Annotated in this window: 58 protein-coding genes (1 of these 58 only partly in view); 38 read left to right on the forward strand and 20 right to left on the reverse strand. The window is 54.8% G+C overall.

Going from position 1 to position 56,247, the window contains the following annotated elements:
* The first annotated feature begins 82 nt into the window (after positions 1 to 82).
* Together M8370_RS09630 and ymdB are read left to right on the forward strand one after the other, a co-directional pair.
* Complete coding sequence (locus tag M8370_RS09630) at positions 83 to 403, forward strand: YmdA family protein (RefSeq protein ID WP_038985522.1); 321 nt, start codon at positions 83 to 85, stop codon at positions 401 to 403.
* A 105-nt stretch (positions 404 to 508) separates the two neighbouring features.
* Positions 509 to 1,051 (forward strand): O-acetyl-ADP-ribose deacetylase, encoded by a 543-nt coding sequence (gene ymdB / locus M8370_RS09635; protein ID WP_045295774.1) that lies wholly within the window; start codon positions 509 to 511, stop codon positions 1,049 to 1,051.
* Positions 1,052 to 1,085: 34 nt separating this feature from the next.
* Here ymdB and mdoC read toward each other — a convergent pair whose 3' ends face one another.
* On the reverse strand, positions 1,086 to 2,225 hold the full coding sequence (mdoC, locus tag M8370_RS09640) for a glucans biosynthesis protein MdoC (RefSeq protein WP_013097165.1): 1,140 nt from the start codon (positions 2,223 to 2,225) through the stop codon (positions 1,086 to 1,088).
* A gap of 255 nt (positions 2,226 to 2,480) precedes the next feature.
* Here mdoC and mdoG point away from each other — a divergent pair, with 255 nt between their 5' ends.
* The 3 genes from mdoG to M8370_RS09655 all read left to right on the forward strand — a co-directional run bounded on the left by mdoG (position 2,481) and on the right by M8370_RS09655 (position 6,867).
* The gene (mdoG, locus tag M8370_RS09645; protein ID WP_020689627.1) at positions 2,481 to 4,034 is read left to right on the forward strand and encodes a glucans biosynthesis protein MdoG; all 1,554 of its coding nucleotides are present in this window, start codon (positions 2,481 to 2,483) and stop codon (positions 4,032 to 4,034) included.
* Positions 4,027 to 6,555 (forward strand): glucans biosynthesis glucosyltransferase MdoH, encoded by a 2,529-nt coding sequence (gene mdoH, locus M8370_RS09650; RefSeq protein WP_250020834.1) that lies wholly within the window; start codon positions 4,027 to 4,029, stop codon positions 6,553 to 6,555. Before mdoG ends, mdoH begins: the two co-directional genes overlap by 8 nt.
* A gap of 84 nt (positions 6,556 to 6,639) precedes the next feature.
* Positions 6,640 to 6,867 (forward strand): YceK/YidQ family lipoprotein, encoded by a 228-nt coding sequence (locus M8370_RS09655; RefSeq protein ID WP_013097162.1) that lies wholly within the window; start codon positions 6,640 to 6,642, stop codon positions 6,865 to 6,867.
* A gap of 6 nt (positions 6,868 to 6,873) precedes the next feature.
* Here M8370_RS09655 and M8370_RS09660 read toward each other — a convergent pair whose 3' ends face one another.
* From M8370_RS09660 to M8370_RS09670, 3 genes are all read right to left on the reverse strand, one after another.
* Entirely contained in the window at positions 6,874 to 7,248 is a 375-nt protein-coding gene (locus M8370_RS09660) for a MysB family protein (protein ID WP_014831418.1), read from the reverse strand.
* Positions 7,249 to 7,345: 97 nt separating this feature from the next.
* The gene (gene mdtG, locus M8370_RS09665; RefSeq protein ID WP_028027946.1) at positions 7,346 to 8,563 is read right to left on the reverse strand and encodes a multidrug efflux MFS transporter MdtG; all 1,218 of its coding nucleotides are present in this window, start codon (positions 8,561 to 8,563) and stop codon (positions 7,346 to 7,348) included.
* Between the two features lie 142 nt (positions 8,564 to 8,705).
* Positions 8,706 to 9,632, reverse strand: coding sequence for a Kdo(2)-lipid IV(A) acyltransferase (locus M8370_RS09670; protein WP_097536488.1), 927 nt, complete (start codon positions 9,630 to 9,632; stop codon positions 8,706 to 8,708).
* Positions 9,633 to 9,855: 223 nt separating this feature from the next.
* Here M8370_RS09670 and trhO point away from each other — a divergent pair, with 223 nt between their 5' ends.
* On the forward strand, positions 9,856 to 10,905 hold the full coding sequence (trhO, locus tag M8370_RS09675) for an oxygen-dependent tRNA uridine(34) hydroxylase TrhO (protein WP_013097157.1): 1,050 nt from the start codon (positions 9,856 to 9,858) through the stop codon (positions 10,903 to 10,905).
* Positions 10,906 to 10,946: 41 nt separating this feature from the next.
* On the opposite strand, the gene M8370_RS09680 is transcribed toward trhO, so the two are convergent.
* From M8370_RS09680 to mdtH, 9 genes are all read right to left on the reverse strand, one after another.
* On the reverse strand, positions 10,947 to 11,525 hold the full coding sequence (locus M8370_RS09680) for a YceI family protein (RefSeq protein ID WP_013097156.1): 579 nt from the start codon (positions 11,523 to 11,525) through the stop codon (positions 10,947 to 10,949).
* Between the two features lies 1 nt (position 11,526).
* Positions 11,527 to 12,093, reverse strand: coding sequence for a cytochrome b (locus M8370_RS09685; RefSeq protein WP_028027945.1), 567 nt, complete (start codon positions 12,091 to 12,093; stop codon positions 11,527 to 11,529).
* A gap of 218 nt (positions 12,094 to 12,311) precedes the next feature.
* Entirely contained in the window at positions 12,312 to 12,425 is a 114-nt protein-coding gene (locus M8370_RS09690) for a YceO family protein (RefSeq protein ID WP_020689623.1), read from the reverse strand.
* Positions 12,426 to 12,481: 56 nt separating this feature from the next.
* Positions 12,482 to 13,600 (reverse strand): N-methyl-L-tryptophan oxidase, encoded by a 1,119-nt coding sequence (gene solA / locus M8370_RS09695; protein WP_044158660.1) that lies wholly within the window; start codon positions 13,598 to 13,600, stop codon positions 12,482 to 12,484.
* A gap of 116 nt (positions 13,601 to 13,716) precedes the next feature.
* Positions 13,717 to 13,971 (reverse strand): biofilm formation regulator BssS, encoded by a 255-nt coding sequence (gene bssS / locus M8370_RS09700; protein WP_008500827.1) that lies wholly within the window; start codon positions 13,969 to 13,971, stop codon positions 13,717 to 13,719.
* Positions 13,972 to 14,243: 272 nt separating this feature from the next.
* Positions 14,244 to 14,489, reverse strand: a complete 246-nt coding sequence (dinI, locus tag M8370_RS09705) for a DNA damage-inducible protein I (protein WP_013097151.1) — start codon at positions 14,487 to 14,489, stop codon at positions 14,244 to 14,246.
* Between the two features lie 74 nt (positions 14,490 to 14,563).
* Positions 14,564 to 15,610 carry a dihydroorotase gene (gene pyrC / locus M8370_RS09710; RefSeq protein ID WP_020689622.1) on the reverse strand — a complete coding sequence of 349 codons (1,047 nt, stop codon included), beginning with the start codon at positions 15,608 to 15,610 and terminating at the stop codon, positions 14,564 to 14,566.
* Between the two features lie 127 nt (positions 15,611 to 15,737).
* A complete protein-coding gene (locus tag M8370_RS09715) occupies positions 15,738 to 16,298 on the reverse strand; it encodes a lipoprotein (protein WP_013097149.1) in 561 nt (186 codons plus the stop codon).
* A 121-nt stretch (positions 16,299 to 16,419) separates the two neighbouring features.
* On the reverse strand, positions 16,420 to 17,628 hold the full coding sequence (gene mdtH / locus M8370_RS09720; protein WP_023620180.1) for a multidrug efflux MFS transporter MdtH: 1,209 nt from the start codon (positions 17,626 to 17,628) through the stop codon (positions 16,420 to 16,422).
* Between the two features lie 236 nt (positions 17,629 to 17,864).
* Here mdtH and rimJ point away from each other — a divergent pair, with 236 nt between their 5' ends.
* From rimJ to murJ, 4 genes are all read left to right on the forward strand, one after another.
* Entirely contained in the window at positions 17,865 to 18,449 is a 585-nt protein-coding gene (gene rimJ / locus M8370_RS09725) for a ribosomal protein S5-alanine N-acetyltransferase (protein ID WP_013097146.1), read from the forward strand.
* A 9-nt stretch (positions 18,450 to 18,458) separates the two neighbouring features.
* Complete coding sequence (locus M8370_RS09730; protein ID WP_250020835.1) at positions 18,459 to 19,109, forward strand: YceH family protein; 651 nt, start codon at positions 18,459 to 18,461, stop codon at positions 19,107 to 19,109.
* A 2-nt stretch (positions 19,110 to 19,111) separates the two neighbouring features.
* Positions 19,112 to 20,035, forward strand: coding sequence for a Gfo/Idh/MocA family protein (locus tag M8370_RS09735; RefSeq protein WP_250020837.1), 924 nt, complete (start codon positions 19,112 to 19,114; stop codon positions 20,033 to 20,035).
* A 129-nt stretch (positions 20,036 to 20,164) separates the two neighbouring features.
* Positions 20,165 to 21,700, forward strand: coding sequence for a murein biosynthesis integral membrane protein MurJ (gene murJ, locus M8370_RS09740; RefSeq protein WP_250020838.1), 1,536 nt, complete (start codon positions 20,165 to 20,167; stop codon positions 21,698 to 21,700).
* Between the two features lie 59 nt (positions 21,701 to 21,759).
* On the opposite strand, the gene flgN is transcribed toward murJ, so the two are convergent.
* The 3 genes from flgN to flgA all read right to left on the reverse strand — a co-directional run bounded on the left by flgN (position 21,760) and on the right by flgA (position 23,233).
* Positions 21,760 to 22,185 (reverse strand): flagella biosynthesis chaperone FlgN, encoded by a 426-nt coding sequence (flgN, locus tag M8370_RS09745; RefSeq protein WP_028027944.1) that lies wholly within the window; start codon positions 22,183 to 22,185, stop codon positions 21,760 to 21,762.
* 4 nt (positions 22,186 to 22,189) lie between these two features.
* Positions 22,190 to 22,483 carry a flagellar biosynthesis anti-sigma factor FlgM gene (gene flgM / locus M8370_RS09750; RefSeq protein WP_250020840.1) on the reverse strand — a complete coding sequence of 98 codons (294 nt, stop codon included), beginning with the start codon at positions 22,481 to 22,483 and terminating at the stop codon, positions 22,190 to 22,192.
* 93 nt (positions 22,484 to 22,576) lie between these two features.
* Positions 22,577 to 23,233, reverse strand: coding sequence for a flagellar basal body P-ring formation chaperone FlgA (gene flgA / locus M8370_RS09755; RefSeq protein ID WP_013097140.1), 657 nt, complete (start codon positions 23,231 to 23,233; stop codon positions 22,577 to 22,579).
* Positions 23,234 to 23,390: 157 nt separating this feature from the next.
* Here flgA and flgB point away from each other — a divergent pair, with 157 nt between their 5' ends.
* From flgB to flgL, 11 genes are all read left to right on the forward strand, one after another.
* Positions 23,391 to 23,810, forward strand: a complete 420-nt coding sequence (gene flgB / locus M8370_RS09760; RefSeq protein WP_250020842.1) for a flagellar basal body rod protein FlgB — start codon at positions 23,391 to 23,393, stop codon at positions 23,808 to 23,810.
* On the forward strand, positions 23,811 to 24,215 hold the full coding sequence (gene flgC, locus M8370_RS09765) for a flagellar basal body rod protein FlgC (RefSeq protein ID WP_013097138.1): 405 nt from the start codon (positions 23,811 to 23,813) through the stop codon (positions 24,213 to 24,215).
* A gap of 11 nt (positions 24,216 to 24,226) precedes the next feature.
* Entirely contained in the window at positions 24,227 to 24,937 is a 711-nt protein-coding gene (gene flgD, locus M8370_RS09770) for a flagellar hook assembly protein FlgD (RefSeq protein WP_013097137.1), read from the forward strand.
* Positions 24,938 to 24,963: 26 nt separating this feature from the next.
* Positions 24,964 to 26,172, forward strand: coding sequence for a flagellar hook protein FlgE (gene flgE, locus M8370_RS09775; RefSeq protein ID WP_250020843.1), 1,209 nt, complete (start codon positions 24,964 to 24,966; stop codon positions 26,170 to 26,172).
* A gap of 20 nt (positions 26,173 to 26,192) precedes the next feature.
* Positions 26,193 to 26,948: a flagellar basal body rod protein FlgF gene (locus tag M8370_RS09780; RefSeq protein ID WP_013097135.1), complete on the forward strand. Its 756-nt coding sequence runs from the start codon at positions 26,193 to 26,195 to the stop codon at positions 26,946 to 26,948.
* A gap of 11 nt (positions 26,949 to 26,959) precedes the next feature.
* Positions 26,960 to 27,742, forward strand: coding sequence for a flagellar basal-body rod protein FlgG (gene flgG, locus M8370_RS09785; protein WP_008500810.1), 783 nt, complete (start codon positions 26,960 to 26,962; stop codon positions 27,740 to 27,742).
* Between the two features lie 57 nt (positions 27,743 to 27,799).
* Positions 27,800 to 28,498 carry a flagellar basal body L-ring protein FlgH gene (flgH, locus tag M8370_RS09790; protein WP_003857987.1) on the forward strand — a complete coding sequence of 233 codons (699 nt, stop codon included), beginning with the start codon at positions 27,800 to 27,802 and terminating at the stop codon, positions 28,496 to 28,498.
* A 12-nt stretch (positions 28,499 to 28,510) separates the two neighbouring features.
* Positions 28,511 to 29,608 carry a flagellar basal body P-ring protein FlgI gene (locus M8370_RS09795; protein WP_013097134.1) on the forward strand — a complete coding sequence of 366 codons (1,098 nt, stop codon included), beginning with the start codon at positions 28,511 to 28,513 and terminating at the stop codon, positions 29,606 to 29,608.
* Positions 29,608 to 30,561: a flagellar assembly peptidoglycan hydrolase FlgJ gene (flgJ, locus tag M8370_RS09800; RefSeq protein WP_020689612.1), complete on the forward strand. Its 954-nt coding sequence runs from the start codon at positions 29,608 to 29,610 to the stop codon at positions 30,559 to 30,561. Before M8370_RS09795 ends, flgJ begins: the two co-directional genes overlap by 1 nt.
* Before the next feature lie 75 nt (positions 30,562 to 30,636).
* A complete protein-coding gene (gene flgK / locus M8370_RS09805) occupies positions 30,637 to 32,274 on the forward strand; it encodes a flagellar hook-associated protein FlgK (protein ID WP_062934265.1) in 1,638 nt (545 codons plus the stop codon).
* 14 nt (positions 32,275 to 32,288) lie between these two features.
* Positions 32,289 to 33,242: a flagellar hook-associated protein FlgL gene (gene flgL / locus M8370_RS09810; protein WP_013097131.1), complete on the forward strand. Its 954-nt coding sequence runs from the start codon at positions 32,289 to 32,291 to the stop codon at positions 33,240 to 33,242.
* Positions 33,243 to 33,319: 77 nt separating this feature from the next.
* Here the strand turns inward: flgL and M8370_RS09815 are convergent, their stop codons facing one another.
* Complete coding sequence (locus M8370_RS09815) at positions 33,320 to 34,534, reverse strand: MFS transporter (RefSeq protein WP_250020845.1); 1,215 nt, start codon at positions 34,532 to 34,534, stop codon at positions 33,320 to 33,322.
* 109 nt (positions 34,535 to 34,643) lie between these two features.
* Between M8370_RS09815 and M8370_RS09820 the strand changes: the two genes are divergently transcribed.
* On the forward strand, positions 34,644 to 35,582 hold the full coding sequence (locus M8370_RS09820) for a LysR family transcriptional regulator (RefSeq protein ID WP_250020883.1): 939 nt from the start codon (positions 34,644 to 34,646) through the stop codon (positions 35,580 to 35,582).
* A 40-nt stretch (positions 35,583 to 35,622) separates the two neighbouring features.
* Here M8370_RS09820 and rne read toward each other — a convergent pair whose 3' ends face one another.
* Entirely contained in the window at positions 35,623 to 38,733 is a 3,111-nt protein-coding gene (gene rne / locus M8370_RS09825; protein WP_250020846.1) for a ribonuclease E, read from the reverse strand.
* 571 nt (positions 38,734 to 39,304) lie between these two features.
* On the opposite strand from rne, the gene rluC reads away from it, so the two are divergent.
* Positions 39,305 to 40,252 (forward strand): 23S rRNA pseudouridine(955/2504/2580) synthase RluC, encoded by a 948-nt coding sequence (gene rluC / locus M8370_RS09830; RefSeq protein WP_028028073.1) that lies wholly within the window; start codon positions 39,305 to 39,307, stop codon positions 40,250 to 40,252.
* A 94-nt stretch (positions 40,253 to 40,346) separates the two neighbouring features.
* Here rluC and M8370_RS09835 read toward each other — a convergent pair whose 3' ends face one another.
* Complete coding sequence (locus tag M8370_RS09835; protein WP_028028074.1) at positions 40,347 to 40,931, reverse strand: Maf family protein; 585 nt, start codon at positions 40,929 to 40,931, stop codon at positions 40,347 to 40,349.
* Between the two features lie 140 nt (positions 40,932 to 41,071).
* Between M8370_RS09835 and yceD the strand changes: the two genes are divergently transcribed.
* The 14 genes from yceD to ptsG all read left to right on the forward strand — a co-directional run bounded on the left by yceD (position 41,072) and on the right by ptsG (position 53,398).
* Positions 41,072 to 41,593, forward strand: coding sequence for a 23S rRNA accumulation protein YceD (gene yceD, locus M8370_RS09840; protein ID WP_013097124.1), 522 nt, complete (start codon positions 41,072 to 41,074; stop codon positions 41,591 to 41,593).
* A 16-nt stretch (positions 41,594 to 41,609) separates the two neighbouring features.
* Positions 41,610 to 41,783, forward strand: coding sequence for a 50S ribosomal protein L32 (gene rpmF, locus M8370_RS09845; protein WP_003857964.1), 174 nt, complete (start codon positions 41,610 to 41,612; stop codon positions 41,781 to 41,783).
* A gap of 80 nt (positions 41,784 to 41,863) precedes the next feature.
* The gene (gene plsX / locus M8370_RS09850; RefSeq protein ID WP_060578773.1) at positions 41,864 to 42,898 is read left to right on the forward strand and encodes a phosphate acyltransferase PlsX; all 1,035 of its coding nucleotides are present in this window, start codon (positions 41,864 to 41,866) and stop codon (positions 42,896 to 42,898) included.
* 6 nt (positions 42,899 to 42,904) lie between these two features.
* A complete protein-coding gene (locus tag M8370_RS09855; RefSeq protein ID WP_013097122.1) occupies positions 42,905 to 43,858 on the forward strand; it encodes a beta-ketoacyl-ACP synthase III in 954 nt (317 codons plus the stop codon).
* A 15-nt stretch (positions 43,859 to 43,873) separates the two neighbouring features.
* Positions 43,874 to 44,803: an ACP S-malonyltransferase gene (fabD, locus tag M8370_RS09860; RefSeq protein ID WP_014831447.1), complete on the forward strand. Its 930-nt coding sequence runs from the start codon at positions 43,874 to 43,876 to the stop codon at positions 44,801 to 44,803.
* 12 nt (positions 44,804 to 44,815) lie between these two features.
* Positions 44,816 to 45,550 carry a 3-oxoacyl-ACP reductase FabG gene (fabG, locus tag M8370_RS09865; RefSeq protein ID WP_013097120.1) on the forward strand — a complete coding sequence of 245 codons (735 nt, stop codon included), beginning with the start codon at positions 44,816 to 44,818 and terminating at the stop codon, positions 45,548 to 45,550.
* 154 nt (positions 45,551 to 45,704) lie between these two features.
* Positions 45,705 to 45,941, forward strand: a complete 237-nt coding sequence (gene acpP / locus M8370_RS09870; protein ID WP_003857954.1) for an acyl carrier protein — start codon at positions 45,705 to 45,707, stop codon at positions 45,939 to 45,941.
* A 91-nt stretch (positions 45,942 to 46,032) separates the two neighbouring features.
* Positions 46,033 to 47,274, forward strand: a complete 1,242-nt coding sequence (gene fabF, locus M8370_RS09875) for a beta-ketoacyl-ACP synthase II (RefSeq protein ID WP_028028098.1) — start codon at positions 46,033 to 46,035, stop codon at positions 47,272 to 47,274.
* 121 nt (positions 47,275 to 47,395) lie between these two features.
* Positions 47,396 to 48,205: an aminodeoxychorismate lyase gene (pabC, locus tag M8370_RS09880; RefSeq protein ID WP_250020853.1), complete on the forward strand. Its 810-nt coding sequence runs from the start codon at positions 47,396 to 47,398 to the stop codon at positions 48,203 to 48,205.
* 2 nt (positions 48,206 to 48,207) lie between these two features.
* Positions 48,208 to 49,230 carry a cell division protein YceG gene (gene yceG / locus M8370_RS09885; RefSeq protein ID WP_023621898.1) on the forward strand — a complete coding sequence of 341 codons (1,023 nt, stop codon included), beginning with the start codon at positions 48,208 to 48,210 and terminating at the stop codon, positions 49,228 to 49,230.
* The gene (gene tmk / locus M8370_RS09890) at positions 49,220 to 49,861 is read left to right on the forward strand and encodes a dTMP kinase (protein ID WP_062934271.1); all 642 of its coding nucleotides are present in this window, start codon (positions 49,220 to 49,222) and stop codon (positions 49,859 to 49,861) included. The genes yceG and tmk overlap by 11 nt, the downstream gene beginning before the upstream one ends.
* Positions 49,858 to 50,862, forward strand: a complete 1,005-nt coding sequence (gene holB, locus M8370_RS09895) for a DNA polymerase III subunit delta' (protein ID WP_250020855.1) — start codon at positions 49,858 to 49,860, stop codon at positions 50,860 to 50,862. Before tmk ends, holB begins: the two co-directional genes overlap by 4 nt.
* A gap of 10 nt (positions 50,863 to 50,872) precedes the next feature.
* Entirely contained in the window at positions 50,873 to 51,667 is a 795-nt protein-coding gene (locus M8370_RS09900; protein ID WP_248067576.1) for a metal-dependent hydrolase, read from the forward strand.
* 297 nt (positions 51,668 to 51,964) lie between these two features.
* Entirely contained in the window at positions 51,965 to 53,398 is a 1,434-nt protein-coding gene (ptsG, locus tag M8370_RS09905) for a PTS glucose transporter subunit IIBC (protein WP_013097113.1), read from the forward strand.
* An 84-nt stretch (positions 53,399 to 53,482) separates the two neighbouring features.
* On the opposite strand, the gene fhuE is transcribed toward ptsG, so the two are convergent.
* Positions 53,483 to 55,672 (reverse strand): ferric-rhodotorulic acid/ferric-coprogen receptor FhuE, encoded by a 2,190-nt coding sequence (fhuE, locus tag M8370_RS09910; protein ID WP_095427224.1) that lies wholly within the window; start codon positions 55,670 to 55,672, stop codon positions 53,483 to 53,485.
* A gap of 351 nt (positions 55,673 to 56,023) precedes the next feature.
* Here fhuE and hinT point away from each other — a divergent pair, with 351 nt between their 5' ends.
* Positions 56,024 to 56,247, forward strand: partial view of a purine nucleoside phosphoramidase gene (gene hinT / locus M8370_RS09915; RefSeq protein ID WP_013097111.1) — the 5' portion only. It continues 136 nt past the right edge of the window; only the first 224 of its 360 coding nucleotides appear in the window; its start codon is at positions 56,024 to 56,026; its stop codon lies beyond the right edge, outside the window.

Genomic DNA, 56,247 nt, shown 5'->3' on the forward strand with positions numbered 1-56,247 from the left:
AGTTCCGGAACGTGAAACTACGTTTGCTTTAATGGAGCGCTTTTACCCCTCAAGGACGATTTTCATTGAGGAGTACATACACGTGACCAAATATATCGCTCAACTCGCTTCTGGTTTTAGTCTGCTCGTTTCTCTTTTTGTAACCCCGGTTTTTGCGGCGACGGTTGTTGAGGGTGGGGTTATTCATTTTCGCGGCGCGATTGTCGCCGACCCCTGTGAAGTGACTGCACAAACGCGGCAGTTTGCGTTGTCATGCCCGGAAAATAACCGGATTCATACGCGCATGGTCAGTTATGAAGATGCACTTAATGGCCATGTGACCGATACCAGCCTCGCCACCCTAAGCATGAAGTACCTCAATCCTGAAAAAACGCTCGCGGTGGTACAAATTCAGTACCGCTGATGTGTGCTCTTCCGCTTTACGGCGGAAGAGGTTTTTCCCGATAGTTTTTTCTCTCGGGTACCTCTGCGATACACTTAAGAAAATGGCGGGAAGCAGAGGGTATTTATGAAACCGCAAATTGACGTTATTCATGGCGATATCACGACGATGCACGTTGATGTGATCGTCAATGCAGCCAATCCGTCACTGATGGGCGGCGGTGGCGTGGATGGCGCTATCCACCGGGCTGCCGGACCGCAACTGCTGGAAGCCTGCAAGACTGTGCGTCAGCAACAGGGGGAGTGCCCACCGGGTCATGCCGTTATTACGCTTGCGGGCGATCTTCCCGCGAAAGCGGTGATTCATGCCGTGGGGCCAATATGGCATGGCGGCGATCGGCATGAGGCGAGTATCCTCGAAGAGGCCTACCGAAACTGCCTGCGTCTGGCCGCTGATAATGGCTATAAAACCATGGCGTTTCCGGCCATCAGCACCGGAGTGTATGGCTATCCGAAAGCTGCCGCAGCGACGATTGCGGTAGACACCGTGTATCGTTACCTGTCGCTTAAACCGATGCCCGAAAAAGTGACATTTGTCTGTTTCGATGAGGAGACACTGCATCTTTATCAGCGGCTGTTGACCCAGCGCGGACAGGAATTAGAGACCTGAAACACACGCGGCGCACTGAGTGCGCCGCGTTTTTTTATGATGCTCTTACCTGCGGTTTCCCGGAGAAAAGGAAACGCAGAAGCGGTATCCGCAGATGGATTTCGTAAAGCACGATGGCGATTCCAATCACAAAGACCAGCCCGGTAAAGAAGCCCAGCGTGTTGGAGGCGATATGCGGTGTGATATAGGCCCCGAAGAACAACGTCAGGGGGTGGTGCACCAGATAGATAAACAGCGAAGCATTGACGAAATAGGTGACGCGGCTGGACTTAAAATTAAGCAGCCGGTGGCCCAGCGCAAAGACCACATTCACCATCCACAGGCCCAGCAGCATGGTAATGACGCTCTCGGTTTCATACATCCACGCATCGCCGCTGCCGTAGCGCTGATTTAAAAGATAGGCCGCAAACGCGATGGCGGCACCAAAAGCACACCACGGTGAGGGCGTCGTAAACAGCGATTTAAGCTTCGGATAAATAAAGGCCAGCGCCCCGATTAAAAAGAAGGGAATGTAGAACAGCGACTGCATCACCACAAAATTGAATAATCCGTCGCTCAGAATCGGCGGATAGACAATAAACAGCGTCCGTCGCACTGCCGCATAGGCGATGCCCAGCAGCAAAAAGAGCAGCGACAGTTTTCCCAGGGTGATACTGGCGAAAAAGGCGTTAGCTTTGTCGCTTAAATGGCGGCGAAAGCGGCTAAAAATCAACACGCTGACCGTGGTAAGGACCACCAGCACCAGCAGGAACCAGAGGTGGGACACCAGCTCCCAAACCAGGGTGTTGTATTTTTCGTATAGCGACAGATTAGGCCAGTTCTCCGCCTTACCCTTTACGTACTGCAACATGATGAACTGCGGCAGCGTCAGCAGAGGAATGGCGGTGAGCATCGGAATGCCGACGCGCTCCACGCGCACTTTCCACCAGCGCTTGATGGGGTAGCGCAGAAACAGCATATAAGAGAAATAACCTGAAATGACAAAAAACACCTGCATGCGGAAGGCGTGAATAAAGTCATTAAACAGCGTCAGCCACCAGGAGGGCATTTGACTATTAACATGCCAGGTGTGGCTGGAGTAAATCAGTGAAATGTGGAAGGGGATCCCCAATAGCATCAGCCATGCCCGGATCGAGTCGAGGAAGTATTCACGTTCTACAGGTGTTGTGCTCATATAACTTTGTGCATTCTCAGACTTTTCGCCTTATCCCTAAGACTCATAATGGTTACATTCGAAGCCAACCCTACACCAAGACCGACACCCTGTCTCCAGGATAAGCACGCAAAGTGAAAAGCGGGTTCTTTCATTTGCTTAATCCCTGAGCCAGCGAGCTGAACAAAGCGGTGATAATGTTGTCGGATTGCCTGAGTTTCCATTAAAATGGATCGGATCGATATAAGCACACAAAGGGGGAAGTGCTTACTTATTATGAAACATAAACCACAGATGATGAAAATGCGTTGGTTGGGTGCTGCAGTGGTGTTATCCCTGTATACCTCATCGGCACTGGCCTTTAACATCGACGATGTCGCAAAACAGGCAAAATCGATGGCAGGCAAGAGCTACGAAGCGCCGAAAAGTAACTTGCCCTCCGTTTTCCGCGACATGAAATATGCGGACTATCAGCAGATCCAGTTCAATCACGATAAAGCGTACTGGAACAATATTAAGACCCCGTTCAAGCTTGAGTTTTATCATCAGGGTATGTACTTCGACACCCCTGTTGCCATCAATGAAGTGACGGCAACGGCGGTACGTAAAATCAAATACAGCCCGGATTACTTCAATTTTGGCGATGTGCAGCACGACAAAGATACGGTTAAAGATCTGGGCTTTGCAGGCTTCAAGGTGCTTTACCCGATCAACAGCAAAGATAAAAACGACGAAATCGTCAGCATGCTCGGCGCCAGCTACTTCCGCGTTATTGGCGCGGGACAGGTGTACGGGCTTTCTGCGCGCGGCCTGGCTATTGATACCGCGCTGCCATCAGGTGAAGAATTCCCACGTTTCCGCGAGTTCTGGATCGAACGTCCAAAACCAACGGATAAACGTCTGACTATCTACGCACTGCTGGATTCCCCGCGTGCAACGGGCGCGTACCGCTTTGTGATCATGCCAGGGCGTGACACGGTGGTTGACGTGCAGTCTAAAGTCTACCTGCGCGACAAAGTGGGTAAACTGGGCGTTGCGCCGCTGACCAGTATGTTCCTGTTTGGGCCGAACCAGCCGTCACCGGCGACCAACTTCCGTCCTGAACTGCACGATTCCAACGGCCTGTCTATTCATGCCGGTAACGGTGAGTGGATCTGGCGTCCGCTGAACAACCCGAAACATCTGGCTGTCAGCAGCTTTGCGATGGAAAACCCGCAAGGTTTCGGCCTTCTGCAGCGTGGCCGTCAGTTCTCTCGCTTTGAAGATCTGGATGACCGCTACGACCTGCGTCCAAGCGCGTGGGTGACCCCGAAAGGTGACTGGGGCAAAGGGAAGGTTGAACTGGTTGAAATCCCAACCAATGATGAAACCAACGATAACATCGTCGCTTACTGGACGCCGGATCAGCTGCCGGAAGCCGGGAAAGAGATGAACTTCAAATACACGATCACCTTTAGCCGCGACGAAGACAAACTGCATGCGCCGGATAACGCGTATGTCATGCAGACTCGCCGTTCAACGGGTGACGTGAAACAGTCTAACCTTATCCGTCAGCCTGACGGTACCGTCGCTTTCGTGGTGGACTTCACCGGCCAGGACATGAAGAAACTGGCGCCAGATACTGCCGTGACCGCCCAGGCCAGCATCGGTGATAACGGTGAGATCGTTGAGAACACCGTACGTTACAACCCGGTAACGAAAGGGTGGCGTCTGACCCTGCGCGTGAAAGTGAAAGATCCGAAACAGACCACTGAAATGCGCGCTGCGCTGGTCAGTAACGATCAGCCGCTGAGTGAAACCTGGAGCTATCAGCTACCTGCCAATGAATAATACATCTGAATATATTGATGCCATGCCGCTGACGGATATCGAAAAAGCGGCACTGCCTGAGAGCAACATCCGCGCGGTACATGCCGCGCTGGATGGGGAACATCGTCAGTTTTCACGTGATGATGATTCTCCGCTGGGGTCAGTGAAGGCACGTCTGGAGCAGGCATGGCCGGACTCGCTGGCAGAAGGGCAGTTGATTAAAGACGACGAAGGACGCGATCAGCTTCAGGCGATGCCGAAAGCAACGCGTTCTTCCATGTTCCCCGACCCCTGGCGTACCAACCCGATTGGCCGCTTCTGGGATCGCCTGCGCGGGCGTGACGTGACGCCACGCTATCTGTCGCGTCTGACAAAAGAAGAGCAGGCCTCCGAACAGAAATGGCGTACCGTGGGGACGATCCGTCGCTACATTCTTCTGCTGCTGACGCTGGCGCAGACGGTTGTCGCAACCTGGTACATGAAGACGATTCTGCCTTACCAGGGCTGGGCGCTGATCAACCCGGCAGACATGATGGGCCAGGATATCTGGGTCTCCTTCATGCAACTGCTGCCGTATATCCTGCAAAGTGGCATTCTTCTGCTGTTCGCCGTTCTCTTCTGCTGGGTTTCGGCCGGTTTCTGGACCGCGCTGATGGGCTTCCTGCAGCTGCTGATGGGACGAGACAAATACAGCATTTCGGCGTCTACGGTCGGGGATGAACCCCTTAATCCTGAGCACCGTACGGCACTAATTATGCCTATCTGTAACGAAGACGTTGACCGCGTATTCGCGGGGCTGCGCGCAACCTGGGAGTCCGTTAAGGCGACCGGTAACGCCGCCCATTTCGACGTCTATATCCTGAGCGACAGCTACAATCCGGACATTTGCGTTGCCGAGCAAAAGGCCTGGATGGAGCTGATTGCCGAAGTGCAGGGTGATGGGCAGATTTTCTACCGTCGCCGCCGCCGCCGCGTGAAGCGTAAGAGCGGGAACATCGATGACTTCTGCCGTCGCTGGGGTAACCAGTACAGCTACATGGTGGTGCTGGACGCCGACTCGGTGATGAGCGGTGACTGTCTGAGCGGTCTGGTGCGTCTGATGGAAGCTAACCCGAACGCGGGTATCATCCAGTCTTCGCCAAAAGCGTCCGGCATGGACACGCTTTACGCGCGTTGCCAGCAGTTTGCCACCCGTGTTTACGGGCCGCTGTTTACTGCCGGTCTGCACTTCTGGCAGTTGGGTGAGTCCCACTACTGGGGTCACAACGCCATTATCCGCGTGAAGCCGTTTATTGAGCACTGTGCGCTAGCACCGCTGCCGGGCGAAGGTTCGTTTGCCGGCTCGATTCTGTCGCACGACTTCGTGGAAGCGGCGCTGATGCGTCGTGCAGGGTGGGGCGTCTGGATTGCCTACGATCTGCCTGGATCCTATGAAGAACTGCCGCCGAACCTGCTGGACGAACTTAAGCGTGACCGCCGCTGGTGTCACGGGAACCTGATGAACTTCCGTCTGTTCCTCGTGAAAGGGATGCACCCGGTTCACCGTGCGGTGTTCCTGACCGGCGTGATGTCTTATCTCTCCGCGCCGCTGTGGTTTATGTTCCTGGCGCTGTCCACGGCTCTGCAGGTGGTGCATGCGCTAACGGAGCCGCAGTACTTCCTGCAACCGCGTCAGCTGTTCCCGGTGTGGCCACAGTGGCGTCCGGAGCTGGCGATAGCGCTGTTTGCCTCCACCATGGTGCTGCTGTTCCTGCCGAAGCTGCTCAGTATCATTCTGATCTGGTGCAAAGGCTCGAAGGAGTATGGCGGTTTCTGGCGGGTAACGGTTTCACTGCTGCTGGAAGTGCTGTTCTCCGTGCTGCTGGCACCGGTACGTATGCTGTTCCATACCGTGTTTGTGGTCAGCGCGTTCCTGGGCTGGGAAGTGGTCTGGAACTCACCGCAGCGTGATGATGACTCCACGCCGTGGGGTGAAGCCTTTATGCGTCACGGCTCGCAGCTGCTGCTGGGGCTGGTGTGGGCTGCTGGGATGGCATGGCTTGATCTGCGCTTCCTGTTCTGGCTGGCGCCGATTGTCTTCTCGCTGATCCTGTCGCCGTTTGTGTCGGTTATTTCAAGCCGCTCAACGGTTGGCCTGCGTACCAAACGCTGGAAGCTGTTCCTGATCCCGGAAGAGTATTCGCCGCCGCAGGTGCTGGTGGATACTGACACCTATCTGGAGCAGAACCGCCGTCGTACGCTGGATGATGGCTTTATGCACGCTGTGTTTAACCCGTCGTTTAACGCCCTGGCAACGGCAATGGCTACCGCGCGTCACCGTGCCAGTAAGGTGCTGGAGATTGCCCGCGATCGTCACGTTGAACAGGCGCTGAACGAGACGCCAGAGAAACTTAACCGCGACCGCCGTCTGGTGCTGTTAAGCGATCCGGTGACTATGTCGCGTCTGCACTACCGTGTGTGGTCTTCCCCGGAGCGCTACTCCTCGTGGGTGAACTACTACAACGATCTGAAGCTTAACCCGCTGGCGCTGAAGGCGAAGTAAGTGGCAACGTAGGGCGGGTAAGCAATGTGCCACCCGCCAGATAAAATACCGGCTTAAACGCCGGTATTTTTTTAGAGGTAACGGATGAAAATAATCATCGTCGTCATGATGGCATGTCTGCTGAGCGGCTGCGGCAGCATCATCAGTCGCACCATTCCGGGGCAGGGCCACGGGAATCAGTACTATCCGGGCGTGAAATGGGATGTCCGGGATTCCGCATGGCGCTACCTGACAGTGCTCGATCTGCCGTTCTCGCTGATTTTCGATACGCTGTTGTTGCCCATCGATGCCAGCCATGGCCCCTATGAGTAGCGGTAATTAACGCTCGTCCCATTCGTCAGCTGCGGTTTGACCTTCTTCCGTATCCAGCGGTGGCTCGAGCTGAAATTCACCCTCATCCCACTCGTGCAGGGTGTTCTCTTCCAGCCACTCCTGACGCAACTCAATTTCGTCATAGTCACCATCAAAGACGGCCTGAGCTCCTTCACCGCTCAGGATCGGCAAACATTCGCCTTCTTCACCTTCGTCAGCAAAGAATTCGGCCTGCCACATAATATCTCCGTCCTGAAGGACATACTTTTGGATATTGAGTTGTTGCACGTCCGCATCTTCTTCATCAACGCCGGGGTTATCGGCGAGGAACTCTTCACGAGCGGCATCAATAGCTTCTTCCAGCGTGGCGTACATGGTCATTGGTGTCTCCCTGTTTTCCAGAAGGTTTCAGGGAAAGAATAGCTGAATATCTGATTCTGCAAGTATGAATGCGAAAATAAGCCGTCACGTATTTGTCTTATTCCGCCACCGGCCGTAATGTCCGGGATAAACTGAACCACGAGTAAACCGCATTAAACAGTACTACGCCCGCCGTGACGATAAACACGGCGCGAAAACCGAAGCTGGCGGAGATCCCGGCCCCCACCAGCGGGCCGGTAACGTTGCCGATGTCGCGAAATGACTGGTTGTAGCTGAAGATACGCCCGGCGATCTGGTTCGTAGAGTTGTAAACCAGCAGGGTCTGGACGGCGGGCAGTAACGCCCCGTCGGCGGCACCCAGCAAAAAGCGCAGAACGCCCAGCTGCCAGGGTGATTGCACCATCGACATGGGAATGAGCAGCAGCACGGAGATCACCAGCGCACAAATCAGGATCTTTTCCGGGCCGACGCGGTCTCCCAGTTTCCCTAACCTCGGGGCGCTAAGCAGCGCCGCCACGCCGGGTACGGATGCAATCAGCCCGCTGATAAACGCAATGTTGCTCACGTTACCTGCCAGATCGCGAACGTACAGCGTCAGAATAGGGGCAATCGAACCGGTCGCGACCTGAATAATCAGGGTCGTCACGAACAGGCTCAGTACCAGTCTGGGGTTTTTGAGTGAAGCCAGCACATCCCGTGCGTGGAGCATCTCTTTTTTGGCGACGGGGGTGAAGTTTTCACGAATGCAGATCAGCGTAACGATAAAGCAGAGGAACAACACGCTGGCAGTAATGAAAAATACCGGGCGCAGGCCATAGCTGTCCGCCAGCAAGCCGCCCGCCAGAGGCCCCAGCAAGGCGCCGCTGACGCCTCCGGTTGAGAGCGTCCCGAGCGCCCAGCCGCTTTTATGACGCGGGATCTGAGTGGCGATCAGCGCATTCGCGTTGGGAATAAATCCTCCCAGCAGGCCAAGTAGCGCGCGCAAAATCAGAAACTGCCAGACGTTCTGCGCCACACCCATTAACGCCATGATGATGGCCATTCCCAGCGCCGAGCGCAGCAGCATGATTTTACGCCCTTTACGGTCGGCAAGGCCGCCCCAGAACGGCGAAGCAATGGCGGAGAAGAGGAAAGTGATGCTGAACACCAGACCAGACCACATATTGAGCGCACTGTGGCCCGTCACGCCCAGTTGTTCAACGTACAGGGGCAGAAAGGGCATCACGAGGCTAAACGCCGCGCCGGTAAGAAAACAGCCAAGCCAGGCAACCGTAAGGTTACGTTTCCAGTTTATGGGGGCATCTGAGGGTGACATAACAATCCGCATAATGAGGTGCAGCGCACCGTAAGGCATGAAGTAATAAGCCTGCTAATTATGCGCCTGGGTTATGATTGCCGCAATGAGGGAGAGCTTTTAAAGCTAAAACAGGGAGCGGCCCAAAGGGCCGCAGGGGGAATTAATAGCGGGACGGCGTGCCTTCTGGCCGTGTTTTAAAGCGGCGGTGCAGCCACATGTACTGCTCCGGTGCGAGCATAATGCATTTCTCGACAATGCCGTTCATCCAGCGTGCGGTGGTCTCAGCATCATCCAGTGGAGGCGCCAGTTCGGGCTCCAGCATAATCAATTCGTAACCCGAACCATCCGGTTTGCGGCGCGGAACAAAAGGGACGATGGCGGCTTTGGACATGCGTGCCAGCATCCAGGTGCCCGTGGTGGTGGCCGCCTCTTCAACGGCAAAGAACGGAACAAATACGCTGGATTGCGGGCCGTAGTCGTGATCGGGGGCATACCAGACTACTTCACCTGATTTGAGGGCGCGGATCATACCCTTCAGATCCTTACGGTCGATCATGCTTTTGTTGGACCGCATACGGCCATTGGTCTGGATCAGATCAATAACCGGGTTGTCGTTTGGACGATAAACCCCAATGCCGGGCGCCTGCATACCGAACATACGGGCGCCGATTTCCAGGGTCAGAAAGTGTACGCCAATCAGCAGCACGCCCGTCTGATTCGCCTGCAGCGAATGCACCGGCTCCATCCCCGTACCGGCAACGACGCTCCAGCGCGCCATGCGTTTGTCCGGCCAGAACCACGCCATTCCTGTTTCCATCAGCCCCATGCCGACAGACTCGAAATTCCTGGTCACCATGTCATGACGTTCAGCCTCGCTCATGTCCGGGAAGCACAGTTCAAGGTTGCGGTAGGCAATTCTGGCGCGACGCTTCATAAACGTTTGCGCAAGACGACCCAGGCTTTTGCCCAGACGGAAAATAACCGGGTAGGGGAGTTGGACCAGAAGCCATAAAAAGCCAATGCCAAGCCAGGTCAACCAATAGCGAGGATGCAAAAGGGTGACGGTAAATTTCGGTAATTGGGTCATGTCGGTCCTGTTTTCTAACGTCCTGAAGGTCTTAGTGTCTCATTTTTTACTACATAGCCAAAATGTCTGATGTCGAAACGCGCGCTAATGCAGCAAATGTTATGACGCATAGTTCAGGCTGACAGAAATGTAGCGTAAATTGTGTGGATGTAAATTGTTATTGTTTGCTATATGATGCCGACCGATTTTCCTTTCTCAATAACGATTGCAGGACTTGTACACCATGCCAGTGTTACACAACCGCGTATCGAATGAGATGTTGAAAGCGCGTATGTTGGCTGAAACCGAACCGCGCACGACCATCTCATTCTATAAATACTTCACGATCAACGATCCGCAAGCGACCCGCGATGAACTTTATAAAGCCTTCACCGCGCTGAACGTCTTTGGGCGCGTCTATCTGGCGCGTGAAGGTATCAACGCCCAGATCAGCATCCCGGAAAGCAACGTGAGCGCCTTCCGCGATTTTCTTTACGGCTTCGATCCGGCGCTGAACGGCTTACGCCTGAACATCGCCCTGGACGATGACGGTAAATCATTCTGGGTGCTGCGTATGAAAGTGCGTGAGCGCATCGTGGCAGACGGCATTGACGACCCGGCCTTCAACCCGGCCGATGTGGGGGAATACCTGAAGGCGGCGGAAGTCAATGCGATGCTTGATGACCCGGACGCGGTATTCATCGATATGCGTAACCACTACGAATATGAAGTGGGCCATTTCGAGAACGCAATGGAAATCCCGGCCGACACCTTCCGCGAGCAACTGCCGAAAGCGGTTGAGATGATGCAGGAACATAAAGATAAGAAAATCGTTATGTACTGCACCGGCGGTATTCGCTGCGAAAAAGCCAGCGCATGGATGAAACATAACGGATTTAATAAGGTCTGGCATATCGAAGGCGGTATCATCGAGTATGCCCGCCGTGCCCGTGAGCAGGGGTTACCGGTGCGTTTTATCGGTAAAAACTTTGTCTTTGACGAGCGAATGGGTGAGCGTATTTCAGAAGACGTGATTGCCCATTGCCACCAGTGCGGCGCACCGTGCGATACCCACACCAACTGCAAAAATGACGGTTGTCATCTGCTGTTTATTCAGTGCCCGGCGTGCGCAGAGAAATTCAACGGCTGCTGTAGCGAACTGTGCAGTGAAGAGAGCATGCTGCCGGAAGAGGAGCAGCGCCGCCGTCGTGCGGGACGTGAAAACGGCAATAAGATTTTTAATAAATCCCGTGGCCGCCTGAATACCAAACTGGGTATTCCTGACCCGGAATGATAATGACGCCCGGCAACGTCAAACCCTGCCGGGCGTGTTTATTATGCCTTCTGCTGAACACCTTCAACGGAAATAATCAGTTCTACGTCCTGAGACGCCGGACCCAAATCCGTGGTGATATTAAAATCTTTCAGATGAATTTTCCCTGCGGCTTCAAAACCTGCGCGTTTGCCACCCCACGGATCGTCACCCTGGCCGAGTAATTTGGCTTCCAGGGTCACCGGTTTCGTGACGCCATTGAGCGTCAGATTACCGGTAATATTCAGCTTCTCACCTTCTTTCTTCACCTCGGTCGACGTAAAGGTCGCCTGTGGGAATTTTGATACATTCAGGAATTCCGCACTACGCAAATGTTTATCGCGCTCTGCATGGTTGGTGTCGACGCTATTCGTATTAATGGTCACATTGACCTTATCGGCGGCAGGATTTTTATCGTCAAAGGTGAATGTGCCGTCAAAATCTTTAAAGGTACCGTACAGCCAGCTATAACCGAGGTGCTGAATACGGAAATTGACGAAAGCATGCTGGCCTTCTTTATCAATTTTATAATCAGCCGCCACGGCAGAACCGGTGGTGAATAACAGAGAACCTAATGCGATACCCAGCAGGTGTTTTTTCATTTTATGCTCCAGAGTCAACTGACGAACGGCCAAGCATGCGCTTTAACGTATCGTCTTTATCGATGAAATGGTGTTTAAGGGCGGCAAGCCCGTGCAGGACAGACAGGATCACCACGCTCCACGCGAGCCAGAGATGCACCACGCCTGCGGTGTCGGCCTGAACCCCTGCGTCAGAGAGCGTGGCCGGAACCTCAAACAGGCCAAAGACGTTAATCGGCTTGCCGTCTGCAGTGGAAATGAGATAGCCGCTAATCAGAATGGCGAACAGCAGGATATAGAGCGTAACGTGCGCGGCAACCGCGCTGACACGCGTTAATTTACTGTGGGTTTTGGGCGCGGCGGGCGGCGGGGAAATGTGACGCCAGATCACGCGAATAACCAACGTCATCATCAGCAGGATGCCGATGCTTTTATGCAGTTCTGGTGCCTGGTGATACCAGCCGTCGTAATAACTGAGTGTCACCATCCACAGACCCAGTCCGAACATTGCATAAACGGTAAGAGCAACTATCCAGTGTAAACACATGGATATTATTCCGTAGCGCTGAGAGGAGTTACGCAATTGCATCAGAATGACCATTCGAAGAAAAACAGAATAGTAAAAATGAACGGGAATAAATGATATTGCAACTGAAATAATTGAATATAGATTTTTATTTTATTTATTTCAGCAGTTTTGAAAATGATCCGCAAATGTAATTCAATCGCTTCGTCCAAGGCGGAATAAGCAGCAAGCAAAAGATTAAGCTAACCTAAAGTAATGTCAGTAATTGTCAGCTTCACTTTTCAGTAAAATACAATGTAAATAATATCGATGAGTGCCAGCAGCACCCATAATAAAATATAGAGCATAAAATGCTCACGAATGTTATTGATAAGAAAGCCAACGATCCTGCGCATAATGTCCCGTTTTCTGTCTGGAAAACGGGTTCCGGACGTCCGAAACCCGCGGCGGATTATCTGCTAAAACGCGAAAGTGAGAAGGGGGTGAGATCAAACTGCGGTGCGATCCCCTGGGCAAACTGCGCAGCGATTTCGCCCAGCACGGAGGCGAACTTGAAGCCATGACCACTGAGGCCAGTGATAAGCAGCGTGTTGTCATGCCCCGGCAAGGTGTCAATGATGAAGTCTTCGTCCGGCGTGTTGTCGTAGGTGCAGGCAGCACCATACAGTAAACCGCCTACGCCCGGCAGGATATTGCGCAGGAAGGTAAACGCTTCGGAGCCATCCTGTGGGTATGCACCGAACGGTTTACGCTCTTCAGGGGAGGAGATCGCCTGCCCGCCATTGTGTTTTCCGATTTTGAGCGCGTCTTTCTCAGACGGGAAGCCGTAAAACTGATCGCCGTTCGGTAACTCCCCGGTAAATGCCGGGAATTTATTCTGTGCACTGTAACGGCCATCCGACTGGAACCAGGAGAAGACCTTGCGCACCGGCTGAACAGGCAGATCGGGCAGCAGACGGGTGACCCAGGTACCTGCGCTAATCAGCAGACGGGACGCTGAATATTCTCCGTCCGCAGTGGTGACCGTAACGCCGTCAGCGTGATGAGTGAGGGATTCCACCGGGCAGTTAAAGAGCTGAGCGCAGCCCGCTTTTTCCGCAAGATCGATCCAGGTTTTGATGGCCGTTTCACTGTGTAAGACCCCGGAGTTGGCTTCAAACAGGCCGATATAATCGTCCGGGACGGCAATCTCTGGCCAACGGGCCATGATGCCTGCCGCGTCCAGCTTCTCCACATCAAGATTAAACGCTTTCGCACTCTGTTCAACGTTGGCCAGAAAATCAGAGCGGGCAGGGCCCAGGTTGATGATGCCCGTGCGTTCGAAAATGCGTTCTTCCGTCAGCTTCGCCAGTTCATCCCATAGCGTCTGGGCGCGAAGCACCAGCGGAACATAGCGCTCGCCTTCACCGTAGGCGTGGCGAATAAGCCGGGTGTCGCCATGATGGCTGCCCTCTGCATGGGGAGGACGGTGGGCATCGATCATCAGGACCTTCAGACCCGCTTGCGTTGCGTAATAACCGGCGGCAGACCCCACGGATCCGCTACCAATAATGATTAAGTCGTATCTCATATCCATCTCTCGAACTCACGCTTTGTTAGCAGAGTAATTAACTATGCGGGCTGACACAAGGGAGAAATAAATAAGGCACCCGGAGGGTGCCTGTTGAGCGAAGAATAGGTATAAACCTAGTGCCGTTTATACTCATTTTCCTGATAGTCGCCAGATTCTATTTTGGCAATACCTGCCTCTAAAATAGAAATAAACTGACGGGCGACGTCTGTTGTAAGCCACAGCGTCTGTCCAACTTCCGCTTCTTCACGGTTGAGTTGATTCGGGGTCTGGTAGTGCAAACGCAGCATCAGCGCATCGTAGCTATCTACGGTACTGATATCCCAGCCAACAAGCGGATGGGTCTGGATGACTTCGCTATTCTTTTCCATTATAACCCCCTTAATGCGTGTTAGAAGACAACGGCTCCGAGGTTCAATGCATGTTTTTCTGAAAGCATCTTCAGTATACAAGTAATAAGGGTTCGCAAGGGAAAAATAAACAGCTGGCAACACATTTTTCTGCTTTTTAGGATTGTTCGAACAATAAAACACCACCTTGTTCACGATTTTTAAATTTGTTGCCGAATTAATTTGAACGAACCGGATTTCAGACGAAAAAAAGCCGGGGCGACCCGGCAAAAAAGAACAATGAGGGAGCAAGATTAATCTGTGATGAACCAGTCGTCGGCGCTTTCCCAGGTTTCCTGCAGGATTTCGCTGATACGGTCTTTATCTTCTTTCGCGCCGCCAATGACGGAGAGGTTGTTTGCCGCCGCATAACGAACCGTTACGGCACCAGCGTTGTCAGGGAAAGTACTGTTAATACGGCGGGATAATTCACCGGCCAGCGCATCAAGCGCGCCAGCAGGCAGAACGGTTGTTTTGGCTATGGTGACTTCAATACGCATAAATGCCCCCTGTGTAATATACTGTTTATTTATACAGGTATATTATAGGTTTGACAACAAGGGGCACTGTTTTTTTAGCGTTTTACCGTCCAGTTGACGGTTTCACCGGCAAGGAATGGGATGAGCGTGTCATCCGTCAGCGGAATGGCCTCGTCCACGCGGCTCTCTTTACGCTCCAGTTCAATGAACGTTTCGTTGACCGGCAGCCCGTAGAAGCGTGGTCCATTGAGCGAGCAGAACGCTTCGAAATGTTGCAGGGCATTCATCTCTTCAAACACGGTGGCGTAGCTGGCGAGTGCGGTAGGGGCATTAAAGCAGCCTGCGCAACCGCAGCTGGCCTCTTTGCGGTGGCGTGCATGAGGCGCGGAGTCCGTGCCGAGGAAGGCGCGGGAGAAACCGCTGGCAACGAGTTCACGCAGCGCCTGCTGATGAACGTTACGCTTCAGAATGGGCAGGCAATAGAGATGCGGACGAACGCCGCCAACCAGCATATGGTTGCGGTTAAACATCAGATGCTGCGGCGTGATGGTGGCGGCAATCAGTTCATTGCCATCGCGGACATACTCTGCGGCATCTTTGGTGGTGATGTGTTCAAACACCACTTTAAGCGCAGGAAGACGCTGGCGTAGCGGCTCCATTACGGTTTCGATAAAGCGGGCTTCACGGTCGAAGATATCAATGTCGGCGTGGGTCACTTCACCGTGTACCAGCAGCGGCATGCCCAGTTTTTGCATGCGCTCCAGAACCGGCATGATGGCGTCAATACTGGTGACACCGTGGCTGGAGTTGGTGGTAGCGTTAGCCGGGTAGAGTTTCGCCGCGGTGAACACGCCTTCGTTAAAGCCGCGTTCCACTTCATTCGGATCGAGGGTGTCGGTCAGATAGCAGGTCATCAGCGGAGTGAAATCATGTCCTGCCGGCACGGCATCAAGAATTCGCTGGCGATAAGCCATAGCGGCATCAACGGTGGTGACTGGTGGAACCAGGTTAGGCATGACAATCGCGCGGCCATAAATTTCGCTGGTATACGGCACGACCGTTTTCAACATATCGCCATCACGCAGATGGATATGCCAGTCGTCAGGGCGGCGGATTTTAAGAACCTGGGGTTGTGCAGTCATGGAAGCTCCGGCTTGTCAGGAATCAGTCATTAGGATGGCTGTTTTTGCCGGACACAAATCATAAGCGGAAACGATTTCGTTTGCACACTTTTCCGTAAAAAAAAGGGCGCTTTTGCGCCCCTTCAGGTTAATCGGTGAATGGAATAACGATCTCTCCCGGTTTCACCTCGATGCCTTTGGCATATTTTTTCGCCAGTGCCTCACCCTTGCTCTTGTCTTCACTTAAGACATAGGCCGGCTGCTGGTTAAAGTAGTTGCGCAGGGACTGGTTCAGGTAAGGCATCAGGGTCTGCATCACCGGTTTCATCTTGTCCGGCGTGACGTCCGCGTCTACCACTTCCATCTCCTGCAGGAAAATGGCCCCTTTCTCTTTGTTAAAGACCGGCAGCGCTTTGAGCTTCAGCTTAATGTTGGCTTTCTGGTTACCGAAGAGAGAGGTCATATCGAGATTGGCATCCCCGGCGAGAGTGACTTTATTCGGCTCTTCGCGCCCAATCTGGCTGGTGAGATTGCTGAGGACGATATGCGCATCGGCAAGCCCCGGCACACCAATGTCTTTTGAAAAGTTATTATGTTTTTCCAGCGCCTGATTAATTTCCTGCTCACTGACGGTGTATTGCGTAAGCTGGTTACAACCTACCAGCAGGCCGCTGACAATGAATGCGGCGGCAATGACAATTTTTTTCATAGTGTTCCTCAACGAAAAATCGGCGCTACTGTCCTGTTACGCCAGTATGTCAGGGTGAAATAGCGGAAACCAGCAGAAAAAACTGATAATGGCGGCGGGAGAGGCCCCGCCGCAGGGAATATTATGCCCCAGGTTCGAGCATGCCGCTCGCGCTGCGCTTCTGGCTGAATTGCCACCACAGCGCAAGGAGCGTCATAAAGCCGACCACGCCGAGCATGACCCAGGGCAGTTCCGGCTGGCTTAGGGCTTTTCCGGCATCGAACAGCCAGCCGCCGCCGGCGTAACCCAATGCACCGCCAAAGGCCAGCCCCAGGCGGCTGAACCCCATATAGCTGCCGCGAGCGCGCGCGTCGGCAAGCGAGGCGCTCAGCGTTTCACGAGCCGGTTCGGCAATAATGGAGCCGATATAGAAGGTGCAAATCAGCGTAAACAGTTGCTGGAGCGAGTTCACCAGCCCGATGGGCATCATGCTGAGCGTCATCAATAACAGCCCGGCCATCAGGCGATGCTCCAGGCGAAAACGCCGTTCGCTCCAGCGGGCGATCGGGTAGAGCAGGGTCAGAGAGAGGCAGGCTTCTATGGCGTACATCCATTTTACGGCGGCCGGGGTGCCCGCAATGTCGTTTACCATGATCGGCAGCATCAGCATGACCTGAACGGCCAGCATGTAATACCCCGTCAGGGTCAGCACGTACGTAACAAAGCGTTTGTCTCGCAGCACGCGGCCAAGACCTTCGCGTACCGGGGCTTTGACCGTTGACAGTTTCCATGCCGGCAGAAACAGGGCATTAAAGAGCGCACACAGAATAAAGAGCAGCGCACCCGCCGCGCAGACCAGACGAAAGTCGTACTGCAACAGCCAGCTTCCCAGCAGGGCGCCAATCACCGCCCCGGCGCTGTCCTGCATCATCAAAATTGAGAAGAAGCGTCCCCGGTGCTGCGGACGAATGAGTTTAACCACCAGCGCGGTGCGCGGCGGGTCAAACAAGGTGCCGCCGATACCGGAGAGGAAGCAGGAAAACCACAGCAGCCACGGCTCCTGGGCAATTGCCATGGTGGCGAAGCCTGCCGCGCGTAGCAGCATGCCCGTCACGATCATCGGTTTGGCACCAAAGCGGTCAGCGATGGCGCCACCAAACACGCCCAGACCCTGCTGGACAAACTGGCGTAACCCGAGCGCGATACCGACCATCAGTGCCGCCCAGCCCATTTGATCGACAAAGCGGATCGAGATGAGGGGAAACACAACAAAAAAGCCGAGCACGACCAGCATGTTATCGACTAGCAGGAAATATTTACCCAGGCTCCTGGCCTGTGATACGCGGGACATTTTCCCTCCAGGGAAAACAGGATGGTGAGCACGCTAACATTCTGCGGTGTCGCCACGTTTTTTCCCACCCCCGCGCGTGACAATATTTTTTTATCAAAAGAGCGCTTTGATAGAGAGTTCTCATCGAAAAATGTGAAAAGAGGTCAAAATGGTATGTCACTGTTTTCACAGACGGCACAGGCGCAGGTATAGTAAAGCTAATGGGTAAGCAGAAGTGACGGGAAGGAGTGGTATTGATGTTTGGCTATCGCAGTAATGTGCCAAAAGTGCGTCTGACAACGGACAGGCTGGTTGTTCGTCTGGTGCACGAGCGTGATGCCTGGCGTCTGGCGGATTATTACGCCGAGAATCGCCAGTTTTTAAAACCCTGGGAACCCGTTCGGGATGAGAGCCATTGCTACCCTTCCGGCTGGCAGGCGCGCCTCAGCATGATTGCAGAATTCCACAAGCAGGGAAGCGCGTTCTATTTCGCGCTGCTGGATCCGGAGGAAAAAGAGATCATCGGCATTGCCAACTTTTCCAACGTGGTGCGCGGATCGTTTCACGCCTGCTACCTCGGCTACTCCATCGGCCAGAAATGGCAAGGGCAGGGGCTGATGTATGAAGCGCTAACGGTGGCGATCCGTTATATGCAGCGCACGCAACATATCCATCGCATTATGGCGAACTACATGCCACACAATCAGCGCAGCGGTAATTTGCTCGCGCGGTTGGGGTTTGAGAAAGAGGGGTATGCTAAAGATTATCTGCTGATAGACGGAGAGTGGCGCGACCACGTACTGACAGCATTAACCACCCGGGACTGGACGGCAGGCCGCTAAGGAGAAGAGATGAAATATCAGTTAAGCGCAACAGAAGCGCGTGTGATTGGCTGCCTGCTGGAAAAACAGGTCACCACGCCGGAACAGTATCCGCTCTCCGTCAATGCCGTGACGATGGCGTGTAACCAGAAAACCAACCGTGAGCCGGTGATGAATCTCGGCGAACATGAGGTGCAGGATATTCTCGATGAACTGGTTAAACGCCATTACCTGCGCACGGTCAGCGGTTTCGGTAACCGCGTGACCAAGTACGAGCAGCGGTTTTGCAATTCTGAGTTCGGCGATCTGAAGCTGAGTGCCGCCGAGGTGGCGGTGATCACCACGCTGTTACTGCGCGGCGCGCAAACACCAGGTGAACTGCGCACCCGGGCCTCTCGCATGCATGAGTTCGCCGATATGCAGGAGGTTGAGCAGACCCTGGATGGGCTTGCCACCCGCGAGGATGGCCCTTACGTGGTACGTCTGGCGCGTGAGCCGGGGAAACGTGAAAGCCGCTATATGCACCTGTTTAGCGGTGAGGTTGATACGTCAACGGTGTTAGCAGATTCGGCTGCCCCCGCCGCGCATGACAGCCTCGCAGCACGCGTAGAGGCGCTGGAGGAAGAGGTGGCCGGGCTGAAACAACGCCTGGATGCATTGCTGGCATATTTAGGAGACTGACGGTGAAAAAATTACGCGTTGGCGTGGTAGGGCTGGGCGGTATTGCGCAAAAGGCCTGGCTGCCTGTTCTGGGGGCCGCGACGGACTGGACGCTGCAAGGGGCGTGGTCACCTACCCGCGAGAAGGCCGAGCGGATCTGCGAAACCTGGCGCATGCCGTATGCGGCATCGCTTCAGGATCTGGCGCGCGACTGCGATGTGGTCTTTGTGCACACCTCTACCGCCACCCATTATCAGGTGGTCAGCGAATTACTGAATGCCGGGGTCCACGTTTGTGTGGATAAACCCCTGGCGGAAAACATTCAGGATGCCGAACGGCTGATTGAACTCGCTGCACGCAAAAAACTGACGCTGATGGTGGGTTTCAACCGCCGTTTTGCGCCGCTTTACCAGCAGTTGAAGGCCCGGTCTGGTGGGCTCGCGTCCCTGCGAATGGACAAGCATCGTACCGACAGCGTCGGACCGAACGATCTGCGCTTTACCCTTCTGGATGATTACCTGCACGTGGTAGATACGGCGCTCTGGCTAACCAACGGGCAAGCCCAGCTTAAAAGCGGTACCCTGTTGACCAACGATCAGGGCCAGATGGTTTACGCTGAGCACCATTTTGCTCTTGAGCATCTGCAGGTCACCACCAGCATGCATCGCCGGGCCGGCAGTCAGCGGGAGTCTGTGCAGGCGGTTACGGATGGTGCCCTGTATGACATTACCGACATGCGCGAATGGCGCGAAGAGAAAGGCAGCGGCGTGGTCACGCTACCGGCGCCTGGCTGGCAAAGCACCCTTGAGCAGCGCGGCTTTGACGGATGCGCCCGCCACTTTATCACCTGTGTGCAAAATCAGACGGTTCCGGAAACGTCCGGTGAGCAGGCCATCATGGCACAACGCATTGTTGAGCGGCTCTGGCGAGAGGCCATGAGCGAATAATTCTCTGTAACATCTGCCGATAGTAATTCCCTTAAATCCGGGTAGACTAAGCGCCGTTTGTTGGTTTCAATGGGTGGCGCTTTCGCTTACCCGTCCTGGAAATCCGTAGGGTTGTGGGAATTCTCATTAATGAACTTATTAAAATCGCTGGCGGCAGTCAGCTCGATGACCATGTTTTCCCGCGTGCTGGGTTTTGCGCGCGATGCGATTGTGGCAAGAGTATTTGGTGCAGGGATGGCAACGGACGCCTTTTTCGTCGCGTTCAAATTGCCGAATTTATTGCGTCGCATTTTTGCCGAGGGGGCATTTTCCCAGGCATTCGTTCCTATCCTGGCGGAATATAAAAGCAAGCAGGGTGAAGACGCCACGCGCGTGTTTGTCGCTTACGTTTCAGGCCTCCTGACGCTGGCCCTGGCGATCGTAACGGTGCTCGGGATGCTGGCTGCGCCCTGGGTGATTATGGTGACGGCACCCGGCTTTGCGGACTCGACAGATAAATTTGCCCTGACCACTCAACTGCTGCGTATTACCTTTCCTTATATCCTGCTGATCTCTCTGGCCTCGCTGGTGGGGGCAATCCTCAATACCTGGAACCGTTTTTCCGTTCCGGCCTTTGCGCCAACCTTCCTTAACATCAGCATGATTGGCTTTGCGCTGTTCGCCGCACCCCATTTCAACCCGCCGGTGCTGGCGCTGGCCTGGGCGGTGACGGCGGGCGGCGTGTTGCAACTGGCGTATCAGCTGCCGCATCTGAAGAAAATCGGCATGCTGGTTCTGCCGCGAATTAATTTCCGTGACGCCGGTGCGATGCGCGTGATTAAGCAGATGGGGCCTGCCATTCTCGGGGTTTCGGTTAGCCAGATCTCGCTTATCATCAACACTATCTTCGCCTCTTTCCTCAAATCCGGTTCCGTTTCGTGGATGTACTACGCGGACCGTTTGATGGAGTTTCCCTCCGGGGTGTTGGGGGTGGCGCTGGGGACTATTCTCCTGCCGTCGCTGTCGAAAAGTTTTGCCAGCGGAAACCATGACGAATATTGCCGTCTGATGGACTGGGGGCTGCGTCTCTGCTTCCTGCTGGCGCTGCCGAGTGCGGTAGCGCTGGGGATCCTCGCGCAGCCGCTGACCGTTTCCCTGTTCCAGTACGGCAAATTCACCGCTTTTGACGCGTCGATGACGCAGCAGGCGCTGATTGCCTACTCGGTGGGGCTGATGGGGCTGATCGTCGTTAAAGTGCTGGCACCAGGGTTCTACTCGCGCCAGGACATCAAAACGCCGGTGAAAATTGCCATTGTGACGCTGATTATGACTCAGCTGATGAACCTGGCCTTTATTGGCCCGCTGAAGCACGCCGGTCTGGCCTTGTCTATTGGTCTTGCGGCCTGTCTCAACGCCGGGCTGTTGTACTGGCAGTTGCGTAAGCAGGATATCTTCACGCCGCAACCGGGCTGGAAAAGCTTCTTTGTGCGTCTGATCGTTGCGGTGCTGGTTATGGCAGCGGCGTTGCTTGGCATGCTGCATGTCATGCCGGAATGGTCGCAGGGCACCATGCTTTACCGTCTGATGCGGCTGATGGCCGTTGTGGGTGTTGGGGTTGTGGCCTACTTTGCGACGCTCGCGGTGCTGGGCTTCAAAGTGAAAGAGTTTGCCCGCCGTACCGCATAAACGCCAAAAGGGGAGTTCACCTTAGGGTGCTCCCCGCTGCCTGATTTGTCGCCTGGGCTTCAAATCGAAATCTTTTTCCCGCCCGTGACACGTGCCGTTGATGTTTGACCATCCGCACCGTACAGCCCGGGCTCTTTATGCGGCTTTAACACCTCAAGCGCTTGCTGATTACGCTCAATCTGGCCTTCCAGCAGCCAGCCGTTGTGCTGATTGAGATGGCGCAGATGCTGGGTTTTTTCTGTAATGGTCTGCCAGCGTTCTACAATATCGTCATTCGCACTGCGCTTAGGATCTTGCTCAGCGCGACGCTGTTGTTCCAGATAATCCAGCGTCGCCAGAAGCGAACTTTTATCTTCCGTAATACGCTGCAACGCGCTGCCGTTGATCTGACCGGAAGAGAGGTGCTGTTGCTCCGCGTCCATGACCGTTTTCAGGTCGTTCAGGACAACCGTCATTTGATCCAGTATTTCTGACAGTCGACTCATACGGTTAGTTACTCTGTAAGAAACTCTGTGCTTCCTGAATCAGGGCGTCAGCAATTTTGCTGGTATCCATCTTCAGCTCACCATTACGAATAGCCGTTTTCAGCGCTTCCACGCGTTCCATATTGATATCGCTGCTGCCTGGCTGCATCAGTTTTGCCTGAGCATCGCTCAGGGTGACGCTGGTGCTGTTGTACGTTGACGGTTTTTCCACACGCGTTTTCTGCGGCGTGGCGTCATTCGTTTCGCGAGGCTGTACAGCGCTTACCGGCTTCAGGGCTGATGTACGATCAATGCTCATAGTGTTGTCCTCATCGAGGGTTCGCGGCGTTGGCGCCTGACATCATCATTAGTTGATTATTTATCGGCAGTCGCAGCGATTTCTTTAAAAAGATTATAGGTTAATCAGAATATTCCCATCAGAATCGACGGTTCCGCTAACCACCTGGCCTGAGGACATCCTGACGCGGGCATTTTGCGCCACCGCGGCATTGTTTAATGCCTTCCCTTCACTGTTTATCTGAAAACCATCGCCGTTGGCCACCACCATCACCTGCTGACCCGCTTTAACCCGCCATGCCTGACGCAGCATGGAGAGCTGTATCGGCTGGCCTGGCGCGACATCACGCAGGCTGACGGCATCCTGTGCCTGGTTAATGTCAAGCATGGTGCGCGGCGGAAGCTGATCCAGACGACCGCGTTTCAGAGTCACACTGCTGGCGTGCAACATGCTGCCGCGAGCAATGGGAACGGCGGCCACAACATAATTGCCCGTCGCCTGTACCGCAACCTGTAAATAGCGTTTTTCACCCGGACAGCGCGCCAGCACGTTCACGTTCCCCCACAGTTTTGTGGTGCCCGTTACGCTGAACGACGGCTGCTCACAGGAGGGATAGAGATTAGGTGGCGTGCGCACGGTGACGTTGACTTCATCGCTAAAGCCCGCCAGTTGCTGAGCAAAGAAAGCCGTCAGTTGATCCTGTACTTCAGCCTGTACCAGGGGGCTGAAAAGCAGGGCCGTAGCCACCAGGCCGCGTTTTAACGTTTGCATCGCACATTCCACCGTTACCCGAATTGAGAGGATTCTACCTGGAGTGGTTTTGCATCAACGGAATAAATAGCGACGCATTTTGCGCTTATTCCGTCGATAGGGGTGACGGGGTGAGATTTAAGCTGTGAACTGAAATTTTGCCATCAGCGGAGGAGACATGCTCGATAAACTCGACGCCGCGTTACGTTTTCAGCAGGAAGCGCTCAATTTACGCGCCCAGCGGCAGGAGATTTTAGCCGCCAATATTGCCAACGCCGATACGCCAGGGTATCAGGCGCGCGATATTGATTTTTCCAGTGAGCTTAAAAAAGTGATGGAGCGTGGACGTGCAGAAGGGAGCGGTGTCGCGCTCGCTCTGACCTCCTCACGCCATATTCCTGCTCAGGCGATGACGGCGCCCAGGACCGATTTACTTTATCGCATTCCCGACCAGCCTTCACTCGACGGTAACACCGTGGATATGGACCGGGAGCGTACGCAGTTTGCCGATAACAGCCTGAAATACCAGATGGGCCTGACCGTACTCGGCGGACAGATCAAAGGCATGATGAACGTCCTGCAGGGGGGCAACGGATAAATGGCCTTGCTGAATATTTTCGATATCGCCGGCTCGGCGTTAACCGCGCAGTCCAAGCGCCTGAACGTGGCTGCCAGTAACCTGGCGAACGCCGACAGCGTGACCGGACCTGATGGACAGCCTTATCGTGCAAAGCAGGTGGTGTTCCAGGTGGATGCTGCACCAGGCGCGGCGACGGGCGGGGTGAAAGTCTCTGACGTGGTGGAAAGCCAGGCACCGGACAAGCTGGTGTATGAGCCCGGCAACCCGCTGGCGGATGCGAACGGCTACGTGAAAATGCCAAACGTGGATGTGGTGGGGGAGATGGTGAACTCCATGTCCGCCTCACGTAGCTACCAGGCAAACGTCGAAGTGCTTAATACCGTGAAGAGCATGATGCTCAAAACCCTCACTCTCGGCCAGTAAAGGAGACATGCATGTCCATCGCCGTTAATGTGAATGATCCAACGAACTCGGGTGTCAGTGGCGCCAAAAGTTCGACGGGTTCCAGCTCCCTGACGGGAAGTAACGCCTCCGATCTGCAAAGCAGCTTTCTGACGCTGCTGGTGGCACAGCTGAAGAACCAGGATCCCACCAACCCCATGCAGAACAACGAACTGACCACGCAGCTTGCGCAGATCAGTACCGTCAGCGGCATTGAGAAACTCAATACCACCCTCGGCTCTGTTTCCGGGCAAATTGATAACAGCCAGTCCCTGCAGGCTGCGAGCCTGATTGGTCACGGGGTGATGATCCCGGGCACCACGATCCTGGCGGGCACCAGCACCACCGAAGGCAATACGACCACCACCACCACGCCGTTTGGCGTTGAGCTGCAGCAGGCGGCCGACAAAGTCACCGCGACGATCACCGACGCTACCGGCGCCGTGGTTCGCACGATTGATATCGGCGAACTGAAGGCGGGCGTTCATACCTTTACCTGGGATGGCAGCCTGGCCGACGGCACCAAAGCGCCAAACGGTTCTTACAAAGTGGCAATCAGTGCCAGCAATGGCTCTACCCAGTTGGTGGCTCAGCCGCTGCAATTTGCGCTGGTCCAGGGCGTCATTAAAGGTAGCGATGGCAACAAACTGGATTTGGGTACTTCTGGTACCACCACACTCGACGAAGTTCGGCAGATTATCTAAGCCTTAACACTTATCAGGAGTAAGTCATGGCCTTTTCTCAAGCGGTCAGCGGCCTGAATGCTGCGGCCACCAACCTGGACGTCATTGGCAACAACATCGCCAACTCCGCGACCTATGGTTTTAAATCCGGTTCTGCTTCATTTGCAGATATGTTTGCCGGTTCCAAAGTGGGTCTGGGCGTAAAAGTTGCAGGCATTACCCAGGACTTTACCGACGGCACCACCACCAATACCGGTCGTGGCCTGGACGTTGCCATCAGCCAGAACGGTTTCTTCCGTATGGTCGATGCTAACGGCTCGGTGTTCTACAGCCGTAACGGCCAGCTCAAGCTGGACGAAAACCGTAACCTGGTGAACATGCAGGGGATGCAATTAACCGGTTATCCGGTTGCCGGGACGCCATCAACGGTTCAGACCGGTGCGAACCCACAGCCTATTAATATCCCGACCACGCTGATGGCCGCGAAGGCCACCACCACGGCTTCCCAGCAGATTAACCTCAACTCCACCGATACCGCACCGACCACCGCCTTTGATCCGGCCAACCCGGATACTTACAACAAAAAAGGTACGGTCACCGTCTTTGACAGCCAGGGTAATGCGCACAACATGAACCTGTTTTACGTCAAAGATGCGACCCCGGCTAACTCCTGGAAAGTGTATGCCCAGGACGGTAGCGTGGCAGGCAGCACGGCCTCTCTCGCCACGACGCTGACCTTCAACAACAACGGTACGCTGATCGGCGGTGGCAACATCAACCTGACTACTGCGACCATTCCTGGTGCCACGCCTGCGACCTTCGCCATGAGTTTTGCGAACTCCATGCAGCAGAACACCGGTGCGAACAACATCGTTGGAACCAGCCAGAATGGTTTTAAACCGGGCGACCTGGTGAGCTACCAGATCAACGACGACGGCACCGTGGTCGGTAACTACTCCAACGAACAGACCCAGGTTCTGGGCCAGATCGTGCTGGCAAACTTCGCCAACAACGAAGGTCTGAAGTCTGAAGGTGACAACGTCTGGTCTGCCACGCAGTCCTCCGGCGTCGCGCTGCTGGGTACCGCGGGTTCCGGTAACTTCGGTACGCTGACCAACGGTGCGCTGGAAGCCTCTAACGTCGACCTAAGTAAAGAGCTGGTGAACATGATTGTCGCGCAACGTAACTATCAGTCGAACGCGCAGACCATCAAGACCCAGGATCAGATCCTCAACACGCTGGTTAACCTGCGTTAAGCGGCTAACAGGAAAGCGCAATGGATCACGCAATATATACCGCGATGGGCGCGGCAAGTCAGACGCTCAATCAGCAGGCCGTTACCGCCAGCAACCTGGCGAACGCCTCTACGCCGGGGTTCCGCGCACAGCTCAATGCGCTGCGTGCGGTGCCGGTAGAAGGGTTGTCCCTGCCGACGCGTACGCTGGTGACCGCCTCCACGCCGGGTGCAGACATGACGCCAGGGCAGATGGATTACACCGCCCGTCCGCTGGACGTTGCTCTGCAGCAGGACGGCTGGCTGGCCGTGCAAACGGCAGACGGCGGCGAAGGCTATACCCGCAACGGTAATATCCAGGTCAGTGCCACAGGCCAGTTGACGATTCAGGGGCACCCGGTAATGGGTGAAGCGGGTCCGTTGACGGTGCCGGAAGGCTCAGAGCTGACCATCGCCGCAGACGGTACCATCTCTGCCTTGAACCCCGGCGACCCGGCCAATACCGTTGCGCCCGTCGGGCGTCTGAAGCTGGTCAAAGCGGATGGCAAAGAGGTGCAGCGTGGTGATGACGGTATGTTCCGTCTGACCCAGGCGGCTCAGGCCACCCGTGGCGCCACGCTTCAGGCCGACCCGACCATTCGCGTGATGTCCGGTGTTCTGGAAGGCAGCAACGTCAAGCCGGTCGAAGCCATGACCGACATGATCGCCAGCGCCCGTCGTTTTGAAATGCAGATGAAGATTATCAGCAGCGTTGATGAAAACGCGGGCAAAGCTAACCAACTTCTGGCTATGAGTTAACAGGACTCCTTATGATCAGTTCTTTATGGATCGCGAAAACTGGCCTGGACGCGCAGCAAACCAATATGGATGTGATTGCCAACAACCTGGCAAACGTCAGCACCAATGGTTTCAAGCGTCAGCGTGCCGTTTTCGAAGATTTGCTTTACCAAACCATTCGTCAGCCGGGTGCACAGTCCTCTGAGCAAACCACGCTGCCGTCAGGTTTGCAGATCGGTACCGGTGTTCGTCCGGTCGCCACCGAGCGTCTGCACAGCCAGGGCAACCTGTCTCAGACCAACAACAGCAAAGACGTCGCCATTAAAGGCCAGGGTTTCTTCCAGGTGCAGTTGCCTGACGGGACCTCTGCCTATACCCGTGACGGCTCGTTCCAGGTCGATCAGAACGGCCAGCTGGTCACGGCCGGTGGTTTCCAGGTTCAGCCTGCTATCACGATCCCGGCGAATGCCCTGAGCATCACCATCGGGCGTGACGGCGTGGTGAGCGTCACCCAGCAGGGACAGGCCGCGCCTGTTCAGGTGGGGCAGCTCAACCTGACCACCTTCATGAACGATACCGGTCTGGAAAGCATTGGCGAGAACCTCTACACCGAAACGCAATCCTCCGGTACGCCGAATGAGAGCACCCCGGGCCTGAACGGGGCAGGGCTGCTGTATCAGGGTTATGTGGAAACCTCGAACGTGAACGTGGCGGAAGAGCTGGTGAATATGATCCAGGTCCAGCGCGCGTATGAAATTAACAGTAAAGCAGTGTCGACGACCGACCAGATGCTGCAGAAACTGACGCAACTCTAAGGTGCAGCCCGGTGCGGTGAACGCCGCACCGGCTCCCTGTTTTCGAAGATGAAGGCAATGCAAAAAAACGCGGCGTTTCGTTATCCGATTCTGACTGTTCTGGCCGTCACCCTTAGCGGATGTGCCTGGATCCCGTCTAAACCATTGGTCCAGGGTGCGACGACCGCCCAACCCGTTCCTGGCCCTGCGCCAGTGGTGAACGGCTCCATTTTCCAGACCGCGCAGCCGATCAACTATGGTTATCAGCCGCTGTTTGAAGACCGTCGCCCGCGTAACGTCGGCGATACCCTGACCATTGTGCTGCAGGAGAACGTCAGCGCGAGCAAGAGCTCGTCGGCGAATGCCAGCCGCGATGGCAAAACCAATTTTGGCTTCGATACCGTACCGCGCTATCTGCAGGGACTCTTCGGCAATGCACGTGCGGATGTTGAGGCGTCTGGCGGCAATACCTTTAACGGTAAAGGTGGCGCGAACGCCAGCAATACCTTCAGCGGCACGCTGACGGTAACGGTTGACCAGGTGCTGGTTAACGGCAATTTACATGTGGTGGGTGAAAAACAGATCGCCATTAACCAGGGCACTGAATTCATTCGCTTCTCCGGTGTGGTTAACCCTCGCACCATCAGCGGCACCAACACCGTTCCGTCCACCCAGGTGGCGGATGCGCGCATTGAGTACGTCGGTAACGGCTATATCAACGAAGCGCAAAATATGGGCTGGCTGCAGCGCTTCTTCCTTAATTTATCGCCGATGTAAGCGAGGTGACCCATGTTTAAATCGATCTTCGCCGTGGCGCTGATGCTGGTGGCAACATTTGCCCAGGCTGACCGCATTCGCGATCTCACCAGCGTTCAGGGCGTGCGTGAAAACTCCCTCATTGGCTATGGTCTGGTGGTTGGCCTGGATGGCACGGGTGACCAGACCACCCAGACGCCATTCACCACCCAGAGCTTGAACAACATGCTGTCCCAGCTCGGTATCACCGTACCGGCGGGCACCAACATGCAGTTGAAAAACGTGGCGGCGGTAATGGTAACCGCTTCCTACCCGGCGTTTGCGCGTCAGGGGCAGACCATCGATGTGGTGGTTTCCTCCATGGGTAACGCCAAAAGCCTGCGCGGCGGTACGCTGCTGATGACTCCGCTGAAAGGGGTGGATAGCCAGGTTTATGCCCTGGCGCAGGGTAACATTCTGGTGGGCGGCGCGGGGGCCTCTGCAGGCGGCAGCAGCGTGCAGGTCAACCAGCTGAACGGCGGGCGTATCACTAACGGTGCAATCATTGAGCGTGAACTGCCGACCCAGTTCGGCGCGGGGAATACCATCAACCTGCAGCTGAACAACGAAGATTTCACCATGGCGCAGCAGATCGCCGACACCATCAACCGCAGCCGCGGCTATGGCAGTGCGACGGCGCTGGACGCCCGTACCGTGCAGATCCGCACCTCAACGGGCGGCAGCAACCAGGTGCGCATGCTGGCCGATATCCAGAACATGGAAGTGAATGTCCCTGTTCAGGATGCCAAAGTGATCATCAACTCCCGTACCGGTTCGGTGGTGATGAACCGTGAAGTGTCGCTGGACAGCTGCGCCGTGGCGCAGGGTAACCTCTCGGTAACGGTCAACCGCTCCGCCAACGTCAGCCAGCCGGATACCCCGTTTGGTGGTGGGCAGACGGTGGTAACGCCGCAAACTCAGATCGATTTGCGTCAGAGCGGGGGCTCGCTGCAGAGCGTACGCTCCAGTGCCAACCTCAACAGCGTGGTGCGTGCCCTGAATGCCCTGGGGGCAACGCCGATGGATCTGATGTCTATTCTGCAATCCATGCAAAGTGCGGGCTGTCTGCGCGCCAAACTGGAAATCATCTGATGCTGACCGATAGCAAACTGTTGACCAGCGCGGCCTGGGATGCCCAGTCGCTTAACGAACTGAAAACCCAGGCAGGCAAAGACCCGGCGGCGAATATCCGCCCGGTCGCCCGCCAGGTGGAGGGGATGTTTGTACAGATGATGCTGAAGAGCATGCGTGAAACCCTGCCTAAAGACGGCATGTTCAGCAGTGATTCAACGCGCCTGTATACCAGCATGTATGACCAACAGATTGCGCAGCAGATGACCGCCGGTAAAGGGCTCGGTCTGGCTGACATGATAGTCAAACAGACCGAAGCCGCGCAGGGGATCCAGCCGAAGGATGAGCCGCAGCAGGTGCCGATGAAGTTCGACCTGCAAACGGTGACCAGCTATCAGAACCAGGCGCTGACGCAAATGGTGCGTAAAGCGATACCGAAGGCGACGGTGAGCAGCGATGAGCCGCTCTCCGGCGACAGCAAGGACTTCCTGGCACAGCTTTCGCTGCCGGCCCGTCTTGCCAGTGAACAGAGTGGGGTACCACATCACCTGATTCTGGCGCAGGCCGCGCTGGAATCGGGCTGGGGTCAGCGCCAGATCCGTAAGGAAAACGGCGAGCCGAGCTTCAACATCTTTGGCGTGAAGGCGAATGCCAGCTGGAAGGGGCCGACAACGGAGATCACTACCACCGAATATGAAAACGGTGCGGCGGTGAAGATCAAAGCAAAATTCCGCGTTTACAGCTCTTATCTGGAAGCGTTGTCCGATTATGTAGGCCTGTTGAGCCGCAACCCGCGTTATGCCGCCGTTACGCAGGCGGCTACGCCTGAGCAGGGCGCGCAGGCCCTGCAAAATGCGGGCTATGCCACCGATCCGAACTATGCGCGTAAGCTCACCAGCATGATTCAGCAGCTTAAATCGATGGGCGAGAAAGTCAGCAAAGCCTATAGCACAGATATCGAAAATCTGTTCTGAAACTTCTCAAGTCCCGGTGGAGGCTGCCGATAACTTTCATCAGGACTCGTGTCTGAACGAATAAAAGGAACCTCCATGTCCAGTTTGATTAACAGCGCCATGAGTGGCCTCAGTGCTGCTCAGGCGGCACTCAATACCGTCAGTAATAACATTTCAAGCTATAACGTGGCAGGTTACACCCGCCAGACGACCGTGCTGGGTGCGTCTAACAGCACGCTGACCGGCGGTGGCTGGGTGGGCAACGGGGTGTATGTGTCTGGTGTGCAGCGTGAATATGATGCTTTCATCACCAACCAACTGCGCGCCGCGCAAACGCAGAGTAGCGGTCTGACGACGCGCTATCAGCAGATGTCAAAAATTGACGATGTGCTCTCTGATTCCACCAACTCACTTTCGACGACGCTTCAGGATTTCTTTAAAAGCCTGCAAACGCTGGTGAGCAACGCGGAGGACCCGGCCGCAAGACAGACGGTGCTGGGAAAAGCGGATGGTCTGGTCAATCAGTTTAAAACGAACGACCAGTATCTTCGCGATCAGGATTCTCAGGTTAATACCGCCATCGCTTCAAGCGTTGAGCAGATCAACAACTACGCAAAACAGATTGCGAATCTGAACGATCAGATTTCACGTCTTACCGGCGTAGGGGCAGGTTCATCGCCAAATGATCTGCTGGATCAGCGCGATCAACTGGTGAGTGAGCTGAACCAAATTGTGGGTGTTGAAGTGGCTGTTCAGGACGGTGGCACCTATAACGTCTCCTTTGGCAACGGTTACAGCCTGGTGCAGGGGAGCAAAGCAAACCAGTTAGCTGCGGTGAAATCCAGCGCCGATCCGACCCGGACGACTATCGCCTACAGCGATGAGGTGTCCGGCAACGTCGAAATTCCCGAGAAAATGATCACCACCGGTTCTCTGGGGGGCTTGTTTACGTTCCGCTCAGAAGATCTGGATAAAGCGCGCAACAACCTCAATCAGCTGGCACTGGCCTTTGCGGACGCGATGAATAAGCAGCATGAAGCCGGGTTTGATGCCAATGGCGATGCCGGTGGCAAGCTGTTCGACTTTGGTTCGCCAGCCGTGGTAACCAACAGTCGCAATACCGGTACGGCCGCAATGACGGCCACTGTGGCAGACAGCACCAAAGTGCAGGCCACCGATTATAAGCTGCAGTTTAACGGCACCGACTGGACTATCACCCGTTCGGATAAAACCAGCTTCACCATGGCCCCGGACGCAAGTGGCAATCTCTCCTTTGATGGCCTGAGCGTCAACGTGACCGGTAGTGCGAACGCCAAAGACAGTTTCATCGTCAAGCCTGTTTCTGATGTCATCGTCAATATGGAGCTCAAGTTCAAAGATGAGTCCAAACTGGCTATGGCATCCGCAAGCAACGGCGGCGAGAGCGACAACCGCAATGGCCAAAAACTGCTCGATCTGCAAAACAGTAAGGTTGTTGGCGGCAATAAGACTTTCAACGATGCCTATGCTTCCCTCGTCAGTACGGTTGGCAGCTCAACCGCCGCGCTGAAAACCAGCAGCGAAACGAAAGCGAATGTGGCGACGCAACTGACTAAGCAGCAGCAGTCCATCTCTGGGGTAAACCTCGACGAAGAGTATGGCAACCTGCAGCGCTATCAGCAGTATTACCTTGCCAATGCGCAGGTGTTACAAACTGCCAGCACGCTTTTTGATGCAATTATCAATATTCGCTAAGGCTGAGGTGAAAAATGCGTATTAGCACCCAGATGATGTACGACCAGAACATGCGGGGAATCACCGATTCCCAGAGCAAGTGGCTGAGCTACGGTGAGCAAATGTCCACCGGCAAGCGTGTTAACCGTCCGTCGGACGATCCTATTGCGGCGTCACAGGCGGTTGTGCTGTCACAATCTCAATCCCAGAATAGCCAGTTTGCCCTGGCGAGAACGTTCGCCACGCAAAAAGTCTCTCTGGAAGATAACGTGTTGAGCCAGGTTAACGCGGCAATTACCAGTGCGAAAGAGAAACTCGTTAACGCAGGAAATGGCACGTTAAGTGATGACGATCGTCTGTCACTGGCGAGTGACTTGCAGGGTATCCGCGATCAGCTGATGAACCTGGCAAACTCAGCGGATGGTAATGGTCGGTATATTTTTGCTGGCTATAAGACCGAAGCGCCACCGTTTGATTCCGTTACCGGTGATTACAACGGGGGAACTCAGGCCATCTCTCAGCAGGTTGATACCGCCCGTAATATGGTGATTAGCCACACTGGTCAGCAGATCTTCGAAAGTATTACCAGTAACGCCAAAGAACTGCCTGGCGGCGGTTATGGCGAGACGAATATGTTCAAGATCCTCGACTCGGCGATTTCCGCGCTCAAGGTTCCTGTTGATAACGACTCTGCGGCGGCGGAAGTGCAGAACAAAGCGATTTCTGATGCACAGATCGGCATCACCAATACCCAGAACAATGTCCTTACCGTCGTGGCGGATGTGGGTACCAAGATGAACGAACTGGAAAAACTCGATAACCTGGGCGATGACCGTGCGCTGGGGCAGACTCAGCAGATGAGCGATTTGGTGGATGTTGACTGGAACAGTGCCATTTCTTCTTACATTATGCAGCAGGCTGCCTTGCAGGCGTCCTATAAAGCGTTTAGCGATATGCAGGGTATGTCGCTGTTCCAGTTGAACAAATAACATCTATACCTCTTAGAACATGTCTTGAAACTGGGCATGTTTTGACTGCCCAATCCGTCTGGATTGGGCATTTTTTTTTAGGGTATGTCTGCCTGCACGGAGCTGACGCGAGCGCTCTCAATCAGGCGGATGACCAGCGCAATGACGCCGCATACCGTCGCAAGCGCGACCACCCCAGTCCATCCTGCCAGCGTATAGATATTACTGCCCAGCGCAGAGCCCAGTGCCATGCCGATGAAGATTACCGTAAAGAGCAGGGCGTTCAGGCGTCCACGGGCCTGCGGCTCAAGGCTATACACCAGATTCTGATGCGCCACCAGGCTTGACTGCAGACCCAGATCGAACCCGACGGCGGAGAGGGCAATCAGGATGAGCTGTCCATGAAGGCCCAGCGCGGGCATCAGGAACATCAGGGCAAATGAGACGGTCACGAGAAGCGCACCGAGCTGCGTGACTTTTCCGGCACCCAGCTTATCGGCCAGACCTCCCGCCAGCGGGGCGGCTAACGCACCTGCAGCACCTGCAATACCAAATCCCCCCGCGACCGCACTTCCTAAGTGATAACGTTCCAGCAGCATCACTGCCAGCGTGGACCAGAAGGCGCTAAAGGCAATCGACAGAAAACCCTGAGCCAGCGCCGCGCGGCGCAGAGCCGGATAACGACGCCACAGGTGTTCCATAGAACGCAGCAGCGCCGGATAGCTCAGGGTGGAGTGGATGGCAAACCGCGGGAGTACGGCCCACATAACAACGCCGATAAACGCAATGCTTGCGGCAGCCAGCTGGTACATGACGCGCCAGCCAAAAGCCTCACCTACCACGCCGCTGACGGTTCGGGAGAGCAGAATACCCAGCAACAGACCGGTCATCACCGTACCGACGGTTTTCCCCTGTTTGCCTTCCGGCGCAAGGATTGCCGCGGCAGGGACGATATCCTGCGCCATGGTGGCGGCCATGCCAATAAGCAGACTTGCCAGCAGCAGGGAGTGGATTTGTCCGGTCAGGCTACAGCCAAGCAGAAATAGCGCCAGGGCTGCACTTTTTATCAGGATCAGTGTTCTGCGGTCGTGTCGGTCGCCGAGCGGCAGCAGGAACAGGATCCCCAGAGCATATCCCGCCTGGGTAAGCGTCGGGACCATGCTCATTCCTTCGATACTCAGGTGCAGGTCAGCGCCCATCAGCGGCAGCAGAGGCTGAGCATAATAGATGGATGCCACACTGAAGCCCGCGCCGAGCGCCAGCATTAAGATGACCCAGCGGCTTACGGCATGGGCGGCGGATGTTGTGTTCATAAGATGTTCCTCATTCATCGTGTGTGGCTATTTTTTATCAGCACGCCTTGCAGCGGTAGCGGGCCCGGTGGTAAAACGCTTATACGTTTAGCGTATAGGAAAAAAGATGATGAAAAGAGTTGAACGTATAGACAGGGTGGAGTTAATGCGCACGTTTGTTCGTATTGTTGAGGCCGGGTCCCTCTCTGCGGCGGCACGGCAGCTGTCAACCACCCAGGCCACGGTGAGCCGACGGTTGCAGTCGCTTGAGACGATGCTCGGCGTGCGCCTGATATTGCGCACTACCCACACGACGCGTCTGACGGATGACGGCGAGCGCTGCTATCAGCACGCCCGTCGGGTGATTGACAGCTGGCTGGCACTGGAAGATGAGGTAGGGCAGACAGAAGACGAACCGGTAGGCGTCCTGCGGGTACGCGCCCCGCACGCGTTTGGTCAGGATCAGCTCCTGAAACCGTTAACCGAATTTCTGCAGCGTTATCCGCAGCTTTCTATTGAGTGGATGCTCAACGACCGGTCGGCTGACTTTCTCGGCGACAACCTTGACTGTGCGATTCGGGTGGGCATGGAGGTTGACCCGGCGACCGTGTCCGTGCTGCTGGCTGAGGTGCCGCGCTCGGTGGTGGCTTCTCCGGCATTGCTGGCCCGTTTTCCGGCGGTTAACACCCCGGAAGATTTGCAGCAGCTTCCCTGGATAGCCATCAGCTCTTTCTACCAGCGCCATGTGGAGCTTTTTCACGATGCCTCGCCAGCCACCGCGCGCGTGGCGATTACTCCCCGCCTCAGTACCGACAGTCTGTATGTCGCACGCAATACGGCTATCACCGGGCTTGGCGTGGCGGTGGTATCAAGCTGGACAGTGCAGGACGATATTCGGGAAGGGCGGCTGGTGCATTTACTGCCCGAGTGGCAGCCGGCGGCGTTACCGGTGCATCTGGTTTACCCCTGGTCCCGCTACTATCCGGCGCGCTTGCGGCGTTTTCTGGAGTTGATGCGGCAGATCATGCCGGAGGTCACTGGAATGAGAAAGCCGCTACCGCAGCCATAAAAAAGCCGACCCGAAGGTCGGCTTTCACACTTAGCGTGCGTTATTCAACTGACTGCGGACGGGTTGCTGGTGCAGTAGCCTTGTGCGTAGCACTGTGACCACCGGCAGCACCTTTACCTTCGAAGTTGAACTCCGGGCGAACCCAGTCGCTGTGACGCGGTGCTTCAGGCACATACTCAGGCGCAGGGGCGCGAGTCATCGGTGCTGTGGCAACGTGCGCAGGCGCGACGGCAACCTTCACCGGCTCGGGTTTCACTTCCGGCGCTTTCGCTTCTTCAACAACAGGTTCAACCTGAATCTCAACGTCCTGCACAACCTCTTCGGTCGTGGTTTCAACGATAGTTTCAGCAGTTTCTTCCACTGCGGCTACAGGTTCAGCCTCTTCAGCGACTTCTTCAGCCACCACGGCATCTTCTTCGGCAATAAGCTGCGGCGTGGCATCAACCGGGGCGGCAATCACTTCTGGATGGGTGGTTTCGACGTCCACAGCGTGAGGTGCTTCAGTTTCAACAACCTGTGGTTCAACCACGGTTGCCGCTGCCGTTACAACCTCTTCTGCCGCTGCTGCTGGTGCTGGTGCTGGTGCAATCACCTCTTCGGTCACTGCCTGTTCTTCAACAGCCTGTTCCGGGCGAGCAACAGGGTAGCGGATCCAGACTTTACCGGATGCCATTTCAGGTGACGCGCACGCCACGGTCATTGGCATTGGGGACTGCGTTGGGTAACGCTCGTCACGGTAGCGACGACGACGCTGACCGCTCACGCGCAGATGACGCGGAGAACGGCGCGAGCGACGCGGCATACCCGCGTTGTCACGGTTTTCACCGTTTTCATCCTGCTCTACCTGATTTTCCACGACGGCCGGGAGGTCAACTTTCGCAACCTGCGTACCCGTTGTGGTTTCTGTCACTTCGGCTGCGACAGCTGCGGTTTCTTCTGCCTGAACAGCACCGACGCGCACTTTCTGAGACAGCTGGCGCTGCTTACGACGTGGCATAACCTGAGTACGTTCTTCCTGCTCGGTCTCCTGCTGCTCAGCAGGCTCTTCGCGATTCAGGTTTTTAACGTCCTGCTGCGCCTGGCGTTTTTCGTCGTTACGGCGACGGTTACGCTCACGGCGAGGCTGCTGCTCGTCGCGCTGTTTGCTCTTCTCGGACTCATCGCCCGCCTGCTGGCGAATTTCACGATCTTCAACGTTCTGCTGTTGTTTCTCGCGACGATTGCGACGGTTGTCTTCGCGTTGCTCACGGCCTTCATTGTTGTCTGAACGGTTGTCACGACGCTCGTTACGGTCGCTGCGGTCATTACGATCGCGGCGGTTGTTCTGACGCTTACGACGGTCCTGTTGACGCTCAGGTTTAACCGCTTTAGGTTCTTCTTTCGGCTGCTCTGGCTGAACTTCTTCACCTGCGAACATTTTCTTCAGCGCGCCAAAGAAACGGCTCAGCAGACCCGGTTGTGCTGGCTCGGCTTTTGCCGCCACTGCCGATTTTTGTGCCGCAGGTTTAGCCGCTGGTTTTCCCAGGGCACTTTCTGGCGGAGCTTCCGGCATGATGAAGGTCGCTAACGCAGGCTGTTCTGGCAGTTTACGCTCGGCTGGCTCTTCATCAGATGGCAGCGCCATCTCTTCTTCATGCAACTTCGGCAGCAGGTAGCTGAGCGTGCTGGTCTCTTCGCCTTTACGGACACGCAGCACGTGATAGTGCGGCGTTTCCATCTGGTCGTTTGGCACGATGATGCAGCGAACACCGCCCTGGCGCGCTTCAATGGCACTCACCGCGGCACGTTTTTCGTTCAGCAGGTAGGAGGCAATTGGCACCGGAACAATGGCGTGAACCTCTTTAGTGTTCTCTTTCAGCGCTTCTTCTTCAATCAGACGCAGAATGGAGAGAGACAGAGATTCGTTATCACGAACGGTCCCGGTACCGGAGCAGCGCGGGCAAACGTGATGGCTGGATTCGCCCAGAGACGGGCTCAGGCGCTGACGGGACATCTCCAGCAGGCCAAAGCGTGAAATATGGCTAATCTGGATACGCGCACGATCCTGGCGCACCGCTTCGCGCAGACGGTTTTCAACCGCACGCTGGTGACGAACAGGGGTCATGTCGATAAAGTCGATAACAATCAGACCACCCAGGTCGCGCAGGCGGAGCTGGCGGGCGATTTCATCAGCGGCTTCAAGGTTGGTGTTGAAGGCGGTCTCTTCGATATCGCCGCCGCGCGTCGCACGTGCGGAGTTGATGTCGATTGCGGTCAGCGCTTCTGTGGTATCGATAACGATAGAACCGCCGGATGGCAGACGGACTTCACGCTGGAAGGCGGACTCAATCTGGGATTCAATCTGATAGTGGCTGAACAGCGGGATTTCGCCGGTGTACAGTTTGATTTTGCTGGTGAAGTCCGGACGACCCAGTGCGGCGATGTGCTGGCGAGCCAGCTCAAGCACTTTCGGGTTGTCGATGAGAATTTCACCGATATCCTGACGCAGATAGTCGCGGAAGGCACGTACAATAACGTTACTTTCCTGGTGGATCAGGAACGGAGCAGGGCGGCTTTCTGCTGCTTTCTGGATAGCTTCCCAGTGCTTCAGACGGAAGCTTAAGTCCCACTGCAGGGCTTCGGCAGATTTGCCCACACCGGCGGTACGCACGATAAGACCCATGCCATCCGGCAGTTCAAGACTGGCCAGCGCTTCTTTCAGTTCGGTACGGTCATCGCCTTCGATACGGCGAGAGATACCACCCGCACGCGGGTTGTTTGGCATCAGTACCAGATAACTTCCCGCCAGGCTGATAAAGGTTGTCAGTGCGGCACCTTTGTTGCCGCGCTCTTCTTTATCAATCTGAACAATCACTTCCTGACCTTCACGCAGAACATCTTTGATATTCGGGCGGCCATGAGCGTTGTAGTTAGCAGGGAAATATTCGCGGGCGATTTCTTTCAGAGGGAGGAAACCATGACGCTCAGCACCGTAATCGACAAATGCAGCCTCAAGGCTTGGTTCAATGCGGGTGATTTTACCTTTGTAAATGTTCGCTTTTTTCTGTTCGTGTCCAGGACTTTCGATATCCAGATCGTACAGGCGCTGCCCATCCACAAGGGCGACACGCAACTCTTCTTGCTGAGTTGCGTTGATTAACATTCTTTTCATCGTAACTTACTCGTTATTCTTACATTGACGACAAAGCTGCGGGCAAGGTGACGCTTTCCGGGGTATGAACCGATGGCCTCGTGTCTATTCACGTCGCCAACCTCACGGTTGTCGCTCGCTTAAGAGGCGCAGAGTGTCGGTTGCCTGTGTTTCATACGGAAACACAGCGCAATTATCAGGGGAATTGCCTGGGTAGAACTCTCCAGAGAACAATCCTTATACCGGGAAGTACTGCAACCCGCAGCCCGCTAACTGCCTGAAAGATCAATACGTCTTACGCCATTGCTGCGTGGATGATCGGTCAGACAAAATTGGTCATTCCGTCGACATCCTTACAAAACCCGGATTTAACGCGGAAAACGGCTTCATTATTCCACTGCTCGCCGGGTTATAGCAAGATGACTTTTACCAATTATCACCCGGTTACTCACAGTTTCTTCACTTCAGGATGGTGATTGGTTTAATAACCACCAAATCGATTGCGCGAAACCGGGGCAGGCCGGATAAAAGTAAATATAAGCATAGAAAAATGAGTGGCGCTAATGCCTGACGATATTTAGAATCGCCAACCATGAAAACAGAGACTCCAGCCGTAAAAATGGTTGCTATCGCCGATGATGAAGCGGGGCAACGTATCGATAACTTTTTGCGCACCCAGCTGAAAGGGGTACCAAAAAGCATGATTTACCGCATCCTGCGTAAGGGCGAGGTGCGGGTTAACAAAAAACGCGTGAAGCCTGAGTATAAGCTCGAAGCCGGTGACGAAGTGCGTATCCCGCCGGTGCGTGTTGCCGAACGTGAAGAAGAGGTCGTGTCGCCTAAGCTGCAGAAGGTGGCCGCCCTGAGTGATGTGATCCTGTATGAAGATGACCACATCCTGGTGCTGAATAAACCGTCGGGTACGGCGGTACACGGCGGCAGCGGTCTCAGCTTCGGCGTGATTGAAGGGCTGCGCGCGCTGCGCCCGGAAGCCCGTTTCCTCGAACTGGTTCACCGTCTCGATCGTGACACCTCTGGCGTGCTGCTGGTCGCCAAAAAACGTTCAGCCCTGCGCTCGTTGCACGAGCAGCTGCGCGAAAAAGGGATGCAGAAAGATTATCTGGCGCTGGTGCGCGGTCAGTGGCAGTCCCACGTGAAAGTGGTGCAGGCCCCGCTGTTGAAAAATATTTTGCAAAGCGGTGAGCGAATCGTTCGCGTCAGCCAGGAAGGTAAACCGTCTGAGACGCGCTTTAAAGTGGAAGAGCGCTATGAGTTTGCCACCCTGGTGCGCTGTAGCCCGGTGACGGGCCGAACCCACCAGATTCGCGTGCATACCCAGTTTGCGGGTCATCCGATTGCGTTTGACGATCGCTATGGCGACAGGGAATTTGATAAGCAACTGGCGGGGACGGGGCTGTCGCGTCTGTTCCTGCATGCGGCAGCGCTGAAGTTTACCCATCCGAATACCGGCGAGACTATACGTATTGAAGCGCCGCTGGATGAGCAGTTGAAACGCTGCCTGAAAGTTCTGCGCGGCTAAGGTAAAAGTTAAACGGCAACGGAGTTGCCGTTTTTAATGTTTGCACCCTCTCCCTGTGGGAGAGGGCCGGGGTGAGGGCATCAGGCCGCAACGGTCACGCCGTCAGCGGATTACACGCTTCGCGTCTTAACATCTGGCACAGCGCAATCAGCGGTAAGCCCACCAGCGTGTTCGGATCACGCCCCTCCAGCTTTTCGAAGAGCGCAATCCCAAGACCTTCACTTTTAAAACTGCCGGCGCAGTTCAGCGGCCGTTCACGACGCACATAATCTGTGATTTCTTGCTCGCTCAGGTGTCGGAAGTGAACATCAAACGGTTCGCATTCGGTCTGCAGGTGGCCCACGGCGGAGTTGTAGAGCGCGAGGCCGGTATAAAAGGTAACAATATTGCCGCGCGCCTGCATAAGCTGTTTACAGGCATTCTCTTCGGTGTGTGGCTTACCGGTGATGACACCATCCAGCACGCAAACCTGATCGGAGCCTATAATCAAATGCGAAGGGTATTGTGCGGCAAGCGATTGTGCTTTCTCTTTCGCCAGACGCGTTACTAAATGACGCGGCGACTCGCCAGGTTGTGGCGTCTCGTCAACGTCCGGCGCGGCACACACAAACGGGATCCCGAGCTTTTCCAGCAACATTCGGCGGTAGGGAGAAGTGGAAGCGAGAACGAGATTTGGCATATTTTTATCACCAGATATAGCGTATCGATGCCAGCCATTTTAAACTACAGGCCGCAATGTGTGCGAATAATTGGCAAAAGGCAGCCCTGGTTGCCTTTTTCTTTGACTATATGACGTTACAAAGTTAATATGCGCGCCCTATGCAAAAGGTAAAATTACCCCTGACTCTTGATCCGGTTCGTACGGCTCAAAAACGCCTCGATTACGAAGGTATCTATACTTCCGATCAGGCTGAGCGTATTGCCGAATCCGTAGTCAGTGTGGACAGTGATGTGGAATGCTCCATGTCGTTCGCTATCGATAACCAGCGCCTTGCCGTTTTAACCGGTGATGCAAAGGTGACGGTAACGCTCGAATGTCAGCGTTGCGGGAAACCGTTCACACAGCACGTTCACACAACGTATTGTTTCAGTCCGGTTCGTTCTGACGAACAGGCTGAGGCACTCCCGGAAGCGTATGAGCCGATTGAGGTTAACGAATTCGGTGAAATCGATCTTCTGGCTCTGGTTGAAGATGAAATCATCCTCACCTTGCCAGTGGTTCCGGTGCATGATTCTGAACACTGTGAAGTGTCCGAGGCGGACATGGTCTTTGGGGAACTGCCTGATGAAGCGCAAAAACCAAACCCATTTGCCGTATTAGCCAGCTTAAAGCGTAAGTAATTGAGGAGTAAGGTCCATGGCCGTACAACAGAATAAACCAACCCGTTCCAAACGTGGCATGCGTCGTTCCCATGACGCGCTGACTGCAGTTACCAGCCTGTCTGTAGACAAGACTTCTGGTGAGAAACACCTGCGTCACCACATCACTGCTGACGGTTTCTACCGCGGCCGCAAGGTTATCACTAAGTAATCACGCGTTTGCGTGATTAGGCTTAGTGAGGAACTCCCCGTGCAAACGGGGAATTTACCGAACCAGGCTGCGACGATACCTTGACACGTCTAACCCTGGCGTTAGATGTCATGGGAGGAGATTTTGGGCCTTCCGTGACAGTGCCTGCAGCATTGCAGGCACTGAATTCTAATTCGCAACTCACACTTCTTTTAGTCGGCAATCCCGACACAATCACGCCATTACTTGCAAAAGCTGACTTCGAACAACGTTCACGTCTGCAGATTATTCCTGCGCAGTCAGTTATTGCCAGTGATGCCCGGCCATCGCAGGCGATTCGCAATAGCCGTGGCAGCTCTATGCGAATGGCGCTGGAGCTGGTAAAAGAAGGACGTGCGCAGGCCTGCGTCAGCGCGGGGAATACCGGCGCGCTGATGGGGCTGTCGAAATTACTGCTCAAGCCTATTGAGGGCATTGAGCGTCCGGCGCTGGTGACGGTACTCCCGCATCAGCAAAAGGGCAAAACGGTGGTGCTCGATCTGGGCGCTAACGTCGATTGTGATAGTACAATGCTGGCTCAGTTTGCCGTGATGGGGTCGGTGCTGGCAGAAGAAGTGGTCGGGATCAAGACTCCCCGTGTTGCGTTACTGAACATAGGTGAAGAAGAGACCAAAGGCCTGGACAGCATTCGTGAGGCTGCCGAATTGCTTAAACAGGTTCCCTCCATCAACTATATTGGTTATCTCGAAGCCAATGAGTTGCTGACGGGGAAAACGGATGTTCTGGTGTGTGATGGCTTCACTGGAAACGTGACGTTGAAGACCATGGAAGGGGTTGTGCGAATGTTCCTTTCTCTCCTCAAATCGCAGGGAGAAGGTAAAAAAAGCGCCTGGTGGCTGATTTTATTAAAGCGTTGGTTACAAAAAAGCCTGACGCGGCGATTCAGTCACCTCAACCCCGACCAGTATAATGGCGCCTGTCTGTTAGGATTGCGCGGCATTGTGATCAAGAGTCACGGTGCCGCCAATCAGCGAGCATTTACTGTCGCCATTGAACAGGCAGTGCAGGCGGTGCAGCGACAAGTCCCTCAGCGGATTGCCGCTCGCCTGGAATCTGTATTAGCTAAAAGTGACTGAGCGTACATGTATACGAAGATTATTGGTACCGGCAGCTATCTGCCAACACAAGTGCGAACCAACGCCGATCTGGAAAAAATGGTAGATACGTCTGACGAGTGGATTGTCACGCGCACAGGTATCCGTGAACGTCGTATCGCCGCGCCAGACGAAACCGTGTCCACCATGGGTTATGAAGCCGCACAGCGTGCTATCGAGATGGCGGGCATCGATAAAGATCAGATTGGTTTGATCGTGGTTGCCACAACATCGGCCACGCATGCTTTCCCAAGCGCAGCGTGCCAGGTGCAGAATATGCTCGGTATTAAAGGCTGCCCGGCGTTTGACGTTGCCGCAGCCTGCGCAGGTTTCACCTATGCATTGAGCGTTGCCGATCAGTATGTAAAATCCGGCGCGGTGAAGTATGCGCTGGTGATCGGTGCTGACGTGCTGGCGCGTACCTGCGATCCAACCGATCGCGGAACGATCATTATTTTTGGTGATGGTGCGGGTGCCGTACTGCTGGGTCAGTCTGAAGAGCCGGGCATCATCTCCACGCATCTGCATGCTGACGGTAGCTATGGCGAACTGTTAACGCTGCCTAATGCCGACCGTGTGAATCCGGACAGCTCTATCTATCTGACCATGGCAGGTAACGAAGTGTTTAAGGTCGCGGTGACGGAACTGGCCCACATTGTTGATGAAACGCTGGAGGCGAATGGCCTTGAGCGCACCGCACTCGACTGGCTGGTGCCGCATCAGGCGAACCTGCGTATTATCAGTGCAACCGCGAAAAAGCTGGGCATGTCGATGGATAACGTTGTGGTGACGCTCGATCGCCACGGCAATACCTCTGCGGCGTCAGTACCGTGCGCCTTTGATGAAGCGGTACGTGACGGACGAATCAAACGGGGCCAGTTGGTCTTGCTTGAAGCCTTCGGTGGCGGGTTCACCTGGGGTTCCGCGCTGGTTCGTTTCTAGGATAAGGATTAAAAGATGACGCAATTTGCTTTTGTGTTTCCGGGTCAGGGCTCTCAAACCGTTGGGATGTTGTCTGAAATGGCAGCAAACTATCCGGTAATCGAAGAGACTTTCCGTGAAGCTTCCGATGCGCTGGGTTATGATTTATGGGCGCTGACCCAACAGGGTCCGGCCGAAGAGCTGAACAAAACCTGGCAGACTCAGCCAGCACTGCTGACCGCTTCCGTTGCGCTGTGGCGCGTCTGGCAGCAGAAGGGCGGTAAAGCGCCAGCCCTGCTCGCGGGCCATAGCCTGGGTGAATACTCTGCACTGGTCTGTGCCGGTGTGATCGCCTTTGCTGACGCAGTACGCCTGGTAGAACTGCGTGGTAAATTCATGCAGGAAGCGGTGCCAGAAGGCACGGGCGGCATGTCTGCTATTATCGGTCTCGACGATGCTTCCATCGCAAAAGCGTGTGAAGAATCAGCAGAAGGTCAGGTGGTTTCACCGGTTAACTTCAACTCGCCAGGCCAGGTGGTTATCGCCGGTCATAAAGAAGCGGTTGAACGTGCAGGTGCAGCCTGTAAAGCCGCGGGCGCGAAGCGTGCGCTGCCGCTGCCAGTGAGTGTTCCGTCCCACTGTGCGCTGATGAAACCTGCTGCTGACAAGTTGGCGGTTGAGCTGGAAAAAATTACCTTTAACGCACCGACGATTTCCGTTGTGAACAACGTCGATGTGAAATGTGAAACCACGCCGGAGGCTATCCGTGATGCGCTGGTTCGCCAGCTTTATAGCCCGGTACAGTGGACCAAAACCGTTGAGTTTATGGCCTCTCAGGGCGTTGAGCACCTGTACGAAGTCGGCCCAGGGAAAGTCCTGACTGGTCTGACAAAACGTATTGTTGACACCCTGACTGCCTCGGCGATTAACGAGCCGGAAGCCATTGAAGCGGCACTCTCGCAATAAAAGAGGAATACCATGAGTTTTGAAGGAAAAATTGCCCTGGTCACTGGCGCAAGCCGCGGTATCGGGCGTGCAATTGCTGAAACACTGGCCGCGCGCGGCGCGAAAGTGATTGGTACAGCAACCAGCGAGAATGGCGCGAAGGCCATCAGCGACTATCTGGGTGCGAACGGTAAAGGTCTGGTACTGAATGTGACCGAACCTGCATCTATCGAATCTGTTCTGGAAAATATTCGCGCAGAGTTTGGCGAAGTGGATATTCTGGTCAATAATGCCGGGATCACTCGCGATAACCTGTTGATGCGAATGAAAGACGACGAGTGGAACGATATTATCGAAACCAACCTGTCATCTGTATTCCGTCTGTCAAAAGCGGTAATGCGCGCTATGATGAAAAAGCGTCATGGTCGTATTATCACTGTCGGTTCTGTGGTTGGTACCATGGGAAATGCTGGTCAGGCTAACTACGCTGCGGCGAAAGCAGGTCTGATTGGTTTCAGTAAGTCGCTGGCGCGTGAAGTCGCGTCCCGCGGGATTACTGTAAACGTTGTTGCTCCGGGCTTTATTGAAACGGACATGACGCGTGCGCTGACTGATGAGCAGCGTGCGGGTACGCTGGCAGCTGTTCCTGCGGGCCGCTTAGGCGACCCTAAAGAAATTGCCAGCGCGGTTGCATTTTTAGCCTCTGACGAAGCGGGTTACATCACTGGTGAAACCCTCCATGTCAACGGCGGGATGTATATGGTTTAATCACGATCGAAAATATTTGCGTTATTGGGGGGATTGGCCTCAAAATAACGTAAAATCGTGGTAAGACCTGCCGGGATTTAGTTGCAAATTTTTCAACATTTTATACACTACGAAAACCATCGCGAAAGCGAGTTTTGATAGGAAATTTAAGAGTATGAGCACTATCGAAGAACGCGTTAAGAAAATTATCGGCGAACAGCTGGGCGTTAAGCAGGAAGAAGTTGTGAACTCCGCTTCCTTCGTTGAAGACCTGGGCGCAGATTCTCTTGACACCGTTGAGCTGGTAATGGCTCTGGAAGAAGAGTTTGATACTGAGATTCCGGACGAAGAAGCTGAGAAGATCACCACCGTTCAGGCTGCCATTGATTACATCAACGGCCACCAGGCGTAAGTGAACATCTCCAGGCGGTCATTCGACCGCCTGAGTTTTATCTTTTTTAGTCCCACGAATCTCTTTTTTTATCCCTCCCTGGAGGACAAACGTGTCTAAGCGTCGTGTAGTTGTGACCGGACTTGGCATGTTGTCTCCTGTCGGCAATACCGTAGAGTCCACCTGGAAAGCTCTCCTTGCCGGTCAGAGCGGCATCAGCCTAATCGACCATTTCGATACTAGCGCCTATGCAACGAAATTTGCTGGCTTAGTAAAGGATTTTAACTGTGAAGAGATCATCTCGCGCAAAGAACAGCGCAAGATGGATGCCTTCATTCAATATGGAATTGTCGCTGGCGTTCAGGCCATGCAGGATTCTGGCCTTGAAATTACGGAAGAGAACGCAACCCGTATCGGTGCCGCTATTGGCTCCGGGATTGGCGGTCTTGGTCTGATCGAGGAAAACCATTCATCTCTCATGAATGGCGGACCGCGTAAAATCAGCCCGTTCTTCGTTCCGTCCACGATTGTTAATATGGTGGCGGGTCACCTGACCATCATGTTCGGTCTGCGTGGGCCAAGCATTTCTATCGCGACCGCATGTACCTCTGGCGTGCATAACATCGGCCAGGCCGCGCGTATGATTGCGTACGGCGATGCAGATGCTATGGTGGCGGGCGGTGCTGAAAAAGCCAGTACCCCGCTTGGCGTGGGTGGCTTTGGTGCTGCGCGCGCGCTGTCTACCCGCAACGATAATCCTCAGGCGGCAAGCCGTCCGTGGGACAAAGACCGTGACGGTTTCGTGCTGGGCGATGGTGCAGGTATGCTCGTTCTGGAAGAGTACGAACATGCGAAAAAACGTGGCGCGAAAATTTATGCTGAAGTCGTTGGCTTTGGTATGAGCAGCGATGCCTATCACATGACGTCACCGCCAGAAAATGGTGCGGGCGCCGCGCTGGCCATGGAAAACGCGATTCGCGATGCGGGTATTACCCCAGCGCAAATCGGCTACGTTAACGCACACGGTACCTCTACCCCTGCGGGCGATAAAGCAGAAGCTCAGGCTGTTAAGTCTATCTTCGGTGAATCTGCCAGCCGCGTACTGGTCAGTTCCACAAAATCCATGACCGGTCACCTGTTGGGTGCGGCGGGGGCAGTAGAGTCTATTTACTCTATTCTTGCGCTGCGCGACCAGGCTGTTCCGCCAACCATCAACCTGGATAACCCGGATGAAGGTTGCGATCTGGACTTCGTTCCTCACGAAGCGCGCCAGGTGAGTGGAATGGAGTACACCCTGTGTAACTCCTTCGGCTTTGGCGGTACTAACGGTTCTCTGATCTTCAAAAAGATCTGAGTCTGCGTACCCTATGGCTGTGAAAAAAGGTCCGCTTGTCGGGCCTTTTTTATTCAGGCTAATCTTCTTGTCGGCTGCACGACATCCTGCCAGACTAAACGCCCACGCATAAGGAGCCACCATGTTTTTAATCAATGGCCTTGAGCAAGAATCTCTGCCTGCAAGCGACAGGGCGACTCAGTTTGGTGATGGCTGCTTTACCACGGCGCGCATTGCGGATGGCGACGTGTGTCTGCTGGATGCGCATATACGTCGTCTGCAAACGGCCTGCAAAACGTTACTGATCCCCTTTACGCAATGGGACACGTTGCGCCAGGAAATGCGCCAGCTTGCGTCCGGAAAGCCCAGTGGGGTACTCAAGGTCATTATCAGCCGCGGCAGCGGTGGACGGGGTTATAGCGGTGCCAGTTGCCAACATCCCACCCGGATGCTGTCGGTTTCTGCGTATCCTGCCCAGTATACGCGCTGGCGTGAAGAGGGCGTTACCCTGATGCTCAGCCCGGTACGTCTGGGAAGAAACCCCATGCTTGCCGGGATAAAACATCTCAATCGTCTTGAGCAGGTGCTAATCCGTACTCATCTTGAGCAGACGGCAGCCGATGAAGCGCTGGTTCTTGACAGCGAAGGGTTCATTACGGAATGCTGTGCGGCTAATTTATTCTGGCGGCAGTGCAACACTGTTTTCACGCCTTCGCTGGAACAGGCGGGAGTCAACGGTATTATGCGTCAGTTTTGTTTGCAGCAGCTGGCACGCTCTGACTTTCACGTTGTCGAAGTTAACGCACGCGAAGAGGCGTTGCAGGCAGCAGATGAAATCGTTATTTGCAACGCGCTGATGCCGGTTATACCTGTCCGCGCTTATGGTCAAATTTGCTTGCCATCGCGCGAGCTGTTCTCTTTTTTAGCCCCGATATGTGAGCAAACCAGATAGTCATGAAGAAAATGTTGCGCTTTGTCCTCCTTCTAATCGTTGCGCTGGGTATCGCTGGCGGCGCGGGAATGTGGAAAGTTCGCCAGCTGGCGGACAGTAAGATCCTGATTAAGGACGAAACGATCTTTACCCTGAAAGCGGGAACCGGGCGACTGGCGCTCGGTGAACAGCTTTATGGCGATAAAATCATTAATCGTCCACGCGTGTTCCAGTGGTTATTGCGTGTGGAACCTGAGCTGTCTCATTTTAAAGCTGGCACCTATCGTTTCACGCCCGGGATGACCGTCAGAGAGATGCTGCAGTTGCTGGAAAGCGGCAAAGAAGCACAGTTCCCGCTGCGGTTTGTTGAAGGGATGCGCCTAAGCGATTACCTCAAACAGCTGCGTGATGCGCCGTATATTAAACACACGCTAAAAGATGACAGTTACCAGACGGTTGCCGCGGTACTTGAATTTGAACATCCCGAGTGGGTTGAAGGCTGGTTCTGGCCGGACACCTGGATGTATACAGCCGGAACAACCGATGTGGCGATCCTGAAGCGTGCGCACAAAAAAATGGTCGCGGCGGTGGAATCTGCGTGGGAAGGGCGCGCCGATGGCCTGCCGTATAAAGATCAAAACCAGTTTGTCACCATGGCCTCAATTATTGAGAAAGAGACCGCGGTGGCTTCAGAGCGCGACCAGGTGGCGTCGGTCTTTATCAACCGACTGCGCATTGGCATGCGCCTGCAAACTGACCCTACCGTGATCTACGGAATGGGTGAGAGCTACAGCGGCAAGATTTCACGAAAAGATCTGGAGACGCCGACGGCGTATAATACCTACGTTATTAGCGGCCTGCCGCCAGGCCCGATTGCCACGCCGAGCGAAGCCTCGCTTAAGGCGGCCGCGCATCCGGCAAAAACACCGTATCTCTACTTTGTGGCTGATGGAAAAGGGGGGCATACCTTTAACACCAACCTTGCCAGCCATAATCGCTCCGTTCAGGATTATCTGAAGGCACTTAAGGAAAAAAATGCGCAGTAAATACATTGTCATTGAGGGACTCGAAGGAGCCGGTAAAACCACAGCCCGCAACGTGGTAATCGAAACGCTGAAAACGCTCGGCGTTGCGGACATGGTGTTTACCCGTGAACCCGGCGGTACGCAGCTGGCTGAAAAGCTGCGCAGCCTGGTGCTGGATATCAAATCCGTGGGCGATGAAGTTATCACTGACAAAGCCGAAGTGCTGATGTTCTATGCCGCTCGCGTGCAGCTGGTAGAGACGGTCATCAAACCGGCTCTGGCCGCTGGCAAGTGGGTCATTGGCGACCGTCACGATCTGTCGACTCAGGCGTATCAGGGCGGGGGACGCGGAATTGACCAGACAATGCTGGCAACGTTGCGTGATGCAGTATTAGGGGATTTCCGCCCCGATCTGACGCTGTATCTGGATGTAACGCCGGAAGTGGGCCTGAAGCGCGCGCGCGCGCGCGGCGAGCTGGATCGCATTGAGCAAGAGTCGCTCGACTTCTTTAATCGCACCCGCGCGCGTTATCTTGAACTCGCCAGTCAGGACAGTTCCATTCGCACCATTGATGCGACGCAGTCCCTGGAAGAGGTGACCCGTTCCATTGAGGAAACTGTCAAAAATTGGCTACAGGAGCAACAGGCATGAAATGGTACCCATGGTTGCGCCCGCACTTTGAACAGCTGATCGCCAGCTATCAGGCCGGACGGGGGCATCATGCGTTACTGATTCAGGCATTGCCGGGCATGGGTGAAGATGCATTGATCTACGCCATCACCCGTTTTCTGATGTGCCAGCAGCCAGAAGGTCACAAAAGCTGCGGTAAATGCCGCGGCTGCCAGCTGATGCAGGCGGGCACACATCCTGACTATTACACGCTGGAGCCTGAGAAGGGCAAAAGTGCGCTCGGTATCGATGCCGTGCGTGAAGTCAGTGAAAAATTATACGAGCACGCACGACTGGGTGGCGCAAAAGTCGTCTGGCTGAAAGACGCGGCGTTGCTTACCGAGGCGGCGGCAAACGCGCTGCTTAAAACGCTGGAGGAGCCACCGGAAAAAACGTGGTTCTTCCTGTCATGCCGCGATCCGGGTCGATTACTGGCGACGTTACGCAGTCGGTGTCGGCTTCATCACCTTGCGACTCCCCAGGAATCGTGGGCGCTGAGCTGGCTGGAGCGTGAGGTGACAACGTCACAGGATAGCGCGTTGTCCGCATTGCGCCTCAGCAGCGGCGCACCTGCCGCGGCGCTGGCTCTGCTGCAGGCGGACGTCTGGTCGCAACGAGAAGCGCTTTGCCGCGCCGTTGCCTCTGCGCTGGAGAGCGGTGACTGGTTGAGCGTACTGCCTGCACTTAACAGCGATCAGGCTGCCGAGCGTCTGCACTGGCTGGCTGCCTTACTTCTGGATGCCCTCAAGATCCAGCAGGGGGCCACGCTGCTGACCAATGCCGATGTCTGGCCACTGGTAAACACGCTGGCGAATCGTCTGCCAGGCGCCACGCTGCGTGCGATCCTGCACGATACTTGCCAGAGCCGTGAACAACTTTTAACGGTAACCGGTCTTAATCGCGAGCTTGTACTGACCGACCAGTTATTGCGTATCGAACATTACCTGCAACCAGGCGTCACTCCGCCTGTTTCCCATCTCTGAGAGAGACATTATGTTTTTAGTCGACTCACACTGCCATCTCGATGGCCTGGATTATCAATCCCTGCATAAAGACGTGGACGACGTGCTGGCAAAAGCCGCCGCCCGCGATGTGAAATTTTGCCTTGCGGTGGCTACCACGCTGCCGGGCTATCGCACCATGCGTGAGCTGGTGGGCGTTCGCCCTAATGTTGTTTTTTCCTGTGGCGTGCATCCGCTCAATCAGGATGACGCATACGACGTTGAGGAGTTACGTCGTCTGGCGGCCGAAGAGGGCGTGGTAGCGATGGGGGAAACCGGGCTGGACTATTACTACACGCCGGAGACCATGGCGCGTCAGCAGGAGTCCTTCCGCCATCACATTCGCATTGGCCGTGAGCTTAACAAACCGGTTATCGTTCATACCCGCGATGCCCGCGCCGATACCCTGGCGATCCTCAGGGAAGAAAACGTGACGGATTGCGGTGGCGTACTACACTGTTTCACAGAAGACAGAGAAACGGCGGGAAAACTGCTTGATTTAGGGTTTTATATCTCGTTTTCCGGGATCGTGACGTTCCGTAACGCTGAGCAGCTTCGCGATGCTGCGCGTTATGTTCCGCTCGATCGTATTCTGGTGGAAACAGACTCTCCTTATCTGGCTCCGGTACCGCATCGCGGTAAAGAAAACCAGCCAGCAATGACGAGAGACGTGGCTGAATACATGGCCGTTCTGAAGGGCGTCAGTATCGAAGAGCTGGCCCGCGTCACGACGGAAAACTTCTCTACACTGTTCCATATTGACCCCGCCCGCCTGCAATCTGTTTGATACACCTGTTTTTTTTAGGCTCGTAATTAATAGTTAAAACGAGTAAAGTTCACCGCCTCATTTGGGGCGGTGATGGTGTTTTTAGACACATCCAGAAATGCTTTTTGTAAATAACTGAAAGTTTTTCGACCGTCTTAAGCTGAAACGTGATAGCCGTCAAACAAACTCAGAGGGAATTATTTTACTCTGTGTAATAAATAAAGGGCGCTTAGATGTCCTGTCCACGGCACGGTACTCCCCCCGGGCCAATGCGTGAAAGCGTAAAAAAAGCACAAATACTCAGGAGCACTCTCAATTATGTTTAAGAATGCATTTGCTAACCTGCAAAAGGTCGGTAAATCGCTGATGCTGCCAGTATCCGTACTGCCTATCGCAGGTATCCTGCTGGGTGTCGGTTCTGCAAACTTCAGCTGGCTGCCAGCCGTAGTGTCCCACGTAATGGCCGAAGCAGGCGGTTCTGTCTTTGCTAACATGCCGCTGATCTTCGCTATCGGTGTTGCTCTGGGCTTCACCAATAACGACGGCGTTTCTGCGCTGGCTTCTGTGGTTGCCTACGGCATCATGGTGAAAACCATGGCTGTGGTTGCACCGCTGGTTCTGCATTTACCTGCTGAAGAGATCGCAGCGAAACACCTGGCGGATACCGGTGTTCTGGGCGGTATCATCTCCGGTGCGATTGCAGCGTATATGTTTAACCGCTTCTATCGCATCAAGCTGCCTGAGTATCTGGGCTTCTTCGCGGGCAAGCGTTTCGTTCCGATCATCTCTGGTCTGGCAGCGATTTTCACGGGTGTGATCCTGTCCTTCATCTGGCCACCAATCGGTACGGCAATCCAGACCTTCTCTCAGTGGGCTGCTTATCAGAACCCGGTTGTGGCGTTTGGTATCTACGGCTTCATCGAGCGTTGCCTGGTGCCATTTGGTCTGCACCACATCTGGAACGTTCCATTCCAGATGCAGATTGGTGAATTCACCAACGCAGCAGGTCAGGTGTTCCACGGTGATATCCCACGTTACATGGCGGGTGACCCAACTGCAGGTAAACTGTCTGGTGGCTTCCTGTTCAAAATGTATGGTCTGCCAGCCGCGGCAATTGCAATCTGGCACTCTGCTAAACCAGAGAACCGTGCAAAAGTGGGCGGTATCATGATCTCCGCAGCGCTGACCTCGTTCCTGACCGGTATCACCGAGCCGATCGAGTTCTCCTTCATGTTCGTTGCGCCGATCCTGTACGTTATCCACGCGATTCTGGCGGGTCTGGCGTTCCCAATCTGTATCCTGCTGGGTATGCGTGACGGTACGTCCTTCTCACACGGCCTGATCGACTTCATCGTTCTGTCCGGTAACAGCAGCAAACTGTGGCTGTTCCCAATCGTGGGTGCGTGCTACGCCGTTGTTTACTACACCATCTTCCGCGTGCTGATCAAAGCACTGGACCTGAAAACGCCAGGTCGTGAAGATGCAACAGAAGACAGCAAAGCAGGCGCGACCAGCGAAATGGCTCCGGCACTGGTTGCAGCATTCGGCGGTAAAGAGAACATCACTAACCTGGACGCGTGTATCACTCGTCTGCGTGTGAGCGTTGCCGATGTTGCGAAAGTAGACCAGCCGGGTCTGAAAAAACTGGGCGCAGCGGGTGTGGTTGTTGCAGGTTCTGGTGTTCAGGCAATCTTCGGTACCAAATCCGATAACCTGAAAACCGAAATGGATGAATACATCCGCAACAGCTAAGCTGTGACCTGGGGAGACTAAGGCAGCCGAATGGCTGCCTTTTTTATGCCTGCAGTTTTGTTATGCCGGGTAGCGGCTGAACACTCAGAAGTCGTAGCTCGCGCTTACAGAGACGTTCAGCGGCGCGCCATATACCACATAAGAGCCGACGTAGTCGTAATACTCTTTGTCGAACAGGTTGTTGATGTTAGCCTGGACAGCAAAATCTTTAGTCACCTGATACCGGCTGAACAGGTTAACCAGCGCGTAGCTGCCTTGTTCTGCCCGTGATCGGCCTGCCGGGCCGCCATCTACATCGTTCCAGACTTTATTCTGCCAGTTCACCCCGCCGCCCACTGCCAGTGCAGGTAGCATGGGCAGTTGATAACGGGTAAAGAGCTTCATTGTGGTACGAGGCTGATCGGAACTTACCGCGTTGCCGCGCTTGTCTTCAGCAATGTAGCGGGTTGCGCCGAAGGTCAGCTGCCAGTTATCGGTCAGGGCGCCGTTTAGCTCGAATTCGATCCCTTTACTGACGACCCCATCCAGAGATTCATAAATTGACTCGCCGCTGGGCATGTAGGTGTAGGTATTATTCGCCACATTATCCTGCTCAATGCGGAAGAGGGCGAGCGAGGTGGTCAGGCGCGTACTAAACCAGTCTGCTTTCACCCCGGCTTCATAGCTTTTCCCCGTTGTCGGGTCCAGGTAGCGGCCGCTGGCGTCACGTTTGTCCTGAGGCTGGAAGATGGAGGTATAGCTGACGTAGGTTGACCAGTCTTCATTGATATCGTAAACAAGGCCCGCATATGGCGTTACATCATCCTTACTGCTTTCCAGGCGGGTGTCCGGGGAGCCCGCCGGGTTATAGCGAATGTTGTAATGGGTATAACGCGCACCGAGGATCAGAGATAGCGGATCGGCAAGCGAGAAGCGGGCTGAGGTATAGGCTGAAGACTGGCGGATATCATCCTGACTGTAAAGCTTCCAGGGGGTCCACTGCGGATCGGCGATATTCCCGTTCCAGTTTTTGAAGTTACCCACGTCAACCATGCCGTACAGCGCGTCCGGCATGGTATTGTCATAGTGGTTACGCTGGCGGCTGAAGCTACCGCCAAACATCATCTCATGCTGGCGACCGAAAAGATCGAAACCGCCGCGCAGGAAGGCATCCACCGCATCCTGCTTACGTTCACCGCGGTTCCAGCCGCCATATCCGACCATACCCGCACCGGTCTCTTTATCCGGGTAGCCGGACATATACATCAGTTTGCTGTCGAAGTTGGTGTCGGCATGCATGCCGTTGATGTGGGCTTCCCAGCCGTTGTCGAAGCGTTGGGTGAGGTTGGCGAAAATACGGGTGTTGTCTTTATCTGAATAAGCCCAGTCTGGTGCAACGGTCTGGCTGCGGTTGTAATGGGTTTTGCTGCCATCGCTGTACCAGGTTGGCAGGCCGCCCCAGGTTGGGTTATCGGTATCGCTTTCCTGATATTCATAGCCCACAGACAGGGTGGTGCTGTCAGTCACGTCCGCATCGACCACGCCATAGAGGAACTTTTTGCGGTAGTGGTAGTTATCAACAAAACTGTCGTTGTCCTGATAACCCGTAATAAGACGACCGCGCACGTTACCCGACTCTACCAGAGGAGCCTGCAGATCCAGCACGTAGCGTTGTTTGTCCCAGCTACCGTAACTGGCGGAGACATTGCCTTTAAATTCATTGCTGTCTGCATGCTTACGTACCATGTTGACGTAGGCGGCGGGATTTCCCGTGCCGGACATCAGGCCGGTTGCGCCGCGTACCACTTCAATACGATCGTAAATGGCGGTATCGGCGGCGGTGTCGCCAAAGTTCCATACTTCGCTGATGGAGGTTGGCAGATCATCATACGCATAGTTACTGACAAAGAAGCCGCGCGAGTAAAATACCGTCCGGTCGCTGTCCTGTACCTGCGCGGTGACGCCGGTGGTGTTAGTTAACACCTGGCCGAGGGATTGCAGATTCTGATCTGCCATACGCTGCTGGCTAATGACGCTGACGGACTGCGGAATATCGCGGGGAACCAGTAACAGTTTCGTCCCCGTGGTGGTGGTCTTAACGCTGTAGTCCGTATCCTGACTGCTGGACGGGTCCTGTGCGTTATCAAAACCGCCCTCGACAACCACGGTATCTTCGGTCGCTGAGGCGGCGAAACTGACGGCTGGCATCAATGCCATAGCAATACAGGCAGCCAGCAACGAAGGCGTGGCGGCTGGCTGCGGTTGCCCATCCCTGGTGTGATAAATGAAAGACATCATCAAACCCTTACTGAATGGTGAAAGGTGAGTGCGACAGTCCCGTGAGAACGGGCTGACGTCGTTTTCTATGTTAAAAATGCGCATGAAAATGCAAATGCGAAATATACGCATTGTGATTAGCACTGTAAACAGATGTGTCAAAAGGAAATGAAATTATGTTTCAGGTGGTGAAGCGTCGAGAGCGGTTACTCTTAAGTCAGCTGAAACGCTTTCAGGAAAGAAATCCGGGGAGAAGGTTGAAAGGACAGGAGAAAGTCGCTCATACTCTTCCATTGTGCCACACACTCATGCAGAGATTGTGTTAATAGCGGACGCACCACGCCAGATTAAACTACAAAGGAACAGGTCATGGCTGAAGAAACCATTTTCAGTAAAATTATCCGCCGCGAAATCCCTTCGGATATCGTTTATCAGGATGAGCTGGTGACGGCTTTCAGAGATATTTCTCCTCAGGCTCCGACTCATATCCTTATCATTCCAAATATTCTGATTCCCACCGTCAATGACGTAAAAGCCGAGCATGAAGTGGCGTTAGGCCGTATGCTGACGGTAGCCGCGAAAATCGCCGAGCA

The sequence above is a fragment of the Enterobacter cloacae complex sp. OE43NF genome, assembly GCF_023544405.1.
Taxonomy (GTDB): Bacteria; Pseudomonadota; Gammaproteobacteria; order Enterobacterales; family Enterobacteriaceae; genus Enterobacter; species Enterobacter cloacae.

Bases quoted from the DNA above. Each gene is read 5' to 3' on its own strand.
- ymdB (WP_045295774.1), top strand. From the start codon at position 509: ATGAAACCGCAAATTGACGTTATTCATGGCGATATCACGACGATGCAC.
- mdoC (WP_013097165.1), bottom strand. From the start codon at position 2,225: ATGAGCACAACACCTGTAGAACGTGAATACTTCCTCGACTCGATCCGG.
- mdoG (WP_020689627.1), top strand. From the start codon at position 2,481: ATGAAACATAAACCACAGATGATGAAAATGCGTTGGTTGGGTGCTGCA.
- mdoH (WP_250020834.1), top strand. From the start codon at position 4,027: ATGAATAATACATCTGAATATATTGATGCCATGCCGCTGACGGATATC.
- M8370_RS09655 (WP_013097162.1), top strand. From the start codon at position 6,640: ATGAAAATAATCATCGTCGTCATGATGGCATGTCTGCTGAGCGGCTGC.
- M8370_RS09660 (WP_014831418.1), bottom strand. From the start codon at position 7,248: ATGACCATGTACGCCACGCTGGAAGAAGCTATTGATGCCGCTCGTGAA.
- mdtG (WP_028027946.1), bottom strand. From the start codon at position 8,563: ATGTCACCCTCAGATGCCCCCATAAACTGGAAACGTAACCTTACGGTT.
- M8370_RS09670 (WP_097536488.1), bottom strand. From the start codon at position 9,632: ATGACCCAATTACCGAAATTTACCGTCACCCTTTTGCATCCTCGCTAT.
- trhO (WP_013097157.1), top strand. From the start codon at position 9,856: ATGCCAGTGTTACACAACCGCGTATCGAATGAGATGTTGAAAGCGCGT.
- M8370_RS09680 (WP_013097156.1), bottom strand. From the start codon at position 11,525: ATGAAAAAACACCTGCTGGGTATCGCATTAGGTTCTCTGTTATTCACC.
- M8370_RS09685 (WP_028027945.1), bottom strand. From the start codon at position 12,093: ATGCAATTGCGTAACTCCTCTCAGCGCTACGGAATAATATCCATGTGT.
- M8370_RS09690 (WP_020689623.1), bottom strand. From the start codon at position 12,425: ATGCGCAGGATCGTTGGCTTTCTTATCAATAACATTCGTGAGCATTTT.
- solA (WP_044158660.1), bottom strand. From the start codon at position 13,600: ATGAGATACGACTTAATCATTATTGGTAGCGGATCCGTGGGGTCTGCC.
- bssS (WP_008500827.1), bottom strand. From the start codon at position 13,971: ATGGAAAAGAATAGCGAAGTCATCCAGACCCATCCGCTTGTTGGCTGG.
- dinI (WP_013097151.1), bottom strand. From the start codon at position 14,489: ATGCGTATTGAAGTCACCATAGCCAAAACAACCGTTCTGCCTGCTGGC.
- pyrC (WP_020689622.1), bottom strand. From the start codon at position 15,610: ATGACTGCACAACCCCAGGTTCTTAAAATCCGCCGCCCTGACGACTGG.
- M8370_RS09715 (WP_013097149.1), bottom strand. From the start codon at position 16,298: ATGAAAAAAATTGTCATTGCCGCCGCATTCATTGTCAGCGGCCTGCTG.
- mdtH (WP_023620180.1), bottom strand. From the start codon at position 17,628: ATGTCCCGCGTATCACAGGCCAGGAGCCTGGGTAAATATTTCCTGCTA.
- rimJ (WP_013097146.1), top strand. From the start codon at position 17,865: ATGTTTGGCTATCGCAGTAATGTGCCAAAAGTGCGTCTGACAACGGAC.
- M8370_RS09730 (WP_250020835.1), top strand. From the start codon at position 18,459: ATGAAATATCAGTTAAGCGCAACAGAAGCGCGTGTGATTGGCTGCCTG.
- murJ (WP_250020838.1), top strand. From the start codon at position 20,165: ATGAACTTATTAAAATCGCTGGCGGCAGTCAGCTCGATGACCATGTTT.
- flgN (WP_028027944.1), bottom strand. From the start codon at position 22,185: ATGAGTCGACTGTCAGAAATACTGGATCAAATGACGGTTGTCCTGAAC.
- flgM (WP_250020840.1), bottom strand. From the start codon at position 22,483: ATGAGCATTGATCGTACATCAGCCCTGAAGCCGGTAAGCGCTGTACAG.
- flgA (WP_013097140.1), bottom strand. From the start codon at position 23,233: ATGCAAACGTTAAAACGCGGCCTGGTGGCTACGGCCCTGCTTTTCAGC.
- flgB (WP_250020842.1), top strand. From the start codon at position 23,391: ATGCTCGATAAACTCGACGCCGCGTTACGTTTTCAGCAGGAAGCGCTC.
- flgC (WP_013097138.1), top strand. From the start codon at position 23,811: ATGGCCTTGCTGAATATTTTCGATATCGCCGGCTCGGCGTTAACCGCG.
- flgD (WP_013097137.1), top strand. From the start codon at position 24,227: ATGTCCATCGCCGTTAATGTGAATGATCCAACGAACTCGGGTGTCAGT.
- flgE (WP_250020843.1), top strand. From the start codon at position 24,964: ATGGCCTTTTCTCAAGCGGTCAGCGGCCTGAATGCTGCGGCCACCAAC.
- M8370_RS09780 (WP_013097135.1), top strand. From the start codon at position 26,193: ATGGATCACGCAATATATACCGCGATGGGCGCGGCAAGTCAGACGCTC.
- flgG (WP_008500810.1), top strand. From the start codon at position 26,960: ATGATCAGTTCTTTATGGATCGCGAAAACTGGCCTGGACGCGCAGCAA.
- flgH (WP_003857987.1), top strand. From the start codon at position 27,800: ATGCAAAAAAACGCGGCGTTTCGTTATCCGATTCTGACTGTTCTGGCC.
- M8370_RS09795 (WP_013097134.1), top strand. From the start codon at position 28,511: ATGTTTAAATCGATCTTCGCCGTGGCGCTGATGCTGGTGGCAACATTT.
- flgJ (WP_020689612.1), top strand. From the start codon at position 29,608: ATGCTGACCGATAGCAAACTGTTGACCAGCGCGGCCTGGGATGCCCAG.
- flgK (WP_062934265.1), top strand. From the start codon at position 30,637: ATGTCCAGTTTGATTAACAGCGCCATGAGTGGCCTCAGTGCTGCTCAG.
- flgL (WP_013097131.1), top strand. From the start codon at position 32,289: ATGCGTATTAGCACCCAGATGATGTACGACCAGAACATGCGGGGAATC.
- M8370_RS09815 (WP_250020845.1), bottom strand. From the start codon at position 34,534: ATGAACACAACATCCGCCGCCCATGCCGTAAGCCGCTGGGTCATCTTA.
- M8370_RS09820 (WP_250020883.1), top strand. From the start codon at position 34,644: ATGAAAAGAGTTGAACGTATAGACAGGGTGGAGTTAATGCGCACGTTT.
- rne (WP_250020846.1), bottom strand. From the start codon at position 38,733: ATGAAAAGAATGTTAATCAACGCAACTCAGCAAGAAGAGTTGCGTGTC.
- rluC (WP_028028073.1), top strand. From the start codon at position 39,305: ATGAAAACAGAGACTCCAGCCGTAAAAATGGTTGCTATCGCCGATGAT.
- M8370_RS09835 (WP_028028074.1), bottom strand. From the start codon at position 40,931: ATGCCAAATCTCGTTCTCGCTTCCACTTCTCCCTACCGCCGAATGTTG.
- yceD (WP_013097124.1), top strand. From the start codon at position 41,072: ATGCAAAAGGTAAAATTACCCCTGACTCTTGATCCGGTTCGTACGGCT.
- rpmF (WP_003857964.1), top strand. From the start codon at position 41,610: ATGGCCGTACAACAGAATAAACCAACCCGTTCCAAACGTGGCATGCGT.
- M8370_RS09855 (WP_013097122.1), top strand. From the start codon at position 42,905: ATGTATACGAAGATTATTGGTACCGGCAGCTATCTGCCAACACAAGTG.
- fabD (WP_014831447.1), top strand. From the start codon at position 43,874: ATGACGCAATTTGCTTTTGTGTTTCCGGGTCAGGGCTCTCAAACCGTT.
- fabG (WP_013097120.1), top strand. From the start codon at position 44,816: ATGAGTTTTGAAGGAAAAATTGCCCTGGTCACTGGCGCAAGCCGCGGT.
- acpP (WP_003857954.1), top strand. From the start codon at position 45,705: ATGAGCACTATCGAAGAACGCGTTAAGAAAATTATCGGCGAACAGCTG.
- pabC (WP_250020853.1), top strand. From the start codon at position 47,396: ATGTTTTTAATCAATGGCCTTGAGCAAGAATCTCTGCCTGCAAGCGAC.
- yceG (WP_023621898.1), top strand. From the start codon at position 48,208: ATGAAGAAAATGTTGCGCTTTGTCCTCCTTCTAATCGTTGCGCTGGGT.
- tmk (WP_062934271.1), top strand. From the start codon at position 49,220: ATGCGCAGTAAATACATTGTCATTGAGGGACTCGAAGGAGCCGGTAAA.
- holB (WP_250020855.1), top strand. From the start codon at position 49,858: ATGAAATGGTACCCATGGTTGCGCCCGCACTTTGAACAGCTGATCGCC.
- M8370_RS09900 (WP_248067576.1), top strand. From the start codon at position 50,873: ATGTTTTTAGTCGACTCACACTGCCATCTCGATGGCCTGGATTATCAA.
- ptsG (WP_013097113.1), top strand. From the start codon at position 51,965: ATGTTTAAGAATGCATTTGCTAACCTGCAAAAGGTCGGTAAATCGCTG.
- fhuE (WP_095427224.1), bottom strand. From the start codon at position 55,672: ATGTCTTTCATTTATCACACCAGGGATGGGCAACCGCAGCCAGCCGCC.